Below are 57,671 nucleotides of genomic sequence, written 5' to 3'. Positions count from 1 at the left end.
CGTGCCTCCAGAGGCCAGAATGCTACCATTGATGTCCGCCTGGCCATCGCCAACCGTGTCTCGGACATTGAACAGGTCGGCATTGACAAACACCTGGCCCCCGGTTCCACCCTCCCCCCGACCGAGGACGTTGATACTATTGACGCTGATGGTGCCTCGAGGGCTAATCAAGTTAACCTGGCCGCCATTGCCACCGTAACCACCGCCTGTGGCAATGATCTGCTCGGTTGTAATGTCGTCATCAGCAGTTAGGGTAATCCGTCCGCCATCACCCCCCCCAAAGCCACTGCCATTGGCAGAAAGCTGTCCTGTTGTGATAGTTCCCGTTGCATCCAGACGAAGATTGCCCGCTGTGCCGTCCGTTGGGACTTCGCTGAAAAAGGGACTAGAGGTATCCAGGTTTCCGGCGTCAATGATCGCTCCGGTGATTGTTAAGTCGCGTCCATTGGTGGTCAAGGTCTGGGTCCGGTCCATGAAGAACCCTCCAGCTCCGCTATTGTCGCTGTCGGCCCGGAAGATAATGCCGTTTCCGGAACTGCCGAAGTTAAGCGACAAACCATCGGCGACTCGGATATCATTGGTGGCCTCCAGCACAATGGTTGCGAACTGGTTCTCAAGGGTATTTGCGTTGAGGGTAATCGACTGACCCGGAAAATCTCCGGCGAGGATTGTGGGAAGAGACGTATCCACTGCTGCCGGATTACTGGGAGCGTCACTGATCAAGATGTTGGTGGGGTCTAGTAGCAACGTTCCGGTTGTGCCATTTGCGGCACTCACGTCCACCTGTCCTTGAAAGACGAGATCCTGAGCTCCCGATACCTCAACGAAACCTCCATTCCCATTTCTGCCTCGGGCCTGAATGCTTCCCTGAAAAGCGGTCAGGCCATCTGCCCAGAGAATAACATTACCGCCAGTGCCGTTGCCTGTCGCACTGGCGTTGATCGTGCTTTCAGCATCGACAGCGGTAACTGTTGCAGTAGGCAGGTTGGTTCCGCCCTGATAGGCGCCCCCCACTCGGACCGTCCCGCCTCCGGTCTGGCTACGGGCGTCGAGGTGGGCATCTAGCAGTGCGACGCGATCGCCCAGCACATTAATCTCCGGTGTTGCTCCAGCCTGATTTGAGGCCGCAACTACCTGCCCCGACACGATCGCCGTTCCCGGGTCTGTGGGGATGACCGTCTGTGAGCTGGTCAGACGTACTGTGCCATTGGGTTGTGCGCTGATGCCAGTTGCGACATTAACTGTACCCCCCGTCAGCAACTCGGGCAATGAAAGCGGTGTGAAGGAAATTCCTGAGACTCCGGGGGCGTTGCGTCGTAGGGGGGCAAACTCCAAATTCAGCAGACTACCTTCCTGGCTCAGACGTACACGGTTTTGCCCTGGGACAGCGGCCAGGGTAATGGTGCCGCCTGGAGCAGCCACCCGTCCTGTATTAGCTACCATACCCCCCAGCAACGTCAGGGACTCGCCCGCATCCACCTCCAGGTTTCCTGCATTCAGTACCACTCCGGGCGAGAGGGTGGCAAAGGCAAAATTGGTGGGGTCTCCGGTAAGAGCTGAGTAATTCGGGGTGCCGTTGATGTTGAACCAACCGTTGTTAAAGCCCAACCCCGTTGCGGTTGAGGCGGTAAAGGAACCAGCTAAATCTAACCGGGCATTGGGGCCAAAAATAACCCCCGCCGGGTTCAAGATAAACAAGTTAGCATCGCTACCGCTTACCCGTAAGAGACCGTCAATGACGGACGGGTCGCCGCCCACGACGCGGGTCAAGATGTTGCGAATTTGGGCATCAGACTGGAAGTTGGCAATTTCATCCTGGCTCAGGCCCAGACGTTCCAGGCTGTGGAAGAGGTTGCTCTGCGATCGCTGCCCCCCCGTAATGGTGTACTGGTTGCCGTTCTGATTAACGACTGTGCCCGTGCCATCGTTCGCTGGCGCTACAGATTGGGCTAGTACGGGACCACTCAATGCACCGGCCAGCGGTAGGGCTGCTAGAAAAGCGCTGGCCCACTGTAGGGGCCTGCTTACAGTGGGTCGTTGGCGCTGATGCGTTAACAATCGGAAGGTCGCTGCGACTCCATTCGGTCCCTGATACAGTTGCACGTCTAACCGGAGACGATCGCTCAATCCTCGCCGCGCGATCGCCCGGTTAATTGCCCGCTGTGACCCCTGGATTTGTTCAAGTCGATGCTGACGCGATTGATGGGCCTGGTGCCGTCGATAGTGATATAGCGGCAGGGGCAGATGATGCACCTCTGTTGCCTCGGATAGCCGCAGGCAGAGGTCGTAGTCGTAGGCATACTCACAGGTTGGATCGATGCCGCCAATGCGGTCATACACGTCGCGCCGCAGCAACCGAAAGTGGAAGGTCATGAAGTCGACCAGCAGTCGATCGCGCGAGTAAGGAATGCGGCACCGCTGGCCATATTCTTCTAGCTGCCCCTGGGCGTTCATCATTCTGTGGTCGGTGTAGACCATGCCTACCGTAGGACGAGCCTCCAAGACCGCTACTGTGCGCTCTAAGGTGGTTGGGGTAAGGCGATCGTCACTATCCACCCAGCCCAAATATTGGCCTGAGGTTTGGGCGATGGCCCGTGTCCGTAGGTTGGCAATTTTGCCGCAATGGTCTGCTGCGACGACGCGTACCCGCTGATCACGCTGAGCTGCGGCCCGGGCAACTTGGAGGGAGCGATCGCGAGAGCCGTCATCCCAAATGACCAGTTCGAAGTTCTGATAGGTTTGGGTTAAGACGCTGGCGATCGCTTCTTCTAAATAGGTTTCTCGGTTGTAGCTCAGTAGGATTAGAGAAACGAGTGGCTGCATGGTTCCCCCAGGGGTGGCGATTCGCAGGAATATGGCTTTTCCAAGGTACGCTAATCTTCTAAGTCGATTGGAGTGATCCGGTCAAAATTTAACGCAACCTATAAGGTCACGTTCCAGCAATTCTCATCTTGCAATCGAGCCCGAAAACTGTTCGCTTGAGGCAAGCGGTTTTCGGGATTCAAAGCTAAGAGTTTGTGCCTGTAAAGCACAAACTCTTAGCTTTGAATCTCATGATGAGAATTGCGGGTGCGTTCATACAGATTTAGTTTTGTTAGAGGAGCAGTGACGTGCGTCGGCTCTCACGAAACTGAACCTGAGAATAAATGGTCGTCAGGGAAGCCGGGAGTTTATCCTAGGTTTAAATTCCTATGTTGAACTGAGGAATGGAAATCTGAGGAACCGTTCCAACCGTACTGTGAAGCGCAACTCCTATGGCAGGACATAGTAAATGGGCTAACATCAAGCGCCAGAAAGCGCGGGTGGATGCCGTCAAGGGCAAAGTTTTTGCCAAAATTTCCCGACAGATTATCGTCGCAGCCCGCACTGGGGTGCCCGATCCAGCGGGGAATTTCCAATTGCGAACCGCCATCGATAAGGCGAAGGCTGCTGGGATTCCCAACGACAATATTGACCGAGCGATCGCCAAAGGTGCAGGCAAACTGGGTTCTGACAACGCCCTGGAATCTATCCGCTATGAAGGCTATGGCCCGGGCGGGGTAGCGATTTTGATCGAAGCCCTGACAGACAACCGCAACCGCACGGCTGCGGACCTGCGTGCTGCTTTCAGCAAGCGGGGCGGCAACCTGGGAGAGACAGGCTGTGTCGGCTGGATGTTCGAGCAAAAGGGCGTTGTCACGGTCTCCGGCAATCTTGATGAGGACGTGTTACTGGAAGCCTCCCTTGAAGGCGGTGCCGACACCTATGCCATGACCGAAACTGATGACGAGGAACCCGCCGCAGACGTGTTCACTGACGTTCCAAATTTGGAAACCCTGCAAACGACCCTCAAAGAGCAGGGCTACACCATCGAACAGACCGAGGTGCGCTGGATCCCTCAGAACACCGTCGAAGTGACGGACTCTGACCACGCGATCGCCCTTCTCAAATTGATGGATGCGCTAGAAGATTTGGAGGACGTGCAATCGGTCACGGCCAACTTTGAAATGTCCGATGAGTTGATGACATTGAGTTTGGTATAACCGCTCTTCTCGCCGACACCCGGTGTTTTAAGAACACTGGGTGTTCAAGTTTTCACCGCAACCTTGTTTCCATCAGCCGATCGCGCCACAATAATTAATATTCCCCTTGCTTCAGGCTGTAACTGGCTTTGAAGTGTTCTGTCCGTCACCTATTACTGCTGATGGTGCTCGATTCGCAAACAGTTTCCTCTGCTCAATCGGAATTCTCGGTTCCGGCTCCTCTGGATTATGACGTGGCGATCGCCGGAGGAGGCCCCGTAGGTCTGACCTTGGCTGCAGCCCTAAAGGATTCTGGCTTACGGGTTGCCTTGATTGAAGCACGCCCACTCGAAGCCGGTCTGACATTTAATCGTGCCTATGCCCTAACGCTGATGACTGGGCGTATTTTCACGGGCTTAGGAATTTGGGACGAGATCCTGCCGCAGATTACGACTTTTGATCAAATTCGTCTAGCCGATGAAACCTGTCCGGCGATCGTCAATTTGCAACCGGCAGATCTGGGCACGGCAGAGTTGGGCTATGTGGGCGAACATCATGTGTTGGTGCGCGCTCTGCTTAATTGCCTGAAAGATGCGTCTAACCTCGATTGGTACTACCCTGCCAGTTTGATGGAGTCGGACTACCGGGAAGATGCTGTGCATCTGACCCTCTCCGTCGAAAACCAAATTCGCACAGTGCGAGTGGGCGTGCTGGTAGCGGCTGATGGATCGCGATCGCCCATTCGTCAGGCGGCAGGTATCGGCACCCGAGGCTGGCAGTACTGGCAATCCTGCGTCACGGCCGTAATTCGTCCTGAAAAATCCCATCAAAATATTGCCCGTGAGCACTTTTGGGCCAGCGGTCCCTTCGCCACCCTACCACTGCCAGGGAACCGCTGCCAGATTGTGCTGACAGCCCCTCATGCCGAAGCTCAGCACTGGTTAGAGGTAGATGAAGTAGAATTCTTAGCCGAGCTCAATCGTCGCTATGGTGGGCAGTTAGGTCGGTTGGAACTGCTCGGCAATCGCGCCCTCTTTCCGGTGAAGTGGATGCAGTGCGATCGCTACAGCCAGCGCCGCCTAGCTCTGGTCGGTGATGCGGCTCATGCGTGCCACCCGGTTGGGGGGCAGGGCTTAAATTTAGGTATCCGCGATGCTGTGGCCCTCGCAGAAGTCCTTCAACAGGCTCACCAGCAGGGTGAGAACCTGGGTGCCCCCCAGGTACTACGCCGCTACGAACGCTGGCGTCAGCGAGAAAATCTTCTCATTCTGGCATTCACTGACTTCCTCGACCGCAGTTTCTCGTCTCCCTGGCCTCCTCTCGTCGTCCTGCGTCGGCTTGGATTACGCCTGATGCAACGCGTGCCCCTCTTACGCCGCCTCGCTTTACTACTGATGACGGGGCTCAGCGGACGTTACCCATTGCTAGCCCAAAAAGCGGTTGTTGGTGTACCCCGCTCGGCTCACGGATGGGCGAAGTCAAATAAGACGGATACCCCATGAAGGGTGCCATGCAGCCCCAAATTATGAGCCTGCGAATCGCAAATCCCCCATCTGGGTGAATCGGTAGAGGGACGACATCCCCAAACCCCCGAGCTAGATTAGATATATTCAGGTTTGCGGAGAGATTCTACGTCTTAAGTTCAATGTTTACTGAACAGACTGAACCTACTGAATCTGTGTTACCCTACGTAAAGAAAAGTAACGGTTTGGGTGAGAGTCCGTTGACGCGATCGCAACCTTCAGAGCAATCCCACTTCATTGAAGAAATGGGGCTGATGTTTGAACAGCTCGGGATGCCTCGAATGGCGGGTCGCATTCTGGCTTGGTTGTTGATTGCCAATCCACCCCTGCAGTCGAGTGGGGAGTTGGTGGAGGTTTTGCAAGCCAGCAAAGGATCGATCAGTACCATCACCCGGATGCTGATTCAGATTGGGCTGATTGAGCGGGTTGCGTTGCCCGGCGATCGTCGTGACTATTTCCAGATCAAGCCCAATGCTTGGTCGCAGATGACCCAGCAACGGCTAACCCAGATTGCCGCCTTTCGAGAGTTGGCTGATCGGGGCTTGAGCCTGGTGGAAGGCGGCCCTGAAGCCCAGCGACGTTTACGGGAAATGCGAGATATCCATGCGTTTTGGGAGCGGGAGTTGCCTCGGCTCCACGAACGATGGGAAGAGGAGCAACGGGAGCGAGAGCATTCTCGACCCCCAATTTGACGGCGCATCCAAGCTCGGTTCGATAAGGCTTCCCCGGCCTGTAATTCGGGGGGACATGATTACTGATGCAAGGAATAGGCAGGTATGGCAGCACAGTTTCCAATGATTAAAAAAGGGCAGCAACCTCCCGCTTGGCTTCTAGCTCTGATTGCCGCTGGGGTTGTTGGGTTGGGTACTGCTGGGGTCATTACCGTTCGGCAGAAGTCTGAACCCGTAGATATTTCTGCTCTGACCGTTCCGGTCGAGGCCCAAGCCTTAACCGTGCAGATTACAGCAAATGGCCGAGTGCAGCCCGTTCAAACGGTCAACCTGAGCCCTAAAAATGCAGGTGTTTTAGAAGAATTGTTGGTGGAGCAGGGTGAGCGTATCCAAAAAGGTCAGATCATTGCCCGTATGGAAAGCTCTGATTTACAGGCTCGGCTGACGCAAGCTGAGGCACGAGTTGAGCAAGCTCGGGCTCAGTTGGCGCGGGTACAGGCGGGCGATCGCCCTCAAGAAACCGCCCAGCGCCGTGCTGAAGTGAGCCAGGCAGAAGCCCAGGTAGCTGACGCCCAAACCCGCCTTTCCCTGGCAGAAACCCGATTAAACCGCAATCGCACGCTACAAGCAGAAGGGGCCATCTCCCAGGATGACCTGGATGCGATTGAGCAGGAAGCCCGCAGCGCCCGCGCTAATCTGGCCTCTGCCCAGGCCAACCGACAGGCCATTGAAGAGCGGTACGCCCTCTCCCGTAGTGGGAGCCGTACCGAAGATATTGCAGAGGCCGAAGCTCAGTTGAAAGAGGCGATCGGCAATTTGCAATCGGCCCAGGTACAGCTGGAAGACACCATCATTCGTGCCCCCTTCACTGGCATTGTCACCCAGAAGTACGCTACAGAAGGGGCTTTCGTGACGCCAACCACATCTGCATCGGATGCCTCCTCGGCGACATCCACGGCGATCGTGGCGCTGGCAAACGGGCTAGAGGTACTGGCGGAAGTGCCGGAAGTGGATATTGGCCAGATTACCGTTGGGCAGCAGGTCGAGATCCGTGCCGATGCGCTGCCTAACAAGGTATTTAAGGGACGGGTGCGGCTCGTTGCTCCGGAAGCAGTGGTGGAACAAAATGTCACCTCCTTCCAGGTGCGAGTCGAAGTGCTCACTGGGGAAGCAGATCTGTTATCGGGAATGAACGTGGATCTGACTTTTTTGGGCGATCGCCTCGATAGCTCCATCGTTGTACCGACCGTGGCGATCGTGACGAAAGACGGCCAATCCGGTGTCCTCGTACCCGATGAGCGCAGTACCCCCGAATTTCGTCCAGTCACCCTGGGTAGTGCGATCGGTGATCAGACCCAAGTTTTGCAGGGGCTGAATCCTGGCGAGCGCGTCTTCATTGACCTGCCTCCCGAGGAAGCCAAAAAGTGGATGAACCCGAATGATCAGTAAAACGTTCATTGCTGATGCGCATTACACATCAGCAATGAACTTGGTAGGAATGCCGGAGAGAAATGCAATTTTAATTTTTTGAACGTGTAGCGTACAGAAAATTTAATCCTGTAAGAACGCCAGAGAGAAAGGCAAGGAAACGCCTGATGGTTGATTTTCTAGAAAGCACGAAGATGGCTGTTAAAACCCTGACGGCTAACCGGCTTCGGAGTGCCCTGACCATGTTAGGCATCATTATTGGCAATGCATCGGTCATTACCATGGTCGGGGTTGGTGAAGGGGCGCGGCAGTATGCCTCAGGGCAGTTTGAATCTCTAGGGCCGAATGTGCTGTTCATCATTCCTGGTAGTCAAGACTCCCAGGAGCGAACACTGGAGCGGCCCAAAACCCTGACCCTGGAAGATGCAGAGGCGATTGATACTCAGGTGCCCACAGTGTCAGCGGTTGCCCCACAACTGCAAACGCAGCAAGCCATCGTTGCAGGAAACCGCAGCAATAGTTCCACCATCATTGGGGTTACCCCTGATTTCATGGTGGTTCGAAGCTTTGAAGTCGCCAATGGGCGATTTATTTCCAAGGAGGATGTAGAGCGGGGTACCCGTGTTGTGGCCCTGGGGCCAGAACTGGCGGAGAACCTATTTCCCAATCAGAATCCCATTGGCAAGACCCTTCGCATCAAAAACATTAGCTTTGAAGTGATCGGCGTAATGGTGGCAAAGGGAGCCTTCCTGGGCAACAACCAGGATGATGTTGCCTACGCACCCCTGACAACCCTCTCCAATCAAATCACTGGAAATAACTCTCCCTATGGGACGGAAGTTACCTTCATTTCCGTCAATGCTCGGGATGAGCAGTCTATGACGGCGGCTCAGTTCCAGATTGTGAATTTGCTGCGGCTACGCCACAAAATCGCGGACGAGGATGACTTTACGGTACGCAACCAGAAAGATGCTCTACAGCTAATTGGCAACGTAACGGGGGCATTAACGGTGATGCTGGCGGCGATCGCAGGCATCTCCCTCCTGGTCGGTGGTATTGGCATTATGAACATCATGCTGGTGTCAGTACGCGAACGGACTCAGGAAATTGGTTTGCGGAAGGCGATCGGCGCATCAGAGCAAGACATTCTGTTGCAATTCATGATCGAGGCGACGATTCTGGCGGCTTTGGGAGGGCTAGCGGGAACGGCGATCGGCATTGGTGGTGTAGCCCTGGTGAGCGCGGTGACGCCCCTGGAAGCCGGTATTTCAACGAGTGCCATTCTGCTGGCTGTGGGAGTATCCGGTGGAATCGGTTTATTCTTCGGGGTTGTCCCTGCCCGTCAGGCCGCTAAGTTGGATCCCATTGTTGCGTTGCGCAGTGCTTAACGCTGTGGGGGGGTGGGGTGCGAGGGTTGCCCGGTCACTTTTGCGAACATGAATAAACTCCTAGTGGGGTGAAGTATTCGGAAGCGATCTGTGCATTGTCGTCACCATTTCCCAGAAGTACCCTACGGTCTCCTTGTTCCCTCGCCCCCTTGCCCTTTCCCTCTTATCTTTCTATGAAAACTATCATTCGTTTTGAACACATCTCTAAAACCTATGGTTCAGGTAATACAGAGGTACGGGCTCTCTCGGATGTTAACTTGACGATAGACTCGGGGGAGTACTGCTCCATCATGGGACCATCGGGGTCAGGGAAATCAACGGCCATGAATATCATTGGCTGTCTAGATCGGCCCACAGAAGGGCGCTATGACCTGGATGGGGTGGATGTAGCCCAACTTCCCGATGGGGAGCTGGCTCATATTCGCAATCGCAAAATTGGGTTCGTGTTTCAGCAATTTCATCTGCTGCCCCAGTTGACGGCGATGGAAAATGTAATGTTGCCGATGGTATATGCCAGCGTACCTCAACGAGAACGGCAAGAACGGGCTGCAGAAGCCTTAACGCGGGTGGGTTTAGGGAATCGCCTCAATAACCGTCCCAATCAGCTCTCAGGGGGGCAGCAGCAGCGTGTGGCGATCGCCCGCGCCATAGTCAACCGTCCCGTTCTCCTGCTGGCTGACGAGCCAACTGGGGCCTTAGACTCTCGCACCACCCAGGAAGTGATGAATATTTTTGCGGATTTGAACACTTCTGGTATTACTGTAGTCATGGTCACCCACGAACCTGAAGTTGCACGCCTCACCAACCGTATCGTCTGGTTCCGAGATGGGCAGGTCATTCATGACAACATGGCTCCGGAAGACCTGGGGAAGCTTATGGTTTCGTCGTAAGATATTCCATTTCTTCGGTTATCTATCTTAGGGTAGAGCCCTTATAATCCCCCATGGGATTTATTTATAAGTAGATCGTAGAACCTGCCTCAATAGAGGGCTATCTGAAGATGCTTGAAAGGTTAATGATGAGTGCCTCGTGCATTATTCATCACCTCGGGAGTGCGCCATCTTCGGTAGTGTTACTGCCCTATAGCCCCTTAATGGCTCCTAATGCCTCTAGGACATGCAAGTCAGATGGCTATATGCCTTCTTGCTTGGGCTTGGGAAACTATAGCCCCCTATGGTTTCAGGTTCGCCTATAAAGGCTCGGTCAAGTTACCCTGGCCCACCCTAAAACAGATAGCCTCCTTGGTCTTCTCACCGTTGGCTTGATGTGGGGGAGGTCTTTTACCTGAAAAGCTGACGTTGCTGAAACGATGATCACTGGCAGCCCTGCCAGAATGATTCTCTGTCGAGTGACTGTTAAACAGGCTCTACAGACAGCTTTTCCTGGCATTGTCTGGGCAAAAAACAATCCTTTCAACTCGCGTGGTTGACTATGTATCTAAAGTCTGAACCTGTTACCCTAACTCATCCTTTGCTTCAGTTCGCTCATCCACATCTTCTGGAACAGGCGTTGACCCATCGTTCTTATGTGCGTGAACATCCTCACGGAGCGATTGACAATGAACGGTTAGAGTACCTGGGAGATGCATTGTTAACGTTTCTTTGTGGAGACTATCTCTATCATCGCTTCCCTAAAATCAAAGAGGACGAGATGACGCGGCGGCGGGCAGCCCTGGTAGATGAGACTCAACTCGCAGAGTTCGCCCTGGAAATTGGGTTGGATCAAAAAATGCGGCTAGGGCGTGGTATTGCCCAGGATGGAGGCACCCAAAACCGCAATTTGCTCAGCAGTACCTTTGAAGCGGTAGTAGGAGCCTTCTACTTAGACTGTGATCGCAATATCGAAAGAGTCCGCCCCGTAATCGAAGCCCTTTTCGACCAGGTACCCGAACAGGTCATGACTAGTCGTTCCACATTAGATTCTAAAAATCGCCTTCAGGAATGGACCCACGCCCATGTGGGCCACACGCCGCCCCAATACGTCACCGAGAAAATTGGGGGCACTGACCACAATCCTGAATTTGCTGCCCAAGTTTTTGTTGGCGGCAAGCTCATTGGTCGCGGTCAGGGCCGCAGCAAAAAAGAAGCAGAAAAGCAGGCTGCTGAACACGCACTGAGCAATTTATTACGACGCGGTTTGTTGTAATGATGTGTGAGCGCTTCGTATGGCAGGTTTTACCTACCATACGAAGCGCTTATTAGGCTTCAATCACATCGTCCCAGTGCCGAATTAGTTCGGCCACAGACCAGGCTTGAGCGATCGCTCCCCGCGCTTCATGGGGTGCATCTCCGTCAAAGATTTCGGAGATGGAGTCCAAGCAGGCATCTTGCTCAAAGTGATAGAGCAGATGCTTGGCTGACCAGGGAAGAGGTTCTTCCGGAAAATAGCGCTTCCAGGCCCGGATGAAGGGGCCGATGAGCCAGCTCCAGACGGTGCCCTGGTGGTAGGCGCGATCGCGTTCCCATACGCCCCCTTCGTAGCGCCCCTGGTATTCCGGGTCAGAGGGGTCGAGGGAGCGCAGGCCGTAGGGAGTGAGAAGGCGATCGCGGGCTATCAGCAATGCCTGACGGGCCTGATCGGCGGGAAAGCCACAATGCTCCAGGGAGAGGGCCAGGATGGCATTGGGGCGGATTTGAGCATTACGCTCGTCGTTAGGAGCAATCAGGTCGTAGAAATAACCGGCATCGGCGTTCCAGAACTGTTGCAGCGAGGCTCTAACTTGCAGCGCCTGCTGGCGGTAACGGCGTACATGATTGCCAAAGTTAGTCGGTGGCTCGCCCCCCGGGTAGCCCTGTTGTAACTGCTCGGCCCAGCGGTCAGCCCAGCACAGGGCCGAATACCAGAGGGCGTTAATCTCAATGGCTTTGCCCTGGCGTGGGGTCATAGGTTGGCCCTCCACCACCGCATCCATCCAGGTCAGCGCGACGCCGGGCGTTTCCCAGGTCACCAGACCATCTGATGCATCGACCCGAATATTGAAGGCGGTACCAACCATAAACCTTTTGTAGATCTGCTGCACCACGGGATACTGCTGTGCCAGAAAGTCCCAATCTTGAGTAGCTTCCAGATACAGCCCCAGAGTTTCGATCCACCAAAGCGCGGCATCGATGCTGTTATAGGCTGGGCGTTCATCGCCATCGGGGAAGGTGTTGGGAATCAGCCCATTGTGGCAATACATGCCAAAGGTGCGCAGCAACCCCCGTGCTAACTCGTAACGTCCGGTAGCCAGGGCCAACCCTGGAAGCGCTATCAACGTGTCGCGTCCCCAATCGCTAAACCAGGGATACCCGGCAATAATCGTTGGCCCTTGAATGGAACTGCGATAAGCAATAAACTGGTCACCCGCCTTCAATAAGCGCTTCAACAGGGGGGAGGCGGTAGGAGCAACGGCCGGAAAACTGCGGTTCAGGCGAGTCTGTTCGGTTTCGAGTGCCTGGGCAAAGGTGGTATCGCTGACGGGAACAAAGGGCCGTGAAGAGCGCACCACGGCCTGTACGGTAATGGCCTCGCCCGGTTTGAGGGGAACCGTGAGATAGCCTGGATTGTAGAGATCTTCGCGATCGCCCAATCCTCGCTTTTTCTCCTCAGGATAGCTGTAGTCGTAATACCAGTTCGGATCTGCCATATATTGGCCCCGGTTCCAACTGAGTTGCCAGGAGGTGCCCAACTCATCGGCCAGACAGGCTTGAAAAATCACCCGTTGAGATTCCACAACCTGGGAAAAATGCAACTGTTGGGTTTTAATCTGCTGGCTATGGAAGTTGCGATCGCCAATTAAAGGCCGCAGGGTCAACACCGCCAGGGCTGGCCCCTGGTACTGGTACTGCACCAGCACACCATTATGGAGAATAGGCGCTCCGTCGGAGCCCGTTGCCTGATTGCTACAGGGCATCACAATCTGGCGGGTCAGCTGCCAAGTATCATCACCCCATATCCAGGTGGGCACTGGGTCACGGCTAAACGATTGCAACCAGCCGTAACCCACAGGGGCAATGGCTCCACTGCCCCATAAATGGGTACTCAGCTCATAGGGTTGTCCCCCCATGCTCAATACGGCATCAATGTGAGATAGAAGCAGGGTACGGCGACCAGGGGGGGCGATCGCCGCAATTAACCAACCATGATAGGTGCGGGTGTGGGCATCAGCGATGGTGCCACTGGCAAAACTCCCCAGCCCATTGGTGAGCAGCCATTCTCGAGTATCAAAATCCTTCATAAAGGGAGCGTATCAGAGTCATACCTCACCTTGTAGAAGCTTAGACTTTGCTTAAGCTCCTCCAAAAGCGATAAATCAGCAACGGTGGTGTGGGGCACATTGTGCCCCACACCACCGTACTTAATCAACGCGCACAGCGCTATATTCGGCAACGAGAATCAAGACGGCGATCGCCATACTTGCGCAATTGAGAAGTTTTAAGAAAAATGGGGTTCTAGCTATATCCCGCAGGCTATGACAAACCTTTGGACCTCCGCAGACCATGCCCTGAGCTATCTGGCCCGAGCCGATCAAATTCCCCATCGTACAGAAGGGGAACGGGTATTGCTGGACCATGTACCCCGTACTGTGCGCCGTATTCTTGATTTGGGAACCGGAGATGGTCGGTTGTTAGCGCTTCTTAAGATCGATCGCCCCCAGTCTAGCAGCGTTGCCCTCGATTTCTCGGACACGATGCTGGCCGCAGTGCGCTCACGCTTTGCTAATGACCCTACGACTCAGGTCATTGCCCACAATCTCGATCAGCCGTTGCCAGACCTCGGCTCTTTCGATGCGATTGTCTCCAGCTTTGCCATTCACCACCTGGCTCACTCTCGTAAGCGGGAGCTGTACCAGGAAATTTTTGAGCGACTGGAACCCGGTGGCATCTTCTGCAACCTGGAACATGTTGCATCTCCCACCCCACGCTTACACCGCCAATTTATGGCAGCGATCGGTTACGACCCCCATCAAGAGGACCCTTCAAATATTTTGTTGGATGTAGAAACTCAACTGGTTTGGCTTCGAGAGCTGGGTTTCGACGATGTGGATTGTTATTGGAAATGGCTAGAAATGGCTTTGCTAATTGGGGTGAAGCCATTGTAGCGGCCGATCAAAACTCTTCTGCTGGAGCCTGACGCGATCGCCGCCATGCCCCTCGGACTAGCTTGATTTCGTCATAGTTATAGGCCTCCCCTAAAAACTCCCGCAGCTCCTTCAGGAAAATATCTCCCTTAATCTCGAAGGCTTCCCAAATCGGGGTTTGTCGCTCTGGCTCTACCAGAGCATCTAAGTTGACCGGTCGGCCGGCTTCTAGTAATTGCACCAGATGGTCGTAAACTGTCGTGAGCTTCAAGCCACGCTTGGTGGCAATTTCTTCAGGAGAGCAGCCCTCCAGATGGAGATCGAGCGTGGCAAATTGGGTACGGGCCAGTAGGGGGGGCCTCTGGCTCGAGGGGACTGCTGCTACCTCCCCAGCCTCGGAGGATGCCGTGATGGGCTCCTCGTCTCCGCAGATCTGACGGATGGCTTCCATAAAGGCTAAGCCGTAGAGTTCTAGCTTCTGCTGACCGACGCCTGAAATTTTGATGAACTGCTCGGGAGTACGGGGCTTCATCCGAGCCATATGGCGCAAGCTAGAGTCTGGAAAGACCATGTAAGGTGCCAGGTTGCGAGCATCAGCAAGGCGTTTGCGGAGGCGGCGCAGGGTATCGAAGAGCAGGTCGTTTGTGGTGCGATCGCCCTCTTCCATGTCTGGCTCGGTCTGTACGGCTCGGGGTGGTACCGAAATCAGTACGGACCGCTGTCCTCGCATAACTTCCCAACTCTGCGCGTTGAGGCGGAGAATGCTGTAGCCGTCTGTGGTTTCGTCTAACACACCCTGGTGCAGCAGCGATCGCGCCAGCAGCTTCCAGTCATCTTTGGAGCGATCGCGCCCAATGCCATAGGTAGACAGCTTATCGTGGCCATTCTCAAGAATCCGTTTGACCTTCGCCCCTCGCAGCACGTCGATGATGTAGACCATGCCAAAGCGCTCTTTGCAGCGGGCTACACAGGAGAGGAATTTCTGAGCTTCTACCGTCCAATCTTCAATTGGGTCGGGGCGCAGGCAATTGTCGCAGTTGGCGCAGTTCCCCTCCAACGTTTCCCCAAAATAGCGCAATTGGATTGTGCGACGGCAAACGGGGCTGCTGACATAGTCCACCATCTGCCGCAATTGCTGACGGGCAATCTGCTGCTCTTCCTCCAGAGGGTCGCCGGTTTCAGGATGGCGCTTCTGATCAATCAAAAACTCAATCGAGCGAGTATCACCATAGCTGAAGAATAAAATGCACTGAGCCTCCTCTCCATCCCGCCCGGCCCGTCCGGCTTCCTGGTAATAGCTCTCCAGGTTTTGAGGGAGATCGTAGTGGATCACAAAGCGTACGTCTGGTTTGTTGATACCCATACCAAAGGCATTGGTGGCAACAATAATCCGCGCATCGTCTCGGGTAAATCGCTCCTGGTTTTCACTCCGCAGGTTGTTGGTCATCCCCGCGTGATAAGGCAGAGCGTCAATTCCATCTTGCTGAAGGCGATAGGATAGCTCATCCACTCGCTTGCGGCTGAAGCAGTAGATGATGCCCGTTCCCGGTGTGCGACGGATATAATCCAATAATTCTGCGTAGGAGTTTTTCTCCTTGGGGCGCACTTCGTAATAGAGGTTGGGGCGGTTGAAGCTGGCAATGTGGATGTGGGGCGATCGCAACTCCAACTGCTCTTCAATATCCAGCCGTACGCGCTCTGTAGCGGTGGCTGTGAGCGCTATCATCGACACGCGGGGATAGCGTTGGCGCAACTGACTCAGCTGCCGATATTCTGGGCGAAAATCGTGGCCCCATTGGGATACACAGTGGGCCTCATCGATCGCAAAGCTTCCCAATCCAACGGTATCCTGCACTTCCGTCAGAAATTCCAGAAATGACTCACTCAGCAAGCGCTCAGGTGCCACATAGAGCAACTTGACCCGCCCTTCCAGGACCGCCTGCCGCCGTTGAAACGCTTCCTGCCCACCCACAGAGCTATTGAGGAAGGTGGCTGCAATGCCGTTATCCTGTAGCCCCTTAACCTGATCCTGCATAAGCGCGATCAGGGGGGAGACGACAACCGTTAACCCTGGACGTAGCAACGCTGGAAGCTGGTAGCACAATGACTTTCCACCCCCCGTTGGCATAATCACCAGGACGTCCTGATGGGAGAGAGTTGCCTGAATAATTTCTTCCTGCCCAGGGCGAAACTGCTCGTAGCCAAAGTAGTGCTTGAGAGCCTCACGAGGCGTTTTCAGAACGGGTGCTGTGGGATTGGGGAGAAACATTGTAGGTGGAGTAGGATGCACCGGGTTCATCTTTGTAGAATTCCCGGTCTTGTTCCAGAGTATTGGCTGAATGGAGATGCGTCGCTTGGCAAGCCTAGCGGCTTGTTAGTAAGTATGTTCGCATATTTACCACGTTGAGGACAGGATGTTTGAGGAGTGGCGATCGCCCTCAAATAGAGGGAGCATGATCATCTTTATCCACATATAGTATGTCCGCGAACGCTTTATGTCGTGCATATTCTATATGTGGTTTTGGGGTTATTCAACCCGCCGATGTCTCCCTGCATCAGAAAAGGATGGTTTTTCGTGCACCTATCTATAAATAAACGTCTTTAACCTGAGCTTGGGGCTAAGGGCTTTTTCGAGGGGCGCGCTCCTTAAAAAAGCCCATTTTGGGCTTAACCCGAATTCAGGTTCTTTAAATAACCTGAGTTTGGATTAAGGGCGTTTTCGAGTGCCGCGCAACGCGCGGCACTCGAAAACGCTTCTTTTGGCGTGCGCTTTGCGCACGCCAAAAGAAGCACTTCAGCTTATCCCGAACTGAAGTTTAATTACTTGATCTCAAATATCTTGATGTCAAGCTAAACAGATGCTTTAATGAAAAATATCTTGAGATCGAGATAAATGTTTTGCCTTTTCTGGCTGTGCAGGTAGGCGATCGCGATACAGCACCGAAACAGGGGTTATTAAAGCTTTTGGAGACTTGAATGAACGGACGCACGATCTTTCTGCTTGCGGCTCTGGCGGGCGGAGCTGTTTTACCGATTCAGGTAGCCCTGAATACTCTGCTACGACGGTATGTAGGAGAACCCATGCAGGTCACGTTTGTGTCCTACCTGGTGGGAACGCTGGCATCCCTGACGATTTGTGTCGTGGCTCAATATCCCTTGCCCACCTGGATTTCTCTATCTCAAAGCTCCTGGTGGATGTGGGTTGGTGGGTGTTTGGGAACGTTGTATGTCTGGTCAACGATTTTTGCGACTCAGAAAATTGGGGCAACCTTGACCCTGTCCCTGACGATCGCCGGTCAAATGATCGCGGCTCTGTTTCTCGATCAGCAAGGAGCTCTCGGGCTGACGAAGTTTCCCGCTACGCCAGAACGGATTGGGGGAGTTGTGCTGGTTGTTTTGGGGGCTTCGTTGGTGGCCTATGGCAAACGGTAATAAAACGACCGAGCGTTCTAGCGTAACTTCTAAGGAGATTTCCAAATAATGGGGATATTGTTTCTCAGAAATCTCCTAAACAGTGGATGGTGTGTGAGACAGAACCATTGGCTGAATATTGAGAAACCCAATGTTTCTAAAACACCGGGTTTCCAGGCTATTTTTAGCTCAAGATTTTTCTAAATTCTGCGAAATACAAGAGTAGTGTTGTGCCCGCCAAATCCAAAGGCATTGGATAAGGCGACGTTAATTTCCCTGGTCTGGGGTTTTTCTAAGGTGTAATCCAGGTCGCACTCCGCATCCAGAGATTGCACGTTGATGGTGGGCGGAATCAGGTTGTATTGCATGGCGAGGATGGTGGCGATCGCCTCAATCGCTCCAGCAGCTCCCAATAGGTGCCCAGTCATGCTTTTGGTCGCCGACAGCTTCATCTGGTAAGCGTGTGGGCCAAAGACTCGCTTGATAGCATTTGATTCTGCAACATCCCCTAATGGCGTCGAGGTGGCGTGCAGGTTGATATAATCGACGGCCTCAGGAGCAATGTTTGCATCCTGCAACGCTCGTTGCATGGAGAGAATAACGCCACCTCCGGAGGGGTCGGGGGTGGCGTAGTGGTAGGCGTCAGACGATGCCCCAAAGCCTGCTACTTCTGCATAAATTGTGGCGTCACGGGCCTGGGCGTGACTCAGGGTTTCGAGAATGAGCACCCCGGCGCCTTCTCCCACGACAAAGCCATCGCGATTGGCATCAAAGGGGCGACTTGCCGTTTGGGGGTCTTCATTGCGGGTTGAGAGGGCGCGCATGGAGGCAAAGCCGCCGACCCCCAGAGGTGTAATGGGAGCCTCGCTGCCACCACATACAACTACGTCAGCATGGCCATGCCGCAACAACATAATGGCATCGCGAATGGCATCGTTGCCCGTAGTGCAGGCGGAGGTAACGCCGTGGCTGGGGCCGCGCAGCCGATGCTGCATGGCGACCATCCCGGCCGCCATGTTGCCAATCATCATCGGAATCATGAAGGGGGATAACGCGTTGGCTCCCTTCTCGATCAGCACTTTGGCCTGAGTTTCTAGCACTTGTAGCCCACCAATGCCTGAGCCCAGGACTACGCCGATGCGATCGCGCACGTCTTGAGAATACTTCGCCAGGTTCAGGTGAGCATGGTCAATAGCCTGCTGTGTCGCGGCCAACGCATATTGGCAGAACAGATCAAGCCGTGAAGCTTGTTTCCGTTCCATATAATCCAGCGGGTCAAAGCCTTTCACTTCACAGGCAAAGCGGGTTTTGAAGGGGCTGGCATCGAAGCGGGCGATCGGCGCGGCACCACTCTCTCCCCGCATCATGGCTTTCCAAAAGTCGTCAACCGAGAGCCCGATGGGGGTCACAGCTCCCAGTCCCGTAACCACAATTCTTTCTGGCGTATGCATAGGGCGGTCAGACAGGCATTCACGAACATGGCTAATCCTACTGTAATATAATACCGACCAATCGGTATTATTTCTTGAACTCCATGGGAAAAGGTGACAAAACGCGGCAAGCGATTCTCCAGAAGGTTGCCATTCTCTTCAACCAGAAGGGGTATGCGGCCACATCGATGCAAGACATTACCCACGTGACCGGCATTCAGCGAGGGGGAATTTACAATCACTTCACCAGCAAAGAAGCGTTAGCGGTGGAAACGTTTGAGTATGCCTGCTCGGTATTGGGGACCCGATTGATGCAGGGAGTGAATGCTGAGGTAACCGCTCTGGGGCAATTGAAGGCGATCGCCACCACCTTTGCCGATCTCTACATTCAAAATCCCCTTTTTCCCTGCGGTTGTCAGGTGCTCAATACGGCTGTTGAGGCGAAGCGACACATGCTGCCCCTGCGCCAGAAAGCCCAGGAAGCCATGACTAAACTTCAGAACCTAATTATTGAGAAAACGCGAGAGGCGATCGAGCAGGGTGAGTTACCCGATTCCATTAACATTGACGCCCTGGCAGCTATCTTTGTTTCGACACTCGAAGGTGCGATGGTATTAAGCGTTTTATATGATGACTCTGCTTATCTACGTCATGCTGTAACGCATCTCCACGGACATCTGGATAGCTTAAGAGCCAGTTCATTCATAGAATAAAAACCTTATTTCTGAATGGGAAATAGGATGTGGAACCGCGGTTCCATATCCTATTTCTCACTCAGCTATGGGTAAAAACGTGCGCGGTACAGGCTGCCACGCACGTTTTATCAACCGAATGACTCAGCGTGGAAAATTAACCCCGACATAGCCAAAAATCAAATCTTGCCCAGGGTTGCTGTCAGAGGTATCGGCATTGGAAATATGATGCCAACGTATTCCAACCATAAGACGGTTACGCTCGTTCAAGCGAATGGTAGCACCACCCCCTGCTTGAGGCGTGAAGTTATATCGAGTGCCATCACTAGGCACGCTATCCGTTGTTCCTATGAGACCTGCGCCGCCATCAATGTATAAAGACCAGTTTTGCTGACGAATAAAATCCCAGCGTAGGATTGCAGCCAGGTTAAGACCTAGGGCATCATCACCCGGTTGGTTAAAGGCCATGCCATTTAACTCGAAGTTGATGCTGTTGCCATCCAAAAAGAAATGAGAAATACCTGCGCCCACCAACCCAAAATTACGCGTTTCGTCGCTATCCAGATTGCTGGCTGCGCCTCCCTGCACGTACCAGCGTTGAGATCCCTGTTGCCCGTAAGCCGGAATGGGCTCGGAAGAATTATTTTGGGCTAACTCCGTAGACTCCGGTGATGCAGCTTCAGCAACAATGGGAATCGTTGCCAGTTCCGCTGTTGTAGGGTCAGGAGCCGATCCCCCAAAAGACTCAAATACTGGAGAGGCTGTTGTTTCAGCCGCAGCCGGAGCTGAAGGAACCTCGGAGATCGGATCAGGTTGCACTTTCTGGCTAAGCGCCAACCCGGAAGCCAATGTTTGGGATTTGTTTTCCAGTATTGGCTGAAGGGTTAGCTTAGGGGCCTTCAAGTCTGCCCCATTGGAAATGGGGTTGGCCTGTGAGCTGTGGATAGGGAACAGGGCGATCGCCCCTGCGGCCAGAGCGACTAATGTAGTAGGGCGCTTGCTATGAAGCTGTTGAGTTGGAAAAGAGCGTTTTGAAATCAAAGTCGATCCTCAGTGACAACGGCGCAATGATTCGCGCAAAGAGTTCTGCTCAAGCGAGAGAGCAATAGGCGAGTCAGCTAACTACAAACTATAGCGATCGCTACCGTCGTCAGGATAAAAACTCAAGCATTTGTGTTGTGCGGATGCTAAGCACCCCGCACAACACAAATGCTTGAGTCCTGTCTTTGTTAATCGTGGTCGGAGTGATCGGGATTCTGGTCGTGTTCAGAATTCTGGTTGCGATCGTGGCGGTTGGAATGCCGAACGATCCAATAACCGCCTGCCAAAGCTAAAACTGCAACACCTAACCCAATTAGCTCTACCCCAGTGGTCGACTTGGAATCGAGGATGATAATTTTCCGGGCAACGGCTGTGAGGGATGTCACAATCACAAGTTCGACTTGCACAACGTGCTTTTTGAGGTATGCAGAAATATTCTCCAGAACCTCTAGGGCGACCAGCACGTTCAGAAACAAGCCAAAAATTTCCAGTAGGGAGGAGGTGAAGGAGCCGTAGGGCTCTTCAAACACAAGCTGGCGGATCATGACACGCCATAAATCGACGCTGGCTACGATCAGAACGACGATCATTCCCAGCGATAGCAATTTTGCGACTAAGCTTTCCGTTCCTTTTAGCAGGGAAAGAAAACTGTCATCGCTGGCGATCGCTCTCCAGTACTTATAGATATTTCTCAATGAACTATCTCCCCTGCATAACCCCACATCAATGAATCATAGAAGCAAATGCTCCCGTGATAGAGGGTTCTATGGGGAAATTTACATGAAATGTTTCTGAGATTTTCACAGGCTCCCATAAAAAGAACTAAACTTCAGTTCGCTTTACATTGGAGACAGCCTGCACTAGCGCATAAGCTACAAAGCTTGATATAAGAGCACTTTCCGTAAACGGCACGATTATGCACCGGCAAGGAAAATAAGTTTTTGAATCATCTTCTCCACAACCTGTGGAAAGTTTTCCACAGGTTGTGGGGAGTTTTCCACAGGAGCCTGTGGAAAGAAAGATCACCTGTATCTAGTACAGGTGATCGCTGAGAAAGTGACGGTGAAATTTTATTCCCACTCGATGGTGCCAGGGGGCTTAGAGGTGATGTCGTAGACCACCCGGTTGACCCCCCGCACTTCATTCACAATACGATTTGCCATTAGCTCCAGCAGATCGTAGGGAACCCGTGCCCAATCAGCCGTCATACCATCTTCGCTGGTGACAATACGCAACACGATGGGGTATGCATAAGTGCGCTGGTCGCCCATGACCCCTACGCTACGGATCGGTAGAAGGACCGCAAAGGCCTGCCAGTAGTCGTTATAGACTCCATGGCGGTTGATTTCCTGACGCACAATCAGGTCAGCGTCTCGCAGGATGTCCAGCTTCTCCTCGGTCACTTCGCCCAGAATACGGATGGCTAGACCGGGGCCGGGGAAGGGATGACGGTTGATAATCTCGTCGGGTAAACCAATAGAGCGCCCTACCTTCCGCACCTCATCTTTAAACAGCTTCCGCAGCGGTTCTACAAGCTTAAACCGCAGATCCTTAGGCAAACCTCCGACGTTGTGGTGGCTCTTGATTTTGACGGCGACCCGCTCTCCGGTTTTGGGGTCCACGTTGGTATCAGCAGACTCAATCACGTCAGGATAGAGGGTGCCCTGTGCCAGGTAGTCGAAGGGGCCAAGCTGCTTCGATTCTTCTTCAAAGACTCGAATGAACTCGTGACCGATGCGCTTGCGCTTTTCTTCGGGATCGTCGACTCCAGCGATCGCGTTCAAGAACCGCTCCCGCGCGTTCACATAATGCACCGGAATGTGGAACTGCTCATTAAATAGCTTCAGCAAGCGCTCTGGCTCTAGCTTTCGCATGAAGCCCTGATCGATGAACATGCAGGTGAGCTGATCCCCAATGGCCTGGTGCAGCAGAAACGCCAGGGTCGAGGAATCAACGCCACCCGAGAGAGCCAGCAGAACGCGCTTATCTCCAACCTTGGCACGGATTTCGCGGGTTGCTTCTTCTACAAACGCGGCTGTTGTCCAGGTCGGCTGACACTCGCAAATGTGGTAGACAAAATTGCGAATGAGAGCCTGCCCACCCATAGAATGCACCACTTCCGGGTGGAATTGGACGCCGTAAAACTTCTTCTCGTGGTGGGCGATCGCGGCCACCGGCGTATTGTCCGTGTGAGCCAACAGCTGAAATCCTTCGGGCATCTCCATCACGGAGTCGCCATGGCTCATCCACATGGTTGAGCCATCGTCTACGTTGGTCAGCAAATCAGTGGGGTCGTCAATGAGCAGAGAGGCTTTGCCGTATTCGCCTCGCTCTGCCCGTTCGACGGCACCGCCCAATTGCTGCACCATCAACTGCATGCCATAGCAGACCCCCAACACAGGAATCCCCAGATCCCAAATACCGGGGTCACAAACAGGGGCACCGGGGTCATATACAGAGCTAGGGCCACCGGAAAGAATAATACCCTTGGGAGCAATCCGGACCAGCTCTTCAATGGGTGTGCGATAGGACAGAACTTCTGAATAAACCTGGGTTTCTCGAATACGGCGTGCAATCAGTTCGGAGTACTGCGAACCGAAGTCCAAAATAATGATGTTCTGACGGTTTAAAGGCTCGGAGGTCTCCAGCGAAGGAGAGTCAGTGTCCCGGGTTTCGAGGTGAGCAGTCACAGTGGCTAAATCCTGATAGATGTCTCTTCGGGTTAAGTGGGCAGTTGCTGCCCACGAGTGAACCAAACGGTTCAGAAAACGGCCCGCCGCCAAAAACAACGGGGGCAATCAAAGGGAAATTGGTAAAACCAAGCTGTAAAATTTTTAGCTCCGCGCGATCTACGACTTAAGCGCGATGCAAATGTAAGTTTAAAGTGTTTGTGACGAACAAGTTATTTGGAACATCTTAACAAAACTTGGTTAATATCGCCGATCCGGTTTTGCTCACAACAATCACCTGGCGATCGCCTCCAAATAACACAGATCCCACTAAAACCGTTCGTTCCGCATGCTTACGGATGTAGTCAGCGGCCCGATGGTCAACCTCCTGGGCAATCGCTCCGTATACCCTATCCACCCAGCAACTGCCGATGGCGGTATCTAGCGATCGTAAATGAGCCAGCCCGGCTTCGGCAGTTTGACAACTGAAGATTTTCTGGAGATTTTCTGGGGAGAGCCCTACTTGGGCGCAAAAAGCGGTCAGCACCTCCCGCCGCCCGTCAGCAACATGGTGATGGCTGTGGAAAATGCCCCCGGCCAGCTTCATTAACTTGCCGTGGTAACCAAACAGCAGAATTTGCTCCACTCCTTGCATTCCTGCTTCCACAAGTAATGGCCCTAGCCAGTTAGCTGTTTTGACCAGGCGGGTCGCCGGAACTCCCATCTGCTGTGCCAGGCTCAACCCATTCTCACCAATACAAAACACCAGGCAGCCACGATGGGGACGCGATCGCACGTCTTCACGGAAAGCCTCTAATTGGTCAGGCGCACTCAACGGCTGTGAGAGACCTGAGGTGCCAAGCAGCGATAATCCTTCTACAACGCCAAAAGCAGCATTGGAGGTGCGCTGAGCCAGCGATCGCCCCTCGGGCAGAATGATGGTGACCGTGATGCGATCGTGCTCCCCCAGCAGCGGCAGCAGATTTGCCTCCATGACCTGTTGTGCGTAGCGGTAGATAGCAGGCCGCTCTTCTGCTGTAATCCAACCGATGCCTTCTCCCCCCCGAATCGTCAACTTTTCTCCAAGAGCCTGCTCTGATAAGCGCTCTACGATTGCCCAGATTGGGGTGTTTCGCGTCATATCCACATTATCGCCAGGATCACTGCGGCTGATCCCCAATGCAGAATGAGGGCCGAGTCGGGCTACCTGTTCAATTGGAATCTCAACGGTTTCTGCCGGATTGACGAGATCCAGGGAAACTGTGTTGAGTCGTCGCAAATCCTCCTGGAGCCAGCGGAGAGCAGCGATCGCCGCCGCACAGGCAAAGACGGGCAAGGTATATCCAGCACGGGGAGACGTCACGATAGGGCTATCACACGTTCAATACCCATTCATTCTCGCAGGCTACCTTTATCGCAACGCGCACCTCGTAAAATTCTTTGGAGGAAATGTAGGGGCGGGTTTAGCTATGACTGTTTGCCTGTTGCATGAACCTGATGACTATGCCCCTGCAAAAATCGTCATGAGAGGCGATCGCAAGGGTAGGTTTGAATGTCATCCTTGGTGGTGCAGTTAGGAAAATGGCAAAACCCGCCCCTGCCGGGGATTTCTCCGCGTCGGGCCAGACTTACACGAGCAATCCAGTTTGATCAAAAACTGATTGCACCTCTTCTGGCCCCTGCCATTGAGGGGTTGGAGGTGTGGTCTGAGCAATCAGCTTACCCTGGGAAATGACATAGCGTATTGTGGCGCGGCGACGGATGGCGTCGTAGCGATCGCTTGCATCCAGCACAATCAAATTCGCGGGTTTGCCCACTTCAATGCCATACTCCGGCTCTACCTGGAGGGTCTTTGCCCCATTCCAGGTAACCATGTTGTAGCAGGCATCAATTTCTGGGATGCCCGTCATCTGGCAAACATGGATCGCCATGTTGACCACATCCAGCATGTTGCCTGTACCCAGGGAGTACCAGGGGTCCTGGATACAGTCATGGCCCAGGCTGACATTCTGTCCCAATTGCCAGAGTTCCTTCACCCGTGTGACGCCCCGCCGTTTAGGGTACGTGTCGGCTCGACCCTGAAGCGTAATGTTAATCAGAGGGTTGGCAATAAAGTTGAGGCTGGTGCGCTGTAAGAAACCCATCAACTTGAAGGCGTAGGCGTTGTTATAGGAGTGAAACGCAGTCGTGTGGCTGGCCGTAACGCGGGAACCCATTCCTGTACGAATGGCACAGGCCGCTAAAACTTCTAGAAAGCGGGATTGCTCGTCGTCAATTTCGTCACAGTGAACGTCAATCAGGCGATCGTACTGCTCCGCCAATTCAAAAATGCGGTGAATGGAGCGCACCCCATCCTCCCGTGTCAATTCATAATGGGGGATGCCGCCGACGACATCGGCTCCAAGGCGCATGGCCTCTTCCATCAAAGCTTCATTCTGAGGGCCACCATAAAGGCCATCCTGGGGAAAGGCTACCACTTGAAGCGTGATCCAATCCTTCACGGCGTCGCGGGCGGCGAGTAGGCCTTTGAGGGCGGTGAGGGTCTGTTCACTCACATCGGCATGGCTGCGAACGAACAGGACACCTTGCATGGCTTGCTGTTTCAGGGTGGCGATCGCCCGCTCCTTCACATCCTCAAGGGTGAGGGATTGCTTCCGCTCGCGCCAAATTTCAATCCCCTCAAATAGGGTGCCGCTCTGGTTCCAGCGAGGTTCCCCGGCGGTCATAGCGGAGTCGAGATGAATGTGAGATTCCACGAAGGGGGGGCTAATCACTTGCCCCTGCACATTCAGCTCCACTTCGGCAGATTGGGGTAAATGGGGGGCGATCGCGGTGATCCGTCCCGCCTCAATGGCGATATCTACACAGTCGCTGGGGCCAGTGGGAGAGAGCAACTGTCCCTGGCGCAGGATGAGGGTGGGTGGGTGAGTCATGCCAGTGTGTCGTCGTTCAGTGCTTCTACTCTACTGAACCTGGCAGCTCACAATTGACATTTAATCTACAACTCGCACTAAACCACGCTGTACGGCATGAAAAAGGCGATCGAGGGTAGCCAGTTCGTCCTCACTCAGGCTGTTGGAGGACAGGGCTGCCGTCATGAAATAGGACTGGTGGGCACGGGTCAGTCTGCGGGTGCTCAGTACTTGTCGGGCAATCTCTTGAAAACCATTAGTCGGGAAAGCAACAGGGATCATAACTTTGGGGGTGGGCATCAACACCTATAACTATGACGGGAAACCCGGATAAACCTGGTGATCAAACGATGAAGCACTTGGTGATTCTAGGGGAATGTTCGGGTGATCCTACAAAGGGATAGTGGGTGATCTAGGGCACCCACTTGAGTGATTTGAATCACATAGGAGGGATTTTGAGCGATCGCATCACACGACAAATCCCCCAAACTTTTACACTGGCTAGCGTTGAGCGAAAGCCTGTTTTTCAGAATCCATCCCAAAGTAATGAGGAAGGGCTGGCATTTTTCCTCACATAATTGGAAAAAACTAGCCCTCTAAAGGCTTTTTAGAGAGCCTAGAGAAAATACTAGGGTTTGGATGAAATGCTCAAGTTCTTTGGCTCATAAGGCTTTACCTTCACGTTAAGCGACTTAAACCCGGGTCGCTTAGTGTGAAGAATTGATGAAGTCTTTTTATTCTGCACGTAGACAACTATCTGCATTGGTATACAAGTTGGAAGTGCTCTCTGTCCTAAGGAAGAGAAAAGTTCTAAAAAGATCGAACGGTTACAGAAAATCCACAGTCACGCAGATAATCCTTTAAGGGATAAGTGCCTTCGGCAAAAGCAGGGTGTCGCTAGCCGAGCTTTCCGTACTTCTCGATGTCTACGGTGGAAAGCTGTTTCCCTAAATTTGGTCTTATTACAATTCAGCAATCCTGTTCCCTGTAATGTCACTTCTCCCCCGCTTTCTGAATTGGCGAAGCTCTACATTGGGCATTCTGCCAAGGCGTGCTGCTTCGTTACGCTACATTGTTGACCGCATCCGTAACTCACTCCAATTGGACGTGGTGCTACAAACAGCTGTTGAGGAAGTCGGAGAACTGCTGGAAATCGATCGCTGTCTGTTTTTCTGGTACTTTCACGAGCTGCAACGGGTGCAGGTGGTCGGTGAGTACTCCCAATCTCAGGCAACACAATCCTGCTTGGGGCATTACAGCCTTCACGATTTGGGGGGTATTGCGCCACTGGTCCGGCAGGGTCAGTGGTTGGTGGGTCGAGGGCGCAAATCGACCACCGGGCATGCAGGGTTTCTCCTCAATCCGAGTGTTTTTGTCGGGCAGCGAGAGAATCTTCGCCTGTTTGGGCAACAGGTCACACTGTTGGTCCCCGTGTTGGGTCAGGAAGATTCGATTGGGTTTATTGTGTGTCTGGTCAATCGTCCCCGGCGCTGGTCAGCTGCCGATCTGGACTTTATGCAGGCGATCGCCCAACAGCTCGAAATCGCCATTCGCCAGGCCCAGCTTTACGAATGCACCCAAAAGCAGGCTCAGCGCGAGAAACTGGTGAATCACATCACTACCCAAACCCGTCTCAGCCTGGATGTGAAAAAGATTTTGCCGGAGGCGATCGCTCAACTTCTGGAAGCCTTAGCGGTCGATCGGTGCTTAGTGCATCTGGTGGAGTCGGTTGCAGAGGACGATGAGCGCAGCATGGATAGCACCCCATCTGCTGTCGATTCCAATGTGTTTCGTCGCAAGCACCTGTTTGAGGCGTGCCGCGAACCTTTTCCCCCGTCTATCACTGACTTTGATACCAATGGCCCGATTACCCGTTGGGTGATTGAGCATCGGCGACAGGTTGTGATCTCAGACATTACCCGAGATGGCCGTATTGGTGCTGATAATGCCGAGTATCAGAAGGCCCAAATCAAGTCTTCGCTAGTGGTGCCGGTACAAACCAGCGGGCAGCTCTACGCCATCCTGTACCTCAACCAGTGCAACCATATCCGCCATTGGTCGAGAGATGACCAGAATCTGGCCCAGGCGGTTGCTAATCAACTGGCTATTTCGATTCAGCAGGCTCACCTCTACCATCAAACTCGCCAACAGGCTCATGCCAGTACGGCTCAGGCTCGCCATCTGGCTCAAGCCTTGGAAGACCTCAAGCGGGCCCAGGCGCAATTAATCCAGAGTGAAAAAATGTCGAGTCTGGGAAAGATTGTGGCAGGGGTCGCCCATGAACTGAACAATCCTGTGAGTTTCATTTACGGCAATATCCCTTATGTAGAGCGATATATGACCGATTTGCTCCGGCTCGTGGAGCATTACGAATCGCAGGGGGGGGCAGAGGCGTCGGAGTTACAAACCTTAGAGGCGGAGATTGAATGGCACTTCTTGAGGCAGGACCTGCCTCGCCTTCTGCAATCCATGAAGGATGGGTCTGCCCGGATTCGCGAGATTGTCACCTCTCTTCGTAACTTTGCCCGGTTAGATGAAGCCTCCTGCAAAGTCGTTGATATTCATGACGGACTGAACAGTACGTTGGCGATTCTGAGCAATCAACTGCATCCGGCGATCGCCATTCACCGACATTACAGCGAATTACCCCTGGTGGAGTGCTTTCCGTCTGCGCTCAATCAGGTCTTTATGAACCTGATTATCAATGCTGCTGAAGCGCTGGAAGATGCGAAGACCGGCAACCCCTGCATCACAATTACGACAACGCTTTGCCCTCCCCGAGTTGAAGGGTCTTCTTGGGTGCAAATTCGCGTGAGTGATAACGGTTGTGGCATCCTACCCGAAATTCAGAGCAAAATCTTTGACCCCTTCTTCACCACTAAAGAAGTAGGCCGGGGTAATGGATTAGGATTGGCGGTCAGCTATCAAACCGTTGTGCAACAGCATCAGGGAAGCCTCAAATGTGAGTCTACCCCAGGCAAGGGGTCCACCTTTATTGTTGAGATCCCTACAAATCATATGGCGACCCGCATGCATAACCGTAATCGGCACATACAAGCCGATTCCCGCAGCGTTTCGCGCCTCGTCTCCTGATTGGAGTGCAATACAGGGTGTTTTATAGCGCTTTTTAAGCGTTTAAAATCTGGTTGCTTTTGTGAGAGCTGTGCTCCGCGCGGTTCTTACAAAAGCAACCGTAGCTGCTTCAATCCCAAAGCGCTATAGGTGGAGTGCTTCACTCCACCTATAGCGCTTTGCTATGGGCGAGTGCATGAGATTCTGATGGCGAGAACGTTATTGGCAGCGTTCCCACCATCAGAATCTCATGCATCATATTCAATCGGTAGGCTCACCACCATAGAACCCCTGAAAGCTCCGATGGAAAGGAGTCATTACCCCTACAGAGGTAGGCTCCAGTGGGATCAGAAACGCAACCAGGGCGATCGCCAAAAATAACAGAAGAAGGGGCAAAATTTTAATGTCGGTAGATTCCATAAGCCAACAAGACCAAGCGGCATCAAGCGAATAAGAGATGGGAGAAAAACATATGCACTAAGGAATAGGGAGATGACAGATGCAGCCAGGCTGAGTATTTTCTGAAAAGGCTAAACGTAGAAAATTATCCTTATCAGACGGCGCAATCGCAAGCGTACTCTGGACAACTATTTAGCCGACTTTGTGCATCACATCGTCATCATGAACCAACAACGGCATGTATTAAAGAACACATGTTTGTGAGACGGCTCAGGCCGCCATTTTCTGATCCATTACATCTTGTATGATTCCCGGATAAACTTTGGAAATGTACCTACGTCAGAATTTATGCTTATCCCGCTCATCCATTGGGTTGAAAAAGAGGGTGGAAGCGAATCTTCCACCCTCTTTTTTAAGGATTAAATGTGGGGATTAAGTGATTGCTGAGAGCAAGACTGACAGCACCATCGAAACGACCGTTATGATGCCTGTAAACCAGCACAATCGCTTGCTTAGACGCTGAGGAAACAGCCCATATCGGGGTAGGAGCCAGAGGCTGGCAATCTCCACAATGGCCCCAAATAACATCCAGGCCATGAGCTGTGAGGGAGGAATGAGTGTGCGCAGGGTTTCGCCAATGCTGCCGGGGGCGATCGCCAATAGCAGTAGGGTTAGGGCAGCGATCGCCAACCCTGCCAATATCACCATCACCAGGCTATTAATAAATCCTTGAAACAAATACCGAAAATCTTGCTGCAGTCGCGTACCGATGGTCATATGGGTGGTCTGCCTTCACCAACGTGGTCTTCGATACCACCTCTGGCCTTGAGGAATTTACTAGAGTCTGTTTTAACATTGTTTTTGGGTGCAAAGCGCACGAAAAACAACTCTCCCAGTAAGCTTTAAAACACGCACTAGCATTGGAATTTAAGGGCTGGTTGCCCAACCCTTAACTTTGACAAGACTCTAGAGGGTTGGATTGCGCGCGCTATCACGCACAATCCAGCTCCCTTAGTACTTCCGCTCCTGCGGTTGAAATTGGGCGATCGTCACGGGGAAATACCGAATTTCAATCCCCGCTGGCGAATAGTAGGCCAGGGTGTGTTTCAAAAATTTACCATCATCTCGCTCCAGAAAATCTTCTCGGGAGTGGGAACCTCGGCTTTCCTGACGGTTCAGGGCACTGGTAAGAATGACCTCGCCTACGGTGAGTAGGCTTTGCAGCTCCAACGCTTCAATTAAGTCCGAGTTCCAAAGTTTGCCTCGATCATCCAGATAGACATCGGCAGCTTGCTCTCGTACTGTTTGCAGGCGAATCAGCCCTTCTTGCATGACCGATTCATTTCGGAATACGCCGCAATGGTCGGTCATACAATCCTGAAATGCTTGCCGCACAGTAGATACCCGGTTTTTCCCTCGGCTATCCAAGAGGGTTTGAATTCGCTGATTAGCCTCCTGGATGTAATAGGCTTCATGGATTTCAGGGAGCTTGCGGTTCTGGACATAGCGGGCGATCGCCGCTCCTGTCCGCCGCCCATACACGACACACTCCAGTAGCGAGTTACTGCCTAAGCGATTAGCTCCATGTACCGAGACACAGGCTGCTTCCCCCGCCGCAAAAAATCCGTCTACAAGTCCCTCTGGGCTGCTCCGCACCTGCCCATCTGTGTTAGTGGGAATGCCGCCCATCGAGTAATGCACGGTAGGACGCACAGGAATCGGCTCATGCACCGCATCCACCCCAACCAAGCGATGAGACTCTTCCCAACAGAAAGGAATGCGGCTCATAATCCGCTCTTTCCCAAGGTGACGCACATCTAAGTGAACAAATGGTCCACCTGCACTACCATCCAAGTGAATGCCTCGCCCTGCCCGGATCTCTTTCACAATGGCTCGTGAGGTAATATCACGGGGAGCCAGTTCCATGCGGCTTGGGGCATACCGCTCCATGAAGCGCTCACCTTCACTGTTAATCAGGTAGGCTCCTTCCCCCCGCACTGCTTCCGAAATCAACACCCCAACTGGATATAGCCCCGTGGGATGGAACTGAACAAATTCCATGTCTTCGAGGGGAAGCCCAGCAGCCGCAGTCATAGCTAACCCATCGCCTGTGGAAGCAAAGTCATTGGAGGTACTGTTATAAACCCGGCCATAACCCCCTGTGGCAAACATTACAGCTTTAGCTCGGGCCACTTCTAAGCGTCCGTCCTCAATGCGGAACATGACAACGCCCTTCGCTTGGCCATCCTCGACGATCAGCCGCATCACATACCACTCGTCGTAAATGGTAACGCCATAGCGCCGCAAGTTATTGACGAGCTCGTGCAAAATGGCATGGCCTGTTTTGTCGGCGGCATAGCACGTACGTCGATGGGAATGACCGCCAAAGGCGCGCTGAGCAATGCGGCCATCGGGTAAGCGGGAAAACATGACCCCCATGTGTTCCAGGTCAATCACCACATTCGGGGCTTCTTGAGTCAGGATGGCCACTGCATCTTGATCCGCCAGATAATCAGAGCCTTTAACGGTGTCGAAGGCATGGGCTTCCCAGGTGTCTTCGGTATCCACATTCTTGAGGCTGGCAGCCATGCCCCCTTGAGCTGCTACAGAGTGGGACCGAATGGGATGAGTTTTGGCGATGACCGCAATGCTGAGCCGTGGATCGGTGCGGGCAATCTCAACAGCAGCCCGTGATCCCGCCAGGCCACCACCAATGATAATGACGTCGTGTTCAATCATGCTGAGGGGAAAATTCTGAAGAACGAAAACGAATAAAGTCAGACCCGGCATGGCGGGTTTGCATCACTACCTCTATCGTGTCGCAAAAAAAAGCTCTCTGCCGTAGGATAGAGAGCTTTTTATAAAAAATTCAGAGGGTTTATTTCAGGTTGATTCTGTAAGGTGACGGTACACAAAATTACACTGAAAGTGTTAGCTAGCAAGCTGAGCTGGACGCTGGCCAGAGTTCGATGAACGAGATGTCGTCCGCTTTTCGTCAGCCGGGTCAACAGTCTTAAATTCAATATGGTTCAGTAGAGTCGTTACAAATGCAAATAGTAGGAACGGCAAAGACAGCACCAGAATTAGTCCTACTGTTGCCAAAGCATAGATAGGGCGGCTACTTCCTAACAATGCCATGGCACTCGCGAGGCTCAAGAAAATAACCACTAGCCAGACGACAATCTGCCCGTAAATATCTCCGAAAGAAAGCGTGCAAAAAACGCGATATCTCTGTATCTTATCCATGGCAATCCCACCGAGTAACCAGACGTATTAGATGATCAGCGTAAAGGGTGTTTTCCTTTTTGAGGAGGTCGACTCAATCTCTCTTAAATCCGCGCAACAAATGTTTTAGAAAACGCAGCATTTCGTTGCAATTCCTGTTAAATAATTGGGCCTGATGATAGAGCCAGACCTTGGAGTTTTGTGCCTTACCGCTATCTTGTGTTCTACAAACCCTACGATGTGTTAACTCAGTTCAGCCGTCCTGATATGCCATCAGATGAGGCTGCTGGAGCGAGTTGCCGTACCCTAAAGGATTTCATTCCCGTCCCAGATGTTTACCCTGTTGGACGGCTGGATCGCGATAGTGAGGGGTTACTGCTGCTTACAGATGATGGCAAGTTACAAAATCAATTGCTAGACCCTAAGTACGCCCACCCCCGTACCTACTGGGTGCAGGTTGAACGAGTTCCTGATGCGGCGGCTTTGGATCAACTGCAGCAGGGCGTTGTGATTCGCGGCTATCGTACCCGTCCAGCTAAAGTACGTTTGTTATGTGAGGAACCGGAGTTGCCGGCCCGAGAACCTCCGATCCGGTTCCGTAAGAATGTTCCAACGGCCTGGCTGGAGATGACATTGACAGAGGGACGTAACCGGCAAGTGCGGCGAATGACGGCAGCCGTGGGATTTCCGACGTTGCGGTTGGTGCGAGTGGCGATCGCCCACCTCCGACTCACAGGGCTACAACCCGGCGAATGGCGTTATCTTTCTCCCGCCGATGTAAAGCTGTTGCAAATTGATATGGTTCAAAATGTCAAAAGACGGCGATGATCAAGAAGGAATGTTGTGCTGTAGAAGTGCAATGGGTACGCTAACAGATACAGGTTTGGGGTACCTCGTGTAGGCTTAAGATAATGACCCACTGTGATCTGAAAGGCGACGATCGCACGGTCTGATCTTCTCCAGGGCATGTGCTGAGCAGTCCTGAGCTATTCTACAGAACAAATCCGCTAAGCTCCTGGAGGAGTGTCTGCACCGGTATCCATAGCTGGGATAAGTGTAAGGAATCCCCGACATGCTCGTTTGCCTGGAATGTCAATTTGAGAACCCAGACAACAACAGGTTCTGTCAGAAGTGTGGCACTTCACTGACAGAGCGGAAGTGTTTGTCTTGCGGCGCAATGGTGCCAGTAGACCTGGAAGCTTGCCCAAAATGTCATGCCGTTACAGGGACATTTTGGCGAGCTGTGGTGCAAAGTAGAAATAACGCTGTCCAGTCCGAGGGGCAATCCGATAGCTTCCCCCGAGCGGAGTACCTCGATAAAGAACAGCGCTATCAACTGCTAGAACCCCTACCTGTAGCGACTATAGGAACCGTCGGGGCCGATGTGCGGGTGCTCGATTGCCAACCCCTGCGCCCCTCTCGTCTGGATCTGCTTTGCAAGGAACAGGATCTGCCAACGGAGGGAGTGTCCACCTCCACATCAGAAGAGTATCCGATCCCCACGATTGCTCTGGATTACCTGGAACTGGAGCAGCAATTGTATCCATCCTTACCAACGGTCCGCGATGCTTGGGAAGAAGGCAATCTGATCATTGTCCTGCTGGAGGACCGCCAGTATTTGCTGCCTATGATTGATGTCTGGAAACAGCAGCCCCTGGCGCCTTTCCAGATTCTTCATCTCTTTCACCAGATGGCAGAGCTGTGGACGGCTCTGCAACCCCGAGGCTATGGAGATAGCTTGCTGCAACCGGGGAATCTGCGGATCGATGAAGACCAACTTCTCTATTTGCAGCGGCTCTTTGAAGACACCTCCGTGGATGATGCCAGCCTGAAGCGACTCGGGCAGTTCTGGCAACAGCTGCTCGCAACTTACGGGGATCATCCTTCCATTCAGGCTCTAAACCAGCTTTGCACCGATATGATTGCCGAGCTGGTCGCGACCTCAGAGGTTTTGCGATCGCAACTGGAATTGATCGCCCTGGCGCTACAAAATCCTCCTGAGGAGCTGAATACCATTCCTACCCCACCCGCTGGCAGAGCGGACGTATCTGAAGACACAACCCAGCCCATGCTGAAATACGCAGAGGTCGAGCCAGTAGCTCCAGTAGCTTCAGATGTCCCAGATACTAATGTGGTCATGGGCGCTACCCGTCTTGAATTAAACGATTCAGATGAGGATGACCCAGTGGGCGAGAGTGATGACATTCCCACTATTGTGCTTCCGATGATTCTGGTCAGTTTGGAAGAAGCCGGACGTAGCGATGTTGGGCGACAGCGAGACCACAACGAAGACTTTTTCTGCATTCAAACCGAAGCCATTAAGAGCGAAAGTATCACCGAGCGTAAGCTTCAGGTAAAAGGGCTCTACATCCTCTGTGACGGTATGGGGGGGCATGCTAGTGGGGAGGTCGCTAGCGAAATGGCTGCCCAAACCCTACGTGATTATTTCGCTCAGAACTGGGCTGATGAAATGCCTTCTGAAGCTGTTATTCGTGAGGGGATCCGCGTTGCTAACAGTGCCCTCTACGAGATGAACCAGAAAAATGACAGCTCAGGTAGTGGGCGCATGGGCACCACGCTAGTGTTGGTGCTGGTTCATGGGACGCAAGTGGCGATCGCCCACGTTGGGGATAGCCGTCTCTACCGTTTTAGCCGCCGCTCGGGACTAGAGCAGGTGACAGTAGATCATGAAGTTGGCCAGCGGGAAATTCAGCGGGGGGTAGAAGCGGCGATCGCCTATGCCCGTCCTGATGCCTACCAACTCACTCAGGCGCTTGGCCCTCGGGATGAGCAATTCGTAAATCCTGATGTGCAATTCCTTGAGCTGAATGAGGATTTGCTGCTCCTGCTGTGCTCAGACGGGCTGACCGATAACGATCTACTCGAAAAATACTGTGATAGCCATATAGAGCCGTTGCTCAGTACCCAGGTCAATCTGGAGCAAGGCGTGAATGCTTTGATCGATTTGGCAAATGCTCATAATGGCCATGACAACATTACTGCTGTTGTTGTGCGAGCCAGAGTACGTCCAAATCTAGCCAAACTACCCCGGGGGTAGTTCAGAATTTAGTTCGATTGAGTCTTATGAAAGAATTATCTCTTCTACAAAACTCAATCAACGTAGTACTAAACGGCAGAGATTAACCTATGTTTGGAGATGGAGCAAAGCACCCCTCATCTATAAACATGAGTTGATTTCCGCCGTTCAGTATTAGGCATTATCGAGAGTTTTTTAAATGGTCTAAGGCATCGGCAATAGAGAGTAGGTTTTGAAAGACCAACCCCTATCTCTTAGACAGGTATGAACATTCTGAAAATACTGCAACGGCAGCCTATATAACGTGGGTCAGTGTTCAAGCATGGCGTCGAACACTGACCCTTTCACCAAAATTACTCTTCTTCCCAGGTTTCCACAGCCAGCAAATCGCTGATGGGATCTCGCATGGTAAATTCAAACTCTTCCAGCTCGTGCTTCCAGTAAGCCCACTCATCGCCGTAGAGGAGCGCAATTTTCCAGAGGCGATCGTTGGGCTTCAGCATCTTTGACTCGACCAGGGAGCGCACCTGTCTCTGGAGTTTAGACATAGGATGCGCAACTGATGAATTCACAACAGCTTCCTTAACCATCATTAAATTTTCAAATTCCTTATGAACGTGGGATCGCTGACTTATTCTACCTTCAAGGAATTGCACCCAACTCCAGAGGCAGCCTTGTAACTCAGTTGTCAGTCTTGATTTCCAGCTTCGTATCTTAGCCTAGAACCCCAGGATTCCGCGTCTGCTTTTATCATGAAATGCTCAACTATTCGTTTTCTGTATGTAAAGCTATTTTGGGTATTAGAAAAAGTTAATATTGTTCCTATCCCCTTTATGCTCTGGACCTCAAGGTTAGTTAAACAGTTCCGGTTGTCTTGGAATAGTCCCTTGGGGTGGATTGAGTGGTCCGTCTGGTTTAATACTAACCCGCTGTGCCTAAATAACTGATTCGGCTCAGCAATTCTCCTCTTGAAATCAAGTCAAAAACCGCTTGTCTCAGGCGAGTGGTTTTTGAGCTTTAGAGCTCACAATAGAATTGCTGAATTCTTCTGAGTGTTCCTCTTTCTTCTGGCAAACCCTGCTATCATGAATTGTTTGTGGACACTTCTAGGAGAAAACGTTAGATGGCGCGTTATCGAGGCCCTCGCCTCCGCATCGTTCGTCGCTTGTGTACCGGAACGGACACTCTTCCCGGTCTGACCCGCAAAGATCGGCGGCAGTCTGGCAAGCGAACCAACCCCCCCGGTCAACATGGGGCAGCTCGTCGTAAAGAGTCTGAATATGCTCGACGACTGAAAGAAAAGCAAAAACTGAGATTTAACTACGGCGTCAGCGAGCGTCAAATGCTGCGCTATGTCCGCAAAGCTCGCAGAACTCCCGGTTCTACTGGTCAGATTCTGTTGCAACTGCTTGAAATGCGTTTGGACAACACCATTTTCCGCTTGGGTATGGCTCCTACCATTCCTGCGGCTCGGCAGTTGGTGAGCCACGGCCACATCACCGTCAATGGTAAGCGGGTTAACGTGCCCAGCTACCAAATCAGGGCAGGTGAAGAAATCGGTGTGAGCTCCACGGAACGGTCTCGTAAGCTGGTAGAAGAAAACCTGCAATACCCCGGTCTGGCCAACGTTCCAACTCATTTAGAGTTTGATAAAGCTAAGCTAACCGCCAGGGTGACCAGCACCATTGAGCGAGAATGGGTTGCCCTCAATATTGACGAACTGTTGGTTGTTGAGTACTACTCTCGACAAGCCTAATGATTCAGAGGTGCCACTGTGCGGCTGCGGTGCGCCATCATCTGATGCAGCAAGCATAATTCTCCTGATCCCCCGATCCGTCATCGGGGGATTTTTTTATGGCCTTTAGAGCTATAAAACGGCTTTTGGGGAACCCATTTTATAGCTCTTGAAAGAATATCAGTTCAAATGCAGAGAGCGACGATCGCAACAGTGATGCTGTTCCCCTGAATCTTCTTAAACTGCCCTGAGCAAGGGGCTTCAGGGGCGTAAATTAACGAGTGCCCTGGCCAGAAAACAGAATGTGGCGGGTGTTGTGTTCGATTTCTGCCGGGTTAGGCATTGTAGGGAATTCATGATGGAAAAGCGGTGGTTGTGGTTCTTGGTTGGGCTCGGGTTCGGGGTAGTAGGGTTAGGGGAACAGGCCGCGATCGCCCAAACGCAAGGTCAAACTCAGCCCCAAATTCGTACCCAGACGCATGGGTTGGAAGGAAGTTATCTGGGAGCTACGGTAGATGGTTCTAACATGAGAGAGAGCCTAGGCAGCCTGCTCGGTACTGGAAGTTCTCGCGCCTGGGTTGAGGATCAGGTTGAGGGCTCGCGGAATTCCTCAGGCCATACGGGACAGCGCAATCTTCAAACCCGTATTGATGTGCAAGGTTTCCCAGTATCCATTCGGGGGGCTGTTGTTTTAGGGGATGACATTGAAGCAGTAATGCCGATGCTGTCCTATGACGTCCCTGTTGGGAGTAGCGCAAATGTATATGCAGGAGCCGGATATGCCCTGGTACAACCTGGGGCACAGACAGTACTGGGCGATCGCGACGGAGTTGTCCTCAGCACGGGTGTCGAAGCGGCAATCAACCGCAGTGTTGTGGTTTACGGAGATGTGCGCTACCACCCCACCAGCAGTCAGGAAATGAATCCCGTCCGCGTTCAGCTTGGGCTAGGCCACCGATTCTAATATCAATTCTTACGGAGTCACCCAGTACAGGGTTAAGTAACCTGAGTTCGGGTTAAGGGCGTTTTCGAGTGCCGCGCCGCGGCACTCGAAAACGCCCATCTTGGCGTTCACATAGTACACACCAAAATGAGCACTTCAGCTTATCCCGAACTGAGGTTAAGTACAAAAGGGAAATGGTATTGGGGTGAGACCTCAATACCATTTCCCTATTCAGCAATGCCAAAACTACAGGGAGTTGTTGAACAGAACATCGGCTCGCTGACGAATGGCTAATAGGTTTCGGACTAAATTGTGTCGCAAATTGCGCTCAATAATACTGATGGGAATAGCTCGGCCGGGTTGTACTGTGACTACATAGCGTAATACGGTACCACGGGCTTCTGGTTGAGGTGTCAATTGCCAGGCTCCGGTAAATTGCCGGAGATCCCCCTCAACCATCGAGAACTGTATCTCGTTCGGAAAGCTCTCTACCATATCCAACACGACCCGCAGACACACCTTCAAGCGTAGAAATGTCTCTGCTCCTACCTGCTCAACTCGAATGCCACCACTAGGATGGTCAATTCGCTGGCTCTTGGTCAGGCTAGGAATGAAGTCTGCCAGGTGATCATAGTCTGTGAGAATTTGCCATAGTTGCTGACAGGAGTAGGGCAACGGCAACTCTGCAGAGATCCGCCGCCGTCGCCCCTCAAGCTGCTCTGTATGGACAGCCACTTCCCTACTTAGCTCGTCGCCATCCAGATCAGAAGCTTCGCATTCATAAGTGGGCTCCTCAGGCCGATTAGCAACGGGGAACTCAGTCTCACTCATGGAACAACACCATCAACAATATAGAAGTACAGATTATCAAACAACGTGAAATGGGCTTTGTCCGTGTGCCACCCCTCTGAAATCCAGAGCTCAAAGGGTTAAAGGTGATCTGTGCCCATTATTCATACCAACTCTGGAGATAATGGCAGGGTCAGGATAAAACAAGTTTCCCAGGCTTTTGAGTTGGGAATAGGGGTGCTGGTAGCGGCGATCGCTCCACTTAAATGGGCCGCTAATCCACGTGCTAAAGCCAAACCCAGACCAATTCCTGGGATGGCTTGATGAATAGCTTCCCGTCCCCGACGAAACTTCTCAAATATCATCGAGAGCTCATCTGGCATAATCCCAATACCCGTATTCCAGAGAGATAGCGTGACCTGAGGCACTGTATTAGATGACTCTACGACAACCTGCATGCGGATGGTGCTCTCCCGCTGGCTGTACTTTTGCGCGTTGGCCATCAGCTCATTTAGAATACGATGCAAGCTCTCAGGATCTGTGCGCATAAGGATGGGGCGCTCGGGCAGATGCGTTTGGAAGGTGAGCCCTTGCGTGGTAAGGGGCTCTTCCCAGGACTGCTGCAGATCGCGAATGAGATACTGCAGGTCGACTTGATGGAGTTGCAGTTCTGTATTTTGAGATTCGATTTTCTGAATGGTAAGCAGGTCACGAATCAGATGAGTTTCCTGCGTACACTGGCGATCCAGGATGGAGAGATAGCGATCGCGCTGTTCCGTTGTTAGAGGCGCCTCTCTTAGCATCCGGATAGCCATTTTCATGCTGGTCAACGGGGTAAGCAATTCATGGCTAACCGTGCTGAGGAATTCCTCCATCACCTGATTCATGCGTTGCAATTGCTCTACTTGCTGCCGGGTTTTCTCGTACAGCTTGGCCTGCACATCGAGACTATGGCGTAGTTGGGCTGTCCGTTCATCGACTAAAGCCTGCACTTTGCGCAAGGTTTTTGCCTGAATCATCGCCGTACTAATATGAGTGGCGACCAACCGCACCAGAGCTAGTTCGTCGGGATGCCAACTCCGGTACTGCTGCTGTTGCAATATCAAACACCCTAACCCAATCCCCTGATGTTCGAGGGGCATGACGAGCAGAGCGGGCATCAGCCTGAGATCCAGCAGCGGAGAAACCGTCTGGATAAATTCACCATAGTTTCCTGAATAGTCTTCAGGGCAAGCCCCTACGGGTGGGATGACCACTGGGCTTTCTACAGCTGAGATGATTTGGCGACCAATGGCGCAGTCTGATATTTGGAACGAGTGGTTGAGCCAGGTGGAAAGACCTGTTTCCTCTGGTGGTGGCAGATGGATGGAGGAGTAGAGATAGTCAACCGTGGCACGGGTGCGGGGAATCCCATCCAGGGGACGACCTTTGAGTTGAGGATCAGCGTACTTAAACGACAGCACCATCCCCCGGCTCACCTGCAGGAGATTGACCAGCCCGTCGACAGCCAGTTCAAAAATGCGCTCTAGATCCCAGCCCTCGCGAATCACTTCAACCAGCCGATAGATCAAGGATTGTTGTTGAAGCTGCTGCTCGATTTGGTTTTGGAGATGTCCTTGGGAAAGGGCGATCGCAATCTGTGTTGCGAGAGTGTGGCAAACTTGCATATCCATTTCGGTCCACGGATGCGATTGAGAACGCAACACAATGAGCGTTCCACTAGTTTTTCCCTGATAGTGGGCTCTGGAGATTAATGCAGACGGGCAAGTCTCCAAATTTTGGGATTGAGCAGGGTTAGCTGCATCGGTCTGGGGAGGGTTCCCCCATTGCAGGCTATGGCGCTCAGGGCCAAGCCACTCCTGCATATCGGAAATGGCTAGAGGCTCTCCCAGCCCCGGAAAAGGGAGTGCTTCGAGTCGTTCCAGAATGGCTTGGGTTAGAGGGAACAGCGGTACTGGCTGAAGGTCTTCGCCTGGACGCCACATCAGGGTTGTGGGGGAAGAATGGTGCAAGCTAGTGACAACAAGCAGGCATACATCCATCTGTAGAAAGCGATGAGCCCGGCTAAGAAGAGTGTTGGCGACCGCTATAGGGGTTTTGCTGGTACGCAACATTTTCAGCAGGTCGGGCTCAAATACGACAACAGGCAGGTCAGTGGGTAACGCTCCAGGGATAGTTCTGGCGGACGGTGACGAGCTAGATGCAAAGGATTGCTGTGCCATAGCCAGAAGAAACGACCTCACGAAGATAACCAGGTAACCCGAAACCCACGAACCTGGCTATATCAAGAAACTGATAGATAGCCCATATTGGCCTGATGTCTAAAGTTGGGTTGGAAATTTGAGTAAACCATCAAAGAAGCCAGAAAAATAGATAAAGCCTGCACTAGAGAAATAGGGAGTCGCTAGGGAAGGTCTTTCAGAAGCATAGATTTTTGGACAAAATCGAACAGAACGCCTGATCTTGTCGTAATGTTGCAGGTAGCTCAGTTGTTCCTGGGCAGCTGCACCAATTATGTCTGCAAGGAACGATATGAATTGCGGCAGTTACGTCAGAATATCGACGGTCTACCAGACGAGGGAGACAACAGTAACTGATGTAGAGCTGCAGCTGATCGAGCGGTGCCCTAGATGGTGATCCTTAGTAGCAAGTAGATGGGCTGTCATGCCTAGACTACACGGTTCAAAACAGACGGTTATCCGTGAATTCTCTACGTTTATGGGAAAGATTGGCTAAAGATTTCGGGGATCTCAACGGTGGATGTCTCTTTTAAGGAAACCGTGTCTTAATGCACGTTTTAGCTTTTGAGTAATCTGTCTCTAGAGAGATACAAAATTAAACATGAGAGTAGTACCGAGGTAAGGCGAGAGCGGGTATGGCAAGCGACCAGTTCAACCACGTGAATGATTCCTCTACCTTAACGATTGGAACGGTGAAGGGTCCGGGTGAGAATGGCAACCAGTATGTCTTCATCACAGCGGATAATCGCTATGTCAAGGTGGGGGAATTCGTCTGCTATCAGGTGGGCGGGATGGATGAAACGGATGAAACCCACCAGATTTTAGGGAAAATATCGGCGCGCCGTCTGATCGACCATTTGCCTGACCGTATTTTTGCGGATACCGAAATTAGCCCAGAGACGATTGCGGCATTAGTAGGGTTTGCTCACCCCAATCCAGAGATTTATGAAGTGACCGTGGATGTCATCGGCTATTTTGATGTCCGTTTAGGCTTCATCAACCCTCGGGTGGCTCCTAAGCCCGGCGCCAAGGTCTACCTTGCGAGCGACGGGTATCTTCGGCATGTACTGAATCGGCGGCAAGTGCGAGATGTGGGATCGGCACACATGGGTTCGTTGTTGCTGCGATCTCAGGGGGCTGTCCCAGTGGTGCTGGATGTAAAAGAGCTCGTCAGTACTCATATGGCTATCTTGGCGGGGACTGGGTCGGGGAAATCTTATACCGCTGGTGTGCTGGTTGAAGAACTGATGGCTCCTCATAATCGAGCAGCAGTACTTATTTTTGACCCCCACGGCGAGTATGGCACGCTCGAGGATCTGCGCGGTCACCCTGCGTTTCAGGATGAGGATGGCTATGCTCCTCAGGTAAAAATTCTCAAACCTGAGGATATTCGCATTCGGGTGTCATCCCTGGACTTTTATGATGTGGTGACCCTGCTCCCTAATATGAGCGATCGCCAGCAATCCATCCTCAGCAAAGCATTTGGAATTTTACGTAACCGGATGGGCGATCGCCGCTGGAGTGTCAATGACCTGATGGATGCGGTATTTGATGCCGATCGCTCTCAGGATGAGGATGGAAATGAGAAAAAAGGCAGTTCTGCCGAGGCCTTGGAGTGGAAGCTGGATAAGTTAGCCCGCTCTGATTACTTCCACACCGCTGATCATTTAGCTCCCAAAGATTTGTTTCAGCCCGGACAGGTGACGGTGCTCCAGATGAACGAAATTAGCCAGGAGGAGCAGCAAGTGATCTGTGCAGCGATCCTTCGGCAGGCCAATCAAGCCCGTATGAACACGCAGAAGGAGAAGCTGGACCCCCAAGACGAAAACTACCTGCCGTACCCGGTGTTTATCTTGCTGGAGGAAGCGCACCGATTTGCTCCAGCCCATGAACCCTCTCGGTGCAAAATGATTTTGCGCACGATCTTAAGTGAGGGGCGTAAGTTTGGTTTGGGGGTCGGGCTGATTACTCAACGTCCTGGAAAATTAGATTCAGACGTATTGTCTCAATGTATGAGTCAATTCATCATGCGAATTGTTAACCCGGTCGATCAGGACAGCCTGAAGTACGGCGTCGAGGCGGCTGGACGAGACTTGCTGAAAGAACTTCCGGCCCTAACGAAAGGCCAGGTAATTATGGCTGGAGCTTGCGTCAATACACCAGTGCTGTGTCAGGTGCGGCAACGGTTGACTCAGCATGGTGGTCAGACGCTGGATGCCCCAGCAATGTGGCAAGACTTCTTTCAGCCCCATCAAGTGCGTAGCCGCACTATCGAGCAAGCCCCACCTGCGAGCCGTCCCCGATCGCGTACGGTACGAGGGGTCAGTATTGATTAGTCAGGCTTCTTGGGGATGTCTGGTAAACTTTGTGCCTTAGTCTTCTCGGTAGACTGTACAAGGTTACGAAGGCGTATGAATTCAGAACAGTTAGTTTAAGAGCGATCGCGCCGGAAGGTTACTGCAACCTCTCGAGGAGAGGAGGATTGGGAGCGTTGTTCACCAACCGCAGGTAGCACTGTAAAAATCGATAACCACAAAACGAGGGCAACGACCTCAAACATAAATTTCCTTGCACCGACTTAACAGTGGTGCTGAGTGAATGTACGGAAAATTGACCACAATGATTCTGGCATGAACATAGGCAAATACATCCATCCCCTGAAGTAGGTTTTTGATTTCTTCAACAGGCTTTCCTGGAGAGACACGGTCGACTGCTGACACTCAGACTCCGGGTTCTAAAAGGTATCAGGGGAGATAGAGTCTCCAGGTGTGGTGCGCTAGAAAGCCAGCCAGGTCAGCCCGGTACACCAAATCTGAAGGCTTTAATCCAAGTAAGTGGGTGGGCATTATTAAGCATGACCCCCAAATACTGTGCTGCCTGCCTCGTGGGTGGCACAGTATTTGGGGGTTATGCTTAATTCAGTTGAGTGGCTTAAGCTGCTGAGAATGCCACTGAGACTGGGAACATTAGAAGCATTCCCTCCGCGATCGCCCGCTAGGTGCCATTATGTCCCCTGGACCTGTCAGTGTTTCCTTTTTTACGGACAACTGGGCCTATCTCAAAACTGAGCTGAGCTGGCTCGATCGGGTCTTGATGGTTTCGGTTTCTCGACAGCGCAAAGAGAACCAGGGAGTTGATCGAATAGCCCAGACGGCTGCAGATCGGGTCAGCAGTCATTGGTGGCGGGGCATGATTTCCCTGGATGGGGGAAAGGGGGCTTATGATGAGCATCGGCCACCCTCCCAGAACCCTGCTCAAAACGGGTCGGGCCGTTACCAGCAGCAGTTAGAAGTACGCATTCGAGCCAGTCAGCAGCAGGGGGTAGTGTTGGCATTACCATTGCTGTGCGATCGCCTTGGCCTGGATGTGTTCGAGAAGAATCTCGTACTGATGGCCCTGGCCCCCGAAGTGAATCGGCGATATGGGCAGCTGTATCGATTCTTACAAGGGGCTCCAGATGCAAATACGAGTGATTTGCCGACGGTTGATTTAGTCCTCCGGTTGCTATCTCGTAACGATGCCGAATGGCGTGCTGCTCGATCGTGCTTGCGTCCCCAGGCACCCCTTGTGAAGCGGGGTCTGCTGCGGTTCCTTCCAGAAACTGCTGAAACGTTGCTCAGCCAACGACTTCAATTAGCCCCAAGGCTGGTTGATTTTCTGCTGGCCGAGGTACCCCTGAACACAGATTTAGATGCAGTGCTTGGGAAATCTGATGAGAGCTCTGAGAGTATTTCACCTCCCCCATGCTGGGTGAGCTCTATTCCGTCAACGGTTTGGGACGATTTAGTTTTGCCTGCGTCTTTGCTCCAGGATCTTCAGGGGCTTTGTAAAAAACTAGAAATTCCCCTCGCATTCCCTTCTCCGCTGGAGCCGCGCTTTGCTGTACCTGACGCTACCCTGGGCCGGGGAGCGATCGCTCTACTGACGGGGCCACCCGGTACGGGTAAGCGCACAGCGGCGGGAGCGATCGCCCACAGCTTAAATCTCCCACTAGCCGAGTTAGATTTGGCGACCTTAGCTCCTGAACAGTACGCTGACGTGTTACAGGCTCTGGCTCAAGAGAATCTGCCTGTGTTGCTTATCCGAGGGGCAGAACTTTGGCTACGGCGCTCATCACCGCTATCATCCGAGGCCTTGCAAGGATGGCTAACCCAACGTCGGCAACGATCAGGGATTACGCTGTTGAGTGTGACCTATGCCGAGGCCGTTGCCCTGCGCTGGCAACGACAGATAGATACGGTATGCCAGTTCTCCAAGCCGCCGATGGGCGATCGCCAAGTTCTCTGGCAACGGGCTTTTCCAAAGACCGTTCCTCTAGCCGAAGGGCTTGACTGGTCAGTCTTAGCCCAGCAGTTTGCTTTGACGGGTGGAGAGATTCGGGCGATCGCTCAAACCGCGATCCATCATTTAGCAATACGTGGGGGTGCACAACTCACTTACGAGCATCTGGCGGTGGCTCTTCTGGAGCGAGGTTTGACATTGGTCGTTCCAAAGCCGAAGCGGTCGCGTCCGAAGCGGAGCTGAGATCAGCAGAAAATAACTAACGCTAAGCGGCGGCAACCCCCCGCTTCAAACCGGGGGCAATCTTAAGCCGTTGAGTACTAGCAAGATAAGTTGCAAAAACCGTAACCAAACCCCTCACGCTGTTTCCGGGTGGCAGACTAAAACTATGGCCGCCAGCTTTAAGCTGGCAACAAACAATTGGTGAGGAGCCTGTTATGAAACCCGATCACCTGGTTCGTGTACCTCAAACTTTGTCATGGAAAGTTCTCCTGCCTTTAGCTGTAGGTTGTTTGAATTTAGTAACGATGAAACCGGCGTTGGCTGATGAGCCCTTGACCCGTGTGATAACGGTAACGGGGGTAGGGACTGAGAATGTTGCAACGAGCCAAGCCCAGGTACAGCTTGGGGTAGAAGTGCAGGGAGAGACTGCCGAGGAAGTTCAGGAGGAGGCTGCACGACGATCGGCGGCGGTAGTGGAGTTTTTGCGATCGCGCAACGTCAGCAACCTTCGTACCACCGGAATTACCTTAAATCCCATGTATAACTACACGGACGGTGATCAACGCATTATTGGTTACATGGCCAATAACAGCGTGCAGTTCCGTGTTTCGAATGAAGTTGCTGGCACCATTCTGGATGATGCTGTGGCAGCTGGGGCAACACGGATTGATAGTGTCAGCTTTATTGCGGCGGATGACGCACTGAGGCAGGCGCGTCGGCAGGCTCTACGAGAGGCAACCGAAGATGCTCAGGATCAAGCTGAAGCGGTCTTGGATGCACTAGGGCTTTCCCAGCAAGAAGTTGTAACCATTCAGGTCAACAGCATGTCCCAGCCACCGGTTTACCCCCCCTTAGCTCGCCAAGCTATGGCGGCGGATGAGGCCTCAACTCCTGTTATTGGAGGAGAACAAGAGGTCATGACAAATGTAACGTTGCAAATTCGTTACTAACTGCTCCCTGAAGGGGCATTCTTTGGGGCCACCCGTTGCTGTAAAGTGGCAATATGCATGATAACGATGACATATCCGTTCTGGAGGCTGAATTAGAAGCCAGTCCACTGGATGAACTGGAGAACTTGGAGGAAGTCGCCGAGTTTCCGGGGCCAGATCCAGAGGAGATGTTGGTTTTGTTGCGATCGCCCCAGAACCAGCAACGGATGATTGCAGCTCGTGCCTTCTGCGAGCTGGAAGAGCCTCGTGCCATCCCTGATTTGATTACTTTACTGAGTGATGCCTGCCCGCTGATTCGGGTGAGCGCGGCTTATGGGTTGGGGCGTAATCCTGCACCATCAGCAGTGGAACCCCTGATCCACCAGTTGCACCAAGACTGGAATGGGTATGTGCGCAAAGGCATTGTGTGGGCTTTAGGCAATTGTCGCGATCGCCGCGCCCTTGAGCCATTGCTCCACGCCCTGAAGACAGACATCTCTGCAGTGCGCTTGTGGTCGGCCAGTGCCCTGGTACAGATGACCCATGTGGGTTATGAGGCCATCATTACAGCGATGCCGCCGTTGATTGAAGCTTTACGGCGCGACCCGGTGGCGGCGGTGCGTAGTAATTGTGCCTGGACAGTAGGGCAGCTAGCGCGTGAGTTACCTTCTAACGTCATCTATGCCACGGCAGTAGATGCCCTAATTGAGGCGTTTGCCGAAGATGAAGACTTGGGAGTCCGCGAAGATGCGCGTCTGTCGGTCTTGAAAGTAGGTGATGCACGGGGCCTGCAGGTAATCGAAGAAATTGAGCGGGATGGTCTGCTACTTTAATCAGATCTAAATTGCTTAGGAAGAAAAAATGAATCGTTCCATGCTTTCCCGGTGGATGTCTCTGGGGACTGTGCTTCTGTTGGGGGCGATCGCTCCTAGCTTAATGGCTTCCCGTTCTCAGGATGGGGTAACAGCTCGCGTGCGTGATGACGGCATGACTCTGGAAATCCGCGCGAATCGTCAGCGGATCACTCTGAGCCCAAATGATTTTAATGTTCGTGTGTTGAATGCTGTGAATTGTCAGGAAGCTCAGGTTTCCCCTGAGCAGCAGCTTGCAGGGACCCGCTTTTTCCCATCTGTGGCGGTCGATGCGCAAACGGGTAATGTAGCCGTCGCGGTGCTTTTGCAAGAGTGCTATGAAACTCAAGTGAGCGCTGTGTTTGTGGTGGATCCTCAAAATAGTGGTTATGCACTGTATCGAGTGCAGGCTCCAGGGCAGACGGTTCCTCAGGATGAGTTCACGACGTATCCTCTCAACAGCATTACTGGGTTGGGTTATTTGAATAATGAGCTGTTGATTCAGCACGGAGATGCGTCGGGGGGCGAAGCGCTGCTGGTTTATACGACAACAAATCATCCAGAGGGGACTTATCGGGGATGTTTGTACACTGAGCCTGGGGAAGGCAATCGCCTCTGTCCTCGATAGCTGCTTCAGGGCTTACGCGTTGATGTTGTATGTGTTGTACGAAGCACCCCACACACAACATCAATGCTCCAAATAGGTTGGGCTTGCGTAAGTTCTAAGGTTATTTTTGCGCTTGAGGGTAAAAACAGCTTCACATAGATTCTGAGAAGGGATACGTTGGAAATGCTGCTTGAGGGCTGTGTCTCTAGAATGGAGGCGCACCCTTGACGTAGTAGAAAATTATGAGGCGGTTTAAGCTCTTAATAGGGTTGTTTACTCTGGCTCTGCTGATCAGCCTAGGGGGGTGGAGCTGGTTTCGAGGGTTGTCAGAGCCAGCACCTCAGGTGAAGGTGGAGTATCCGGTGGAGGCGTTACGGGTGGATGGCGATCGCCTCCTGGCCCATGTTGAAGCTCTGGCTTTTGAGCGGGCTGACCCTGTGAGTCGTGAGCAGGCGCGTAGTTACCTGACCGATGCGCTGCAAACTGCCGGATGGGCGGTGACTGAGCAGACCTTTGAATGGGGCGTTAACCTGGTGGCAGATCGGCCTGGAACCGACCCTATGGCTGGGGTGGTGATACTGGGGGCACATTACGATACGGTGGTGCGATCGCCTGGAGCAGATGACAATGCAACAGGTTTGGCTGCGGTGCTGGAGGCTGCCCGTATCTTCCATAGCTTAGATACGCGGCGTACTCTGCGACTGGTTTTGTTTGACCTGGAAGAAGCAGGGTTGTTAGGGAGCCAGGCGTTTGTGACGAATCTCGCTGACTCAGGTCAGATGGATGCAGTTGTGCTGGACATGATTGGCTATCGCTGCACGGAACCCGGTTGCCAGTCCTATCCGCCCTTGCCGATTCCCGCTCCTTCTGAGACGGGCACTTTCTTGGCGGTTATTGGAGATCAAGGGCACGGATATATTGCTTCAGCCTTTCATCAATATCTGGATGCAGCCCTTCCTCCTGTTTTTACCCTGAATGTGCCACTCCTGGGGCCGTTGCGTCCTGATATGTTGCGCAGTGATCATGCCCCCTTTTGGGATGAAGGCATCGGGGCTGCGTTGGTGACCGATACAGCCAACTTCCGTAATCCCCATTACCATCAATCAACAGATACCCCTGAAACCCTCGATCCAGAATTTTTTGAGGGAGCAGCTCAGGTTGTCATCAATGCACTGTTTGCCCTCCTCAATCGTGGGTAAAGGCGAGCTGGGAAGCGCGTACAAAAAATTTGTAATCCTTGCTTGTGAGAGTAGCAACGTAATCGCTACTGAATGCCAGATTTAGTAGATGAAGTCTACTAAATCTGGCATTCGTGCTCCATATCTAGCAGCTTTGAAAATACACCGGCTTTGAATCATGTAGGGAGCCGTTCGAGCTCATCATGAAAATGCAAGAGTCCGGAGTGAAGTTTCTGCATTTCACCATGGGCTGTTGTATGGTGAAAAATGAGGTTGCCAGGAAAGGATAACAATGAGTTTTTTTGATCAGGAAATAGGGTTTAAACGCTGGACAAAACAAGGTTTGATGGCGATCGCCACCTGTTTTCTAGTGTTACAGACTTGGTTCGGTATAGTACCACCCGCTATGGCAACGGGGGTTTATGAAATGCCGCTTCAATCACCTGATGAACCTATGTGGGTGTTAGATCAGGCGGATGTACTGAGTCGTATTAACCAGAGCAGCATTACTGGATCCTTAGCAAATTTGGCTAGTTCCACAGGAAATCAGGTGCATCTGGTGACGATCCATCGGTTGGATTATGGGGAAACCGTTGAAAGTTTTACGAATGATTTATTCGAAACCTGGTTTCCTACTGCTGAAGAGCAGGCCAATCAAACATTATTAGTGTTAGATACCCTCACCAACAATGCCGCCGTTCGAGCGGGTGATCAAGTGAAGCACCTGCTAACGGATGGTATTGCTGCCAGCATTGCCCAGGATACGTTGATGGAACCCTTGCGGAAGGGCGATCGCTACAACCAGGCGTTTCTTGATGCGAGCGATCGCTTAATTGCAGTACTGTCGGGTAAGCCTGATCCTGGCCCACCGCAAGTTCAAGCAGAGGTGCAAACGGAAGGCACATTTGCTACTCCCGAAGATACAAAAGGTAGCAATGCAACGATTTGGGTGGTTGCGTTGCTGATTGCCGCAACGGTCATTCCCATGGCAACCTATTATCTATACCAAGCCTTCCAATAGCTAGAATTTACAGTTGGATGATCCAGAAATGGATCATCCAACATTGCCATCAACTTAAAAACCAATGAGAAAAGGCTGCTATTTCACTAGAAAATTTATACTCAGGTAACTATTTTTTAGGTTATGTCTGCGCGTGGCTAACCCTCTTAAAGTCTTTCCAGAAGCATTAATTTAGATCAACCAAAAGTCTTCCTTTAGATTACCCTGATCGGCTTGACGGCACCTGTAACTTAAGTAAAACTAACTACAAGAGTAACCACTTCTCATAAACGTGAAGTTTTACTAAGGTTTCCCTGGATTTTCTAAGTAAACCTTACACGCGTTCACATAGAATATCCTCAGGGAACGCAGACACAGAAATTGGATTTGCTCCCAAATCCAAGTTATTCATATTTGCCAGAGTCTCGGTTATCTCGCGAAACGGCATGGAAACACTAGAATTTATCATTTTTCCCGACGGTCGAGTCCAGGAGAAGGTGACAGGCATTGTGGGAGCCTCCTGTGCAGAGGTCACCGCAGCCATTGAAGCGCAGCTGGGGCAGGTTGTACATCAAGAGCAGACCTCGGACTATTTTGCCCAACCCATCAGCCAGGATACGGCTGTGAATGTGAAACCCTCAATTTATGAGTGGTAGTTTTTACTCCCTTTTTGAACACCTCGTTTGACTTAGTCAGCAGAACCTATGTCACACTTTAGCCAGATCAAAACTAAAATCCGCGACCTGACTTGTCTGCAGGAAGCTCTCAAGGATGTGGGCACCGAATGGAAGGTTGGCCCGCAGCCTATCCGTGGCTACCGGGGGCAGACCCGCGATGCCGAAGTAGTCATTGAGCAAGACAATGGTTACGATGTAGGGTTTAGCTGGAACGGCCAGGAATATGAGCTGGTAGCTGACCTGCAATACTGGCAGCAACCCCTCACCGTTGAAGGTTTTCTGAATCGCATTACCCAGCGCTATGCCTATCACACGGTTGTGAAGCAAGGCGGCAACAATGGCTTCCAGGTGACAGAAGAGCAGCGCCAAGCTGATGGTTCTATCCGCCTGGTACTCCAGCGTTGGAACGGCTAAGTCATCCAGCCATGGAGGCCAGCACAATGCTGGCCTTTATCGCTTGTTGGTTAAGGCCTTTACCATTGATTATCACTCGTAAAAGCCTCGCCCAGCGGGGCTTTTATGTACATCAAAAATTGATATCTATCGTCACGCTCATTTTCGTTGCGGCAAAAGATGGCATGACGCTAAAGCCAACTCCCTTCTTCTGCCGCAATGAAAACGAGCCTAGCTAATAACGGATGAGGGTTGTGTAATGGATGAATTATCCCCATCTTTCCAATCGGATTCTGGAGAGGATGCTGTGAAGCCTACAGGGTTTGAACCAGAACTGGGTGGACAATGGCGCAATGCTTCTGAGCGAACTGGATTTGAGCCCGAACTTGGGGGCATGGTGCGCCAGCGCGGTGTTTATGTGGACGAAATCACCTGCATTGGTTGCAAGCACTGTGCCCATGTAGCTCGAAACACGTTTTATATTGAACCTGACTATGGGCGATCGCGCGTTATTCGTCAAGATGGTGACCCTGATGATGTGATCCAGGAAGCGATCGATACATGTCCAGTAGATTGTATTCACTGGGTTGATTACACTGAACTGCGCAATCTGGAGGAAGAGCGTAAGTATCAGGTAATTCCTGTAGTAGGTTTTCCCATTGATCGCTCGGTTGTGGCAAGCATTAACCGCCGTCGCCGGGAAGCGGAGAAAAAGAAGAAATCATCTCACTAAGGCATACCCTATAGCGCTGTGCACGTTGGTTAAGTACGGTGATGTGGGGCACTTTGTGCCCCACATCACCGTTGCTGTACTTAACGCACTTGCACATTGCTATAAAGCTGGGGTGCATCCCTAAAGCTAGCTTTAAAGGTCATGTTTTCATTCACATCGGACATGAAAGCATGACCTTTAGAACAGGCACAAGCATTCAACCTTAACCCAAATTCAACGGATCCACATCGACTGTCAAACTAACGGAGCGAGGGCAGGCTATGCGGATGCTGCTCCAGTCAATTGCATTGGGGACGGCTTCTATTGCTCCCTTCAGCAGAATTTGCCAGCGATAGCGACGGGCTACACGGGCGATCGCCGCCGGAGCAGGGCCTAATAGTTCCCACTCAGGGGCCAGAGAGCGTAAGTGCTGAGCTATCTCTGAAGCGGTGCGCCTGACTACATCCTCTTCAGTGCCGCTCAACCGCAGCAGCACCAACCGGCAATAAGGCGGATAACGTAGGGTCGATCGAAAGCTTAATTCTTCCTCGGCAAAGGGTTCGTATTGTTGCTTCTGAACTGCTTGAATGACGGGGTGTTCGGGAGAATAGGTTTGCAGAAAAACCTGGCCCTGCTCCTCACCCCGCCCGGCTCGGCCTGCTACCTGGACGAGTACTTGAAAGGCGCGTTCTCCAGCCCGGTAATCTGCTAGGTGCAACAATCCATCCGCTGCTACTACGCCAACTAGTGTCACTAAAGGTAAATCAATGCCTTTAGTCAGCATTTGAGTGCCAACTAAAAGGTCGGCTTCTCCCTGGGCAAAGCGCGTGAGCAGCGCCCGGTGGGCACCCTTAGCGCGGGTCGTATCACTGTCGAAGCGGATACAGCGAAGGTCAGGAAACTGCCGTGATAGCTCCTCAACGACACGTTGAGTTCCACTGCCAAATTGCTTGAGATAAGGCGAGTCACAGGCTGGACACAGAGATGGGTGGCTGCTGGTATGGTTGCAGTAGTGACATCGCAGCAAGGGGGCGTAGTCGGGATTAGGCTGGTGATAGGTCAGCGAAATATCACAGTGAGGGCAGTTCAACACATGGCCACAAGCCCGACAGGAGACAAAGGTGCTGTGACCTCGCCGATGAATAAAGAGCAATCCCTGCTGCCCCCGTTCTCGTAATGTGCCCAACGCATTCTGTAAAGAGCGGCTGAAAATGGAACGGTTGCCCTGGAACAGTTCCTGCCGCATATCAACCACTTGGATTGGTGGTAGGGGCCGAGCCTGGATGCGATGAGGAAGGGTGAGATAACGAATGTTGGGTTGAGTCGTTGGATGGGTGACCGAAGTAGAGGCGATCGCTTCCTGCCACGTCTCCAAATCAGGTGTAGCGGAACCCAAAATCAAGGGACAACCTACCTGTTTTGCTCGCCACTGTGCCACGGTGCGGGCATGATAACAGGGAGCCGGAGAGTCTTGCTTAAAGCTGGTGTCGTGTTCCTCATCCAGCACAATTAAGCTCAGGTGATGCAGCGGTGCGAAGATGGCCGAGCGAGTGCCAATCACCACATGGGGTTCAGGCATGAGCATTTGCCGCCAGGTGTCGTAACGTTCGCCATCGGAGAGCGCACTGTGATAAAGCAGCACCCGCTTACCGAAGCGGGCCCGAAAGCGATCGGTGAGCTGAGGCGTAAGGCCAATTTCGGGCACCAGCACCAGAACGGATTTGCCCTGCTGGAGTAGGGGGGCGATCGCCTGCAAATATACTTCTGTCTTTCCCGATCCCGTCACGCCATGCAGCAGAATTGTCTGCCCAGATTGGTCTTTTGGCTGGTTTGTTTCTGCAAGAATGGCAGCGACGGCCTCTGCCTGATCTGGGGTTAACGTCTGCGCCTGGTCGGCCTGAACAGAGCCATCTAGTTCTCGACGCAGCACTTCTCGGCTCTGCACAATCACACAGCCTTTTTGTTCCAGGCTTTTCACGACCGAAGAACTGGCTCTACAAAGTTGCAGCAGGTCTTGTAACCATAATTCGCCCCCCTGACGTCGTAGCACCTCGAGCACTTCTCGCTGACGTGTGCTCAGATCTGTTCGTCCTTCATCTGTAAGGGTGACCGCTTGGCGTTGCTTCGGGCGGACAGGTTTAGGAGGTTCTAGGTAACTTTCGACCCAGCCTAAAGCTAATAACTCGCGGAGCCCTTGATTAGCACGAGGTACTTGTCGTTGCAGATAGTGCCAGGTGTAATCAGCGGTGGGGGTGCTTTGCAGCAGAGTAATGAGGCGATGGGCTGCGGGGGTTTGGGTTGACAGCACGGCATCACGGGGAGCAATGAGGCGGATGCGGCGTTGCGATCGCCGCAATAACCCCGGTGGTAATGCCGTTCTTACCACCTGCATGAGCGGTGCACAGTAATAGTCTGCAACCCGCTGCAGCAAAGACCAATAACCTGCCGGAAAAAAGCCTCGACCGACGACTTCTTCAACTGCCCGGATTTGAGTCGTGTCTAAATCATCGGGTAGCTGAGTCACTCGCCGTAAGGCAAGGCCTCCCATTTGCTGCGCCCCAAACGGCACGCTGACAATATCCCCTGGCTCTACCATCAAACCGGAAGGAATGCGATAGAGATAACTCTCAAGCGCTCCTGGACAATCTACGAGTACATCGACCCAGAGTTGCTGCGCTTCACCATAGGCGTTTGGGGTTTCGCCAACCTGCAACCCGCCTTCGGATGCAACTGTGAGATCGGACAACACCATAGACGAAGGAACCGGGTAACCCGCAAGGAACGGCATATTCAGGGCTTACTCAAAGAAATTTCCCAGGAACGTCCTTACAGAAAGCCTTTGTCAAAACCTGCCTCTTTAGTTTAGAGCAGGGGCCTGACAGAATGGCGTCAGCCCGACAAAAATAGTGCATATGTTCTTTTTGTTATCTATTTTGCTCCTTCTAAAATAACTAACTCAGACCAGGAGCCTAGGCTTATCGGCACTCGCCCTACTTCAGAGACACATTTAACCCAGCGATCTAAAACCTAATCTTTTGCAATTGGTGCCTCATAGAAGAACCCCAAAAAGCTTTTAAAGAGCTGGGTTCGGTGCCAATGAGGTCTGTTCGATCGACCAGGCTTTTTGTCAGCAATCTTTCCATCGAGGCTATCGATCGAATAGTAATAGAACGGGTCAGAGTAAAAAAACGATCAGCCCTACTTATATAAGTCTAAAGACTGACGAAAGCGGAGATTTAAACAGACCTTGCTAGGCTGATTTGGAAAAGCCGGCCAAAAACATTAAGGAATGTAGCACATTCTTGCATTTCCAGATCTGTGTAGTAAAGTCAACGACATCCCAGATTGATTCTGACCCCATAAGGGTGCATCAAGCTATCAAAATTTCCGGGTTGATCGACCGGATTCGCACTAATTGATCGAGAAGTTCGATGGTAGGTTGGGGGAAGGGATCGGTCGTCTGTTTTAAAAACCTGATCACTGACTCAAAATTAATAATTTATTTCGGTAATATCTTGGCGAAAATGCGCTAAGCGTTCTATAAAGTATTTGGTAATTCTGTTCAAACCCTCAAGAGAGGAAGTCTAGAAGCTCTGAGCCTGACGATTCGAGAATTGCTTTCTTCCCTTGATCGCACAAAATTAATTGCCATTTGCGCGCTCGCCCAGTCTAATTTTGACCCCCGTAAACCTCAATTATCAGGATCGGCCCCACTATGCCAGCACGATTACATTTAAGTCCAGAATCTGAGAGTGATGATGCTCATGGGGCTTTTTCTCGATCAATTGATCTGGAGATTAATCCGGATGAAGAGTATTTCTCTGAACCCGATCTAGGGGCTGATATTATCGAGCCGGTTGATCGTTCTCGACAAGACAAGAGCAAAATCGCAGATGACTTGGATGTCTTTGAAGACTTTTCTCTGACCACAAATTCAGAGTCTGATGGCGTTGATTTTGCCCGAGAGGTAATTGAGGATCTGGTTTCAGACTATGCTCCGGGTTATCGAAAAACGGCATCTGATGATGCTGTTGGAGCCTTCTTTAAAGAGATGGCGCGCTATCCTTTGTTGCGCCCCGGTGAAGAAATTGAACTGGCACGTCAGGTCAAATTTTTAGTAGAAGTTGATGAATTGCGCGATCGCCTCCGGGAAGAGCTAGGTCGCACGCCTCTGAAAGCTGATCTGGCTCAGGCCCTTAACGTCACAGAACGTCAGCTCGATCAGAAGCTGCATCGCAGTCGTACAGCCAAGCGCAAGATGATTCGCTCCAACCTGCGGTTGGTAGTGTCTATTGCTAAGCGCTACCTCAATCGGGGAGTACCTTTTCTGGATTTGATTCAGGAGGGGGCGTTGGGTTTAAACCGGGCCACTGAGAAGTTTGATCCCGATAAGGGTTATAAGTTCTCGACCTACGCCTACTGGTGGATTCGTCAGGGCATCACTCGTACGATCGCCAACGACGCCCGTACGATTCGTCTGCCTATTCATATTGTTGAAAAGCTCAATAAGCTGAAGAAGGCTCACCGGGAACTGCGGCGTGACCTTAACCGCAACCCGACGGAAGCAGAGCTGGCCCAGGCGCTTGATATGCCCCTGGAACAATTGCGCAATTTGCAGCAGGTGCGGCGGCGATCGCTCTCCCTCAACCATCGCGTGGGTAAGGGAGAAGACACGGAACTGATGGAATTGCTGGAAGACAGCACCACCCAGTCTCCCGAAGCAAAAATGAATGAGGCGATGCTGCGCCAAGAAATCTATACCATTCTCAGTGATGTCCTGACAGAACGGGAAAAGGAAATTATTGCTCTACGCTATGGTTTGCTGACAGGAGAAACCCTCACCCTGGAGGAAGTTGGCGGTATGTTTAACCTCTCCCGTGAGCGAGTGCGGCAGATTCAAACCAAAGCGATGCGGAAGCTGCGGCGGCCCCAAGTTGCGGCCCGCCTGAAGAGTTGGCTCCGCTAACTTAGCGACAACGTTCCACAAGTGGCTAAAAGCACAACCTACGTTCAACGCACCAAAGCAGAGCTATTTAGCTCTGTTTTTTTTGTTGTAATCCTTTCACTTAGGAGGTTTCTGCATAAGAATTTACCCAGAATGTTGGTGCTTTGCCCGCGAAGCGGGCAAAGCACCAACATTCTGGGGGTAATTTCAT

Annotated in this window: 46 protein-coding genes (1 of these 46 running past the window's edge); 27 read left to right on the top strand and 19 right to left on the bottom strand. The window is 52.3% G+C overall.

Annotated features, from left to right (window positions below; translation table 11 throughout):
• The coding region annotated (locus tag H6F91_RS07175; protein ID WP_190771700.1) for a glycosyltransferase crosses the window boundary (this coding region is incomplete at its 3' end): on the bottom strand, positions 1-2,823 show 2,823 of its 3,800 nt. The annotated region extends 977 nt beyond the left edge of the window.
• Between the two features lie 431 nt (positions 2,824-3,254).
• Between H6F91_RS07175 and H6F91_RS07170 the strand changes: the two genes are divergently transcribed.
• From H6F91_RS07170 to rnc, 7 genes are all read left to right on the top strand, one after another.
• A complete protein-coding gene (locus H6F91_RS07170) occupies positions 3,255-4,022 on the top strand; it encodes a YebC/PmpR family DNA-binding transcriptional regulator (protein WP_190771701.1) in 768 nt (255 codons plus the stop codon).
• Positions 4,023-4,150: 128 nt separating this feature from the next.
• Positions 4,151-5,503: an FAD-dependent hydroxylase gene (locus tag H6F91_RS07165; RefSeq protein ID WP_242035672.1), complete on the top strand. Its 1,353-nt coding sequence runs from the start codon at positions 4,151-4,153 to the stop codon at positions 5,501-5,503.
• 206 nt (positions 5,504-5,709) lie between these two features.
• On the top strand, positions 5,710-6,216 hold the full coding sequence (locus H6F91_RS07160) for a MarR family transcriptional regulator (protein ID WP_242035671.1): 507 nt from the start codon (positions 5,710-5,712) through the stop codon (positions 6,214-6,216).
• Between the two features lie 84 nt (positions 6,217-6,300).
• Positions 6,301-7,644 (top strand): efflux RND transporter periplasmic adaptor subunit, encoded by a 1,344-nt coding sequence (locus H6F91_RS07155; protein ID WP_190771704.1) that lies wholly within the window; start codon positions 6,301-6,303, stop codon positions 7,642-7,644.
• 146 nt (positions 7,645-7,790) lie between these two features.
• A complete protein-coding gene (locus H6F91_RS07150) occupies positions 7,791-9,011 on the top strand; it encodes an ABC transporter permease (RefSeq protein ID WP_190771705.1) in 1,221 nt (406 codons plus the stop codon).
• A gap of 173 nt (positions 9,012-9,184) precedes the next feature.
• Positions 9,185-9,901, top strand: a complete 717-nt coding sequence (locus H6F91_RS07145; RefSeq protein WP_190771706.1) for an ABC transporter ATP-binding protein — start codon at positions 9,185-9,187, stop codon at positions 9,899-9,901.
• Positions 9,902-10,442: 541 nt separating this feature from the next.
• The gene (rnc, locus tag H6F91_RS07140; protein ID WP_190771707.1) at positions 10,443-11,156 is read left to right on the top strand and encodes a ribonuclease III; all 714 of its coding nucleotides are present in this window, start codon (positions 10,443-10,445) and stop codon (positions 11,154-11,156) included.
• A gap of 52 nt (positions 11,157-11,208) precedes the next feature.
• On the opposite strand, the gene H6F91_RS07135 is transcribed toward rnc, so the two are convergent.
• Complete coding sequence (locus H6F91_RS07135; protein ID WP_190771708.1) at positions 11,209-13,227, bottom strand: amylo-alpha-1,6-glucosidase; 2,019 nt, start codon at positions 13,225-13,227, stop codon at positions 11,209-11,211.
• Between the two features lie 234 nt (positions 13,228-13,461).
• Between H6F91_RS07135 and H6F91_RS07130 the strand changes: the two genes are divergently transcribed.
• The gene (locus H6F91_RS07130; RefSeq protein WP_190771709.1) at positions 13,462-14,091 is read left to right on the top strand and encodes a class I SAM-dependent methyltransferase; all 630 of its coding nucleotides are present in this window, start codon (positions 13,462-13,464) and stop codon (positions 14,089-14,091) included.
• Positions 14,092-14,098: 7 nt separating this feature from the next.
• Here the strand turns inward: H6F91_RS07130 and recQ are convergent, their stop codons facing one another.
• Entirely contained in the window at positions 14,099-16,339 is a 2,241-nt protein-coding gene (gene recQ / locus H6F91_RS07125) for a DNA helicase RecQ (protein WP_190771710.1), read from the bottom strand.
• A 707-nt stretch (positions 16,340-17,046) separates the two neighbouring features.
• On the opposite strand from recQ, the gene H6F91_RS07120 reads away from it, so the two are divergent.
• Positions 17,047-17,502, top strand: a complete 456-nt coding sequence (locus H6F91_RS07120) for a DMT family transporter (protein ID WP_190771711.1) — start codon at positions 17,047-17,049, stop codon at positions 17,500-17,502.
• A 179-nt stretch (positions 17,503-17,681) separates the two neighbouring features.
• Here H6F91_RS07120 and fabF read toward each other — a convergent pair whose 3' ends face one another.
• Positions 17,682-18,932 carry a beta-ketoacyl-ACP synthase II gene (gene fabF / locus H6F91_RS07115; protein WP_190771712.1) on the bottom strand — a complete coding sequence of 417 codons (1,251 nt, stop codon included), beginning with the start codon at positions 18,930-18,932 and terminating at the stop codon, positions 17,682-17,684.
• 83 nt (positions 18,933-19,015) lie between these two features.
• Here fabF and H6F91_RS07110 point away from each other — a divergent pair, with 83 nt between their 5' ends.
• Positions 19,016-19,624, top strand: coding sequence for a TetR/AcrR family transcriptional regulator (locus H6F91_RS07110; protein ID WP_190771713.1), 609 nt, complete (start codon positions 19,016-19,018; stop codon positions 19,622-19,624).
• 123 nt (positions 19,625-19,747) lie between these two features.
• Here the strand turns inward: H6F91_RS07110 and H6F91_RS27530 are convergent, their stop codons facing one another.
• From H6F91_RS27530 to H6F91_RS07080, 6 genes are all read right to left on the bottom strand, one after another.
• A complete protein-coding gene (locus H6F91_RS27530) occupies positions 19,748-20,644 on the bottom strand; it encodes an acyloxyacyl hydrolase (protein ID WP_199307681.1) in 897 nt (298 codons plus the stop codon).
• 188 nt (positions 20,645-20,832) lie between these two features.
• Positions 20,833-21,339, bottom strand: a complete 507-nt coding sequence (locus H6F91_RS07100) for a phosphate-starvation-inducible PsiE family protein (RefSeq protein ID WP_206754911.1) — start codon at positions 21,337-21,339, stop codon at positions 20,833-20,835.
• Between the two features lie 375 nt (positions 21,340-21,714).
• Complete coding sequence (guaA, locus tag H6F91_RS07095; protein WP_347280016.1) at positions 21,715-23,334, bottom strand: glutamine-hydrolyzing GMP synthase; 1,620 nt, start codon at positions 23,332-23,334, stop codon at positions 21,715-21,717.
• 226 nt (positions 23,335-23,560) lie between these two features.
• On the bottom strand, positions 23,561-24,676 hold the full coding sequence (gene cbiD, locus H6F91_RS07090; RefSeq protein WP_190771714.1) for a cobalt-precorrin-5B (C(1))-methyltransferase CbiD: 1,116 nt from the start codon (positions 24,674-24,676) through the stop codon (positions 23,561-23,563).
• Between the two features lie 265 nt (positions 24,677-24,941).
• A complete protein-coding gene (codA, locus tag H6F91_RS07085; protein WP_190771715.1) occupies positions 24,942-26,246 on the bottom strand; it encodes a cytosine deaminase in 1,305 nt (434 codons plus the stop codon).
• 60 nt (positions 26,247-26,306) lie between these two features.
• Positions 26,307-26,525: a hypothetical protein gene (locus H6F91_RS07080; RefSeq protein WP_190771716.1), complete on the bottom strand. Its 219-nt coding sequence runs from the start codon at positions 26,523-26,525 to the stop codon at positions 26,307-26,309.
• 690 nt (positions 26,526-27,215) lie between these two features.
• Between H6F91_RS07080 and H6F91_RS07075 the strand changes: the two genes are divergently transcribed.
• Positions 27,216-29,318 (top strand): GAF domain-containing protein, encoded by a 2,103-nt coding sequence (locus H6F91_RS07075; RefSeq protein WP_190771717.1) that lies wholly within the window; start codon positions 27,216-27,218, stop codon positions 29,316-29,318.
• Positions 29,319-29,558: 240 nt separating this feature from the next.
• Here the strand turns inward: H6F91_RS07075 and H6F91_RS07070 are convergent, their stop codons facing one another.
• The 4 genes from H6F91_RS07070 to H6F91_RS07055 form a co-directional block, all read right to left on the bottom strand.
• The gene (locus H6F91_RS07070; RefSeq protein WP_190771718.1) at positions 29,559-29,717 is read right to left on the bottom strand and encodes a hypothetical protein; all 159 of its coding nucleotides are present in this window, start codon (positions 29,715-29,717) and stop codon (positions 29,559-29,561) included.
• A 411-nt stretch (positions 29,718-30,128) separates the two neighbouring features.
• Positions 30,129-30,473 (bottom strand): hypothetical protein, encoded by a 345-nt coding sequence (locus tag H6F91_RS07065; RefSeq protein ID WP_190771719.1) that lies wholly within the window; start codon positions 30,471-30,473, stop codon positions 30,129-30,131.
• A gap of 234 nt (positions 30,474-30,707) precedes the next feature.
• On the bottom strand, positions 30,708-32,435 hold the full coding sequence (locus H6F91_RS07060) for a succinate dehydrogenase/fumarate reductase flavoprotein subunit (RefSeq protein WP_190771744.1): 1,728 nt from the start codon (positions 32,433-32,435) through the stop codon (positions 30,708-30,710).
• Between the two features lie 192 nt (positions 32,436-32,627).
• The gene (locus tag H6F91_RS07055; RefSeq protein WP_190771720.1) at positions 32,628-32,942 is read right to left on the bottom strand and encodes a hypothetical protein; all 315 of its coding nucleotides are present in this window, start codon (positions 32,940-32,942) and stop codon (positions 32,628-32,630) included.
• Between the two features lie 180 nt (positions 32,943-33,122).
• Here H6F91_RS07055 and H6F91_RS07050 point away from each other — a divergent pair, with 180 nt between their 5' ends.
• Positions 33,123-33,749, top strand: coding sequence for a pseudouridine synthase (locus tag H6F91_RS07050; RefSeq protein WP_190771721.1), 627 nt, complete (start codon positions 33,123-33,125; stop codon positions 33,747-33,749).
• A 244-nt stretch (positions 33,750-33,993) separates the two neighbouring features.
• Positions 33,994-35,979: a serine/threonine phosphatase gene (locus tag H6F91_RS07045; RefSeq protein ID WP_190771722.1), complete on the top strand. Its 1,986-nt coding sequence runs from the start codon at positions 33,994-33,996 to the stop codon at positions 35,977-35,979.
• Positions 35,980-36,311: 332 nt separating this feature from the next.
• Here the strand turns inward: H6F91_RS07045 and H6F91_RS07040 are convergent, their stop codons facing one another.
• Complete coding sequence (locus tag H6F91_RS07040) at positions 36,312-36,530, bottom strand: DUF4327 family protein (protein WP_190771723.1); 219 nt, start codon at positions 36,528-36,530, stop codon at positions 36,312-36,314.
• 551 nt (positions 36,531-37,081) lie between these two features.
• Here H6F91_RS07040 and rpsD point away from each other — a divergent pair.
• A complete protein-coding gene (rpsD, locus tag H6F91_RS07035; RefSeq protein ID WP_190771724.1) occupies positions 37,082-37,714 on the top strand; it encodes a 30S ribosomal protein S4 in 633 nt (210 codons plus the stop codon).
• Between the two features lie 334 nt (positions 37,715-38,048).
• Entirely contained in the window at positions 38,049-38,657 is a 609-nt protein-coding gene (locus tag H6F91_RS07030) for an outer membrane beta-barrel protein (RefSeq protein ID WP_190771725.1), read from the top strand.
• A 225-nt stretch (positions 38,658-38,882) separates the two neighbouring features.
• Here H6F91_RS07030 and H6F91_RS07025 read toward each other — a convergent pair whose 3' ends face one another.
• Positions 38,883-39,467: an SRPBCC family protein gene (locus tag H6F91_RS07025; RefSeq protein ID WP_190771726.1), complete on the bottom strand. Its 585-nt coding sequence runs from the start codon at positions 39,465-39,467 to the stop codon at positions 38,883-38,885.
• Between the two features lie 122 nt (positions 39,468-39,589).
• On the bottom strand, positions 39,590-41,668 hold the full coding sequence (locus H6F91_RS07020) for a GAF domain-containing protein (protein WP_206754910.1): 2,079 nt from the start codon (positions 41,666-41,668) through the stop codon (positions 39,590-39,592).
• Positions 41,669-42,300: 632 nt separating this feature from the next.
• Here H6F91_RS07020 and H6F91_RS07015 point away from each other — a divergent pair.
• Positions 42,301-44,001, top strand: a complete 1,701-nt coding sequence (locus H6F91_RS07015; RefSeq protein WP_190771728.1) for a DUF87 domain-containing protein — start codon at positions 42,301-42,303, stop codon at positions 43,999-44,001.
• Between the two features lie 95 nt (positions 44,002-44,096).
• Here H6F91_RS07015 and H6F91_RS28240 read toward each other — a convergent pair whose 3' ends face one another.
• Positions 44,097-44,225 carry a hypothetical protein gene (locus H6F91_RS28240; RefSeq protein ID WP_277874367.1) on the bottom strand — a complete coding sequence of 43 codons (129 nt, stop codon included), beginning with the start codon at positions 44,223-44,225 and terminating at the stop codon, positions 44,097-44,099.
• Between the two features lie 446 nt (positions 44,226-44,671).
• Here H6F91_RS28240 and H6F91_RS07010 point away from each other — a divergent pair, with 446 nt between their 5' ends.
• The 10 genes from H6F91_RS07010 (at position 44,672) to H6F91_RS06965 (ending at position 52,536) form a co-directional block, all read left to right on the top strand.
• A complete protein-coding gene (locus H6F91_RS07010) occupies positions 44,672-46,189 on the top strand; it encodes an AAA family ATPase (protein WP_190771729.1) in 1,518 nt (505 codons plus the stop codon).
• Between the two features lie 194 nt (positions 46,190-46,383).
• Positions 46,384-47,118 carry an SIMPL domain-containing protein gene (locus H6F91_RS07005; protein WP_190771730.1) on the top strand — a complete coding sequence of 245 codons (735 nt, stop codon included), beginning with the start codon at positions 46,384-46,386 and terminating at the stop codon, positions 47,116-47,118.
• 53 nt (positions 47,119-47,171) lie between these two features.
• Complete coding sequence (locus H6F91_RS07000) at positions 47,172-47,930, top strand: HEAT repeat domain-containing protein (protein WP_190771731.1); 759 nt, start codon at positions 47,172-47,174, stop codon at positions 47,928-47,930.
• Between the two features lie 28 nt (positions 47,931-47,958).
• Positions 47,959-48,576 carry a hypothetical protein gene (locus H6F91_RS06995; protein ID WP_190771732.1) on the top strand — a complete coding sequence of 206 codons (618 nt, stop codon included), beginning with the start codon at positions 47,959-47,961 and terminating at the stop codon, positions 48,574-48,576.
• Between the two features lie 221 nt (positions 48,577-48,797).
• Positions 48,798-49,754, top strand: a complete 957-nt coding sequence (locus H6F91_RS06990) for a M20/M25/M40 family metallo-hydrolase (RefSeq protein ID WP_190771733.1) — start codon at positions 48,798-48,800, stop codon at positions 49,752-49,754.
• A 325-nt stretch (positions 49,755-50,079) separates the two neighbouring features.
• Complete coding sequence (locus tag H6F91_RS06985) at positions 50,080-50,754, top strand: TPM domain-containing protein (RefSeq protein WP_199307683.1); 675 nt, start codon at positions 50,080-50,082, stop codon at positions 50,752-50,754.
• 425 nt (positions 50,755-51,179) lie between these two features.
• On the top strand, positions 51,180-51,389 hold the full coding sequence (locus H6F91_RS06980; protein ID WP_190771735.1) for a DUF2997 domain-containing protein: 210 nt from the start codon (positions 51,180-51,182) through the stop codon (positions 51,387-51,389).
• Between the two features lie 48 nt (positions 51,390-51,437).
• The gene (locus H6F91_RS06975) at positions 51,438-51,824 is read left to right on the top strand and encodes a DUF1257 domain-containing protein (protein ID WP_190771736.1); all 387 of its coding nucleotides are present in this window, start codon (positions 51,438-51,440) and stop codon (positions 51,822-51,824) included.
• A gap of 26 nt (positions 51,825-51,850) precedes the next feature.
• Positions 51,851-52,042, top strand: coding sequence for a hypothetical protein (locus H6F91_RS06970; protein ID WP_206754909.1), 192 nt, complete (start codon positions 51,851-51,853; stop codon positions 52,040-52,042).
• A 20-nt stretch (positions 52,043-52,062) separates the two neighbouring features.
• Positions 52,063-52,536 carry a ferredoxin gene (locus H6F91_RS06965; RefSeq protein ID WP_190771738.1) on the top strand — a complete coding sequence of 158 codons (474 nt, stop codon included), beginning with the start codon at positions 52,063-52,065 and terminating at the stop codon, positions 52,534-52,536.
• Between the two features lie 202 nt (positions 52,537-52,738).
• On the opposite strand, the gene priA is transcribed toward H6F91_RS06965, so the two are convergent.
• Positions 52,739-55,267: a primosomal protein N' gene (priA, locus tag H6F91_RS06960; protein WP_190771739.1), complete on the bottom strand. Its 2,529-nt coding sequence runs from the start codon at positions 55,265-55,267 to the stop codon at positions 52,739-52,741.
• Between the two features lie 963 nt (positions 55,268-56,230).
• Between priA and H6F91_RS06955 the strand changes: the two genes are divergently transcribed.
• Positions 56,231-57,481, top strand: a complete 1,251-nt coding sequence (locus H6F91_RS06955; RefSeq protein WP_190771740.1) for an RpoD/SigA family RNA polymerase sigma factor — start codon at positions 56,231-56,233, stop codon at positions 57,479-57,481.
• Positions 57,482-57,671: the final 190 nt, after the last annotated feature.

The sequence above is a fragment of the Leptolyngbya sp. FACHB-8 genome (genome assembly GCF_014695575.1).
Lineage (GTDB): Bacteria > Cyanobacteriota > Cyanobacteriia > Elainellales > Elainellaceae > Vacuolonema.
The sequence above is the reverse complement of the archived record's forward strand: the minus strand, read 5'-3'. Positions and strand labels throughout refer to the sequence as shown.

Bases quoted from the DNA above. Each gene is read 5' to 3' on its own strand.
- H6F91_RS07170 (WP_190771701.1), top strand. From the start codon at position 3,255: ATGGCAGGACATAGTAAATGGGCTAACATCAAGCGCCAGAAAGCGCGG.
- H6F91_RS07155 (WP_190771704.1), top strand. From the start codon at position 6,301: ATGGCAGCACAGTTTCCAATGATTAAAAAAGGGCAGCAACCTCCCGCT.
- H6F91_RS07150 (WP_190771705.1), top strand. From the start codon at position 7,791: ATGGTTGATTTTCTAGAAAGCACGAAGATGGCTGTTAAAACCCTGACG.
- H6F91_RS07145 (WP_190771706.1), top strand. From the start codon at position 9,185: ATGAAAACTATCATTCGTTTTGAACACATCTCTAAAACCTATGGTTCA.
- rnc (WP_190771707.1), top strand. From the start codon at position 10,443: ATGTATCTAAAGTCTGAACCTGTTACCCTAACTCATCCTTTGCTTCAG.
- H6F91_RS07135 (WP_190771708.1), bottom strand. From the start codon at position 13,227: ATGAAGGATTTTGATACTCGAGAATGGCTGCTCACCAATGGGCTGGGG.
- H6F91_RS07130 (WP_190771709.1), top strand. From the start codon at position 13,462: ATGACAAACCTTTGGACCTCCGCAGACCATGCCCTGAGCTATCTGGCC.
- recQ (WP_190771710.1), bottom strand. From the start codon at position 16,339: ATGTTTCTCCCCAATCCCACAGCACCCGTTCTGAAAACGCCTCGTGAG.
- H6F91_RS07120 (WP_190771711.1), top strand. From the start codon at position 17,047: ATGAACGGACGCACGATCTTTCTGCTTGCGGCTCTGGCGGGCGGAGCT.
- fabF (WP_190771712.1), bottom strand. From the start codon at position 18,932: ATGCATACGCCAGAAAGAATTGTGGTTACGGGACTGGGAGCTGTGACC.
- H6F91_RS07110 (WP_190771713.1), top strand. From the start codon at position 19,016: ATGGGAAAAGGTGACAAAACGCGGCAAGCGATTCTCCAGAAGGTTGCC.
- codA (WP_190771715.1), bottom strand. From the start codon at position 26,246: ATGACTCACCCACCCACCCTCATCCTGCGCCAGGGACAGTTGCTCTCT.
- H6F91_RS07080 (WP_190771716.1), bottom strand. From the start codon at position 26,525: ATGCCCACCCCCAAAGTTATGATCCCTGTTGCTTTCCCGACTAATGGT.
- H6F91_RS07075 (WP_190771717.1), top strand. From the start codon at position 27,216: ATGTCACTTCTCCCCCGCTTTCTGAATTGGCGAAGCTCTACATTGGGC.
- H6F91_RS07070 (WP_190771718.1), bottom strand. From the start codon at position 29,717: ATGGAATCTACCGACATTAAAATTTTGCCCCTTCTTCTGTTATTTTTG.
- H6F91_RS07065 (WP_190771719.1), bottom strand. From the start codon at position 30,473: ATGACCATCGGTACGCGACTGCAGCAAGATTTTCGGTATTTGTTTCAA.
- H6F91_RS07060 (WP_190771744.1), bottom strand. From the start codon at position 32,435: ATGATTGAACACGACGTCATTATCATTGGTGGTGGCCTGGCGGGATCA.
- H6F91_RS07055 (WP_190771720.1), bottom strand. From the start codon at position 32,942: ATGGATAAGATACAGAGATATCGCGTTTTTTGCACGCTTTCTTTCGGA.
- H6F91_RS07045 (WP_190771722.1), top strand. From the start codon at position 33,994: ATGCTCGTTTGCCTGGAATGTCAATTTGAGAACCCAGACAACAACAGG.
- rpsD (WP_190771724.1), top strand. From the start codon at position 37,082: ATGGCGCGTTATCGAGGCCCTCGCCTCCGCATCGTTCGTCGCTTGTGT.
- H6F91_RS07030 (WP_190771725.1), top strand. From the start codon at position 38,049: ATGATGGAAAAGCGGTGGTTGTGGTTCTTGGTTGGGCTCGGGTTCGGG.
- H6F91_RS07025 (WP_190771726.1), bottom strand. From the start codon at position 39,467: ATGAGTGAGACTGAGTTCCCCGTTGCTAATCGGCCTGAGGAGCCCACT.
- H6F91_RS07015 (WP_190771728.1), top strand. From the start codon at position 42,301: ATGGCAAGCGACCAGTTCAACCACGTGAATGATTCCTCTACCTTAACG.
- H6F91_RS28240 (WP_277874367.1), bottom strand. From the start codon at position 44,225: ATGTTTGAGGTCGTTGCCCTCGTTTTGTGGTTATCGATTTTTACAGTG.
- H6F91_RS07010 (WP_190771729.1), top strand. From the start codon at position 44,672: ATGTCCCCTGGACCTGTCAGTGTTTCCTTTTTTACGGACAACTGGGCC.
- H6F91_RS07005 (WP_190771730.1), top strand. From the start codon at position 46,384: ATGAAACCCGATCACCTGGTTCGTGTACCTCAAACTTTGTCATGGAAA.
- H6F91_RS07000 (WP_190771731.1), top strand. From the start codon at position 47,172: ATGCATGATAACGATGACATATCCGTTCTGGAGGCTGAATTAGAAGCC.
- H6F91_RS06995 (WP_190771732.1), top strand. From the start codon at position 47,959: ATGAATCGTTCCATGCTTTCCCGGTGGATGTCTCTGGGGACTGTGCTT.
- H6F91_RS06990 (WP_190771733.1), top strand. From the start codon at position 48,798: ATGAGGCGGTTTAAGCTCTTAATAGGGTTGTTTACTCTGGCTCTGCTG.
- H6F91_RS06985 (WP_199307683.1), top strand. From the start codon at position 50,080: ATGGCGATCGCCACCTGTTTTCTAGTGTTACAGACTTGGTTCGGTATA.
- H6F91_RS06980 (WP_190771735.1), top strand. From the start codon at position 51,180: ATGGAAACACTAGAATTTATCATTTTTCCCGACGGTCGAGTCCAGGAG.
- H6F91_RS06975 (WP_190771736.1), top strand. From the start codon at position 51,438: ATGTCACACTTTAGCCAGATCAAAACTAAAATCCGCGACCTGACTTGT.
- H6F91_RS06970 (WP_206754909.1), top strand. From the start codon at position 51,851: ATGCTGGCCTTTATCGCTTGTTGGTTAAGGCCTTTACCATTGATTATC.
- H6F91_RS06965 (WP_190771738.1), top strand. From the start codon at position 52,063: ATGGATGAATTATCCCCATCTTTCCAATCGGATTCTGGAGAGGATGCT.
- priA (WP_190771739.1), bottom strand. From the start codon at position 55,267: ATGGTGTTGTCCGATCTCACAGTTGCATCCGAAGGCGGGTTGCAGGTT.
- H6F91_RS06955 (WP_190771740.1), top strand. From the start codon at position 56,231: ATGCCAGCACGATTACATTTAAGTCCAGAATCTGAGAGTGATGATGCT.